The organism is Bradyrhizobium sp. HKCCYLRH3061 (assembly GCF_051168015.1).
GTDB lineage: Bacteria > Pseudomonadota > Alphaproteobacteria > Rhizobiales > Xanthobacteraceae > Bradyrhizobium.
On record NZ_JBNPUE010000003.1, the window covers coordinates 169,772 to 225,993 of the forward strand.

Genomic DNA, 56,222 nt, shown 5'->3' on the forward strand with positions numbered 1-56,222 from the left:
TCTCGAGCTTGCTGGCGACCCGCTCGATCGTGGCCGCGGGTATCACGAGCGTGCGGCGCGGGCCCCGCACGGCCATGCCGATCGCGTGGCCTGCAGCGTCGAGCACGAGGCCGCCTTCGGAGCTGTGGCGCAGCCCGGTGTCGAGCTCGATCCGCGCATCGATGTCGCCGCCGCGCAGGCTGCGCCACGGGCCGGCGGATTTCGAGACCATGGCGAGCGCTGCGACCGGTGCGCCCTGGTCGGCGGCGGCGATGACCGCGAGCGAGCCGAGCGCGGGCACCTCGCCGGAGAGTTTGACTGGCGCCGCCGCGCCGCCATCGAAGCGGAGCAGGGCGATGTCGGTGGTGTGATCGCGGCCTGCCATCCCGGCGGGACGTGTGGTGCCGTCGGCGAAGACGATAGTGACGTCGCCTTCATCGGCCAGCGCCTCATCGGCGGTGACGATGAGGCCTGATTTCCAGACGAAGCCGGAGGCGCGCAAGCGGTGCGAGTGGACCGAGACCAGAGACGGTGCGACCGCGGCGACGGTCGTCGAAAGCGCTGATGAGAGCGAGGAGAGGGTGGACAGATCGGACATCGAGGGCTCCATGGGTTGATCCCAATGTGGAGCGTCGGTCGGCGTTTCGGAACTCCCCGGATGGGCAGGCTACGAGTTGAACTCAGAGCGTCTTCCGCGACTTCGGCAGCGGAAACGCGAGATCGCCGTGTTTCGACGTCTTCAGCCCCAGCCCGACCAGCGCCTCGGCGAAGCGCACGGCGGCGGCGACGCCGTCGATCACGGGAATGCCGAGCTCGGTCGAGAGATCGCGCGCCAGATCGGCCATGCCGGCGCAGCCGAGCACGATGGCGCCGATCCCGTCCTCGCGCAGCGCCGCCCGGCATTCGCCGAGCAGCGTGCCGCGCACATTGGCCTCGGGCTTGTCGAGATCGAGCACGGCGACGTCGACCGCGCGCACCTTGCGGCAATGCTGCTCCATGCCGTAGTTGCGCACGAGGTGCTCCGCGATCACCTTGGTGCGCGACAGCGTGGTTACGATGCTGAAATGGGTGGCGACGAAGCTCGCCGCATGCATCGCGGCTTCCGCGATGCCGAGCACCGGCACGCCCGACAATTCGCGCGCGGCGAGCAGGCCGGGATCGCCGAAGCAGGCGATCACATGGGCGTGGCAGCCCTCGGCGTCGCCGGCTTCGATCTCCTTGAGCATGCCGACCGCGGCAATCGCCTCGTCGTAGTGCCCCTCGATCGAGGCGGCGCCGAACCGCGCGGTGCGGCCGACGATCCGCGTCGACGGGCTTGCGCTGGCCTGGGCCGCCTTGGCGATCAATTCGGTCATCGTCACCGTCATGTTCGGGTTGATGACGTTGATCACGGTCTCGCTGTGGCTCATCGTCGCGTCCGTCCGTTGTCGCATCCTGCCGTGTTCTAGCCGAGTTCCGCAGGCACGGTCGAGGGCCGTTCGCGATGCGGGAACGCGCAGACGTGAACGGGATTGAGCTTGCGAATTCTGCGATCGGATCCAGCTTGGAGTCCATTCCAGCCCGAGAGTCCCATGCTCCGTGTCGTCGTGCTCGTCCTGTTGATGGTAGCCGCTCCGGCCACCGCCGACGCGCGCCGCCAGCAGATCAATCCGGTGCCGTTCGCGCACACACCGTGCAGCGTGCTCGACGAGGGACCATGCACGCCGTCGTTCTGCAGCGTCTACGGGCCGTGGCCTTGCATTCCCGAGATGAACTATCCCTATGGCCAGAACCTGCAACTGACGATCGAGAGCCGGCCCGCCAAGGATCAGGAAGCCAAATATCAGAAGCCGGATCACGATCTCGACACGATCGGCGATCTGTTTGCAGCGCTGCGTGCATGCTGGACGCCGCCGCCGGAGGACAACGCCCGCGCCGGGATGCAGATGACGGTGCGCTTCAGCTTCAAGCGGACCGGCGAGTTGATCGCGCCGCCGCGCGTGACCTTCGCAACATCAGGCGCCCCGGCCGACACGCGCGCGACCTATCTGAAGACGATCAATGCCTCGCTCGACGGCTGCCTGCCGCTGAAGTTCACAAAAGGGCTCGGCGGCGCGCTCGCCGGCCGGCCGATCGCGATCCGCTATGTCGAGAATCGTGATCTGAAGAACACGTCGGAGCGGTGATGGCTTCGCCCGCTGGGCACGACCTCTCGACCGCCCCGTGTCTCGCGCCCATCGTCATTCCAGGGCGACGCGTTAGCGTCGAACCCGGAATTTCGCGATTGCCTGCAAGAACGCAAGCCAATCTCGAGATTCCGGGTTCGGCTCTGCGAGCCGCCCCGGAATGACGGCTGAGGCGCTTGGCGCCTCACCTCGAAAATGCAGGCCACGTTGCGAGGCCGCCCCCGGAAATGATACCGATGCCCACGCACAGGTCGCGTGCAAGCGAAGGGGGACGCCGTGGGACTTCTGGTGATGGTGGTGGGGCTGGTGCTGTTTCTCGGCGCCCATGTGTTCACGACCCGGCGCGAGGCGCGCGCGCAGGTCATCGCGCGGCTGGGCGAGGGCACGTACAAGCTGGTCTACACGGTCGTGGCCCTTGCCGGCCTCGTCCTGATCGTGTGGGGCTTTGCCGATTACCGCAGCGGCGGCTGGATCCAGGTCTGGACGCCGCCGAAGGCGCTCAAGCACATCAATCTCGCGCTGATGCTGCCGGCCGTCATCATGGTGGTCGCCGCCTACATCCGCGGCCGCATCTACACCGTGCTGAAGCACCCCATGCTGGCGGGCGTGAAGCTGTGGGCGTTCGGGCATCTGCTCGCCAATGGCGACCTCGGCGGCATCATCCTGTTCGGCTCGATCCTGGCCTGGGCGGTGTTCGACCGCATTTCGCTGAAGCGGCGCGCTGACGCCGGCGGCCCACCGATCCCGGTCGGCGGCGTCGGCAACGACGTGATCGCGGTGGTGGTCGGCATCGTCGTCTATCTGGCGCTGGCCTTCGCGTTCCATCCCGTCGTGCTCGGCATTCCGGTCATTGGGGGGTAGCGATGTCGGTGCAGTCGACGGTCCGCCGAAAGACGGCTCCCGAGATCCGCGCCCGCAAGGGCGGCGAGCCGATCGTGATGCTGACGTCCTACCACGCCCATACCGCGGCGCTGGTGGATCGCCATTGCGATGTGATCCTGGTCGGCGATTCCCTTGGAAACGTGATGCACGGTTTCGAGACCACCGTGCCGGTGACCCTGGAGATGATGATCCTGCAGGGCCGCGCCGTGATGCGTGGTTCGCGCCAGGCGCTGGTGGTGGTCGACATGCCGTTCGGCTGCTACGAGGCGTCGAAGGAGCAGGCGTTTCATGCGGCGGTGCGGATCCTGAAGGAGACGCAATGCGGCGCGGTCAAGCTCGAGGGCGGGGTGCGGATGGCCGAGACGGTGGCCTTCCTCAGCGAGCGCGGCATTCCGGTGATGGGCCATGTCGGCCTGACGCCGCAATCGATCAACACGCTCGGCTCGTTCCGCGCGCAGGGCCGCGACGAGGCGGATTGGGCCGCGATCGAGAGCGACGCTGCGGCGATCGCGCAGGCCGGCGCGTTCTCGGTTGTGATCGAGGCCGTGGCCGAGCCGCTGGCGCGCAAGATCAACCAGCAGATCGCGATCCCCACCATCGGCATCGGCGCCAGCGCCGCCTGCGACGGCCAGGTGCTGGTGCTGGAGGACATGCTCGGCCTGTCGCCACGCGCGCCGAAATTCGTCCGCCGCTACGGCAATCTCGGTCCGGCGATCGACGAGGCGGTCGAGCGCTACGCGGCCGACGTGCGTAGCCGTGTGTTTCCGGCGGCGGAACATGTCTACGGCATGAAGTCCAAGACCTGACGGGCGCCTCTCGCTTGGTCGTCGCGTTGCAGCCGTGATGCGCGCGGCGGCACTGCGCTATCTCCGGCGCTGCCGGAGATAGCCAAGCGCATCGCCCGATGGTTATGCTTGGCTGGTCCGCATCGCGGCAAACAACGACAAAAAAGCCAAGCTCGGGGAAATGCCATGGACTGGTCGACCTATGTGACGCCGCCGATGCGGCGCGAAGCCCGTTTTGGCGATCGCGTGGTGCCGCTGTTCACGGAGCGGCCGGCGAACATCTGGGCCATGGTCGAGGAGGCCGCGGCGCGCAACGGCGACGGCGAGGCGCTGGTCTGCGGGGCCGTGCGGCTGTCATGGCGCGAGGTCGCCGAGGCCGCCGCGCGGATCGCCGGCGGGCTGCAGGCGAGGGGCCTGCGCCAGGGCGATCGGCTGGCGCTGCTGCTCGGCAACCGCATCGAGTTCGTGCTCACGCTGTTCGCTGCCGCCAAGCTCGGGCTGATCACGGTGCTGCTGTCGACGCGGCAGCAGACCCCGGAAATCGCCTATGTGCTGGGGGATTGCGGCGCCAAGCTGCTGCTGCACGAGGCGGCACTGGCGGACCGGTTGCCGGCTGCTGCAGAGACGCCGGAGCTGGCGGGGCGCATTGCCGTCGATGATCGTCCAGCGCGATCGGATTTTGCAGCGCTGGCCGATCATGCCGCGCACGAGGCTCGGGTCGAGGTGGCGGAAGAGGACACCGCGATGATCCTCTACACCTCCGGAACCACCGGTCGGCCGAAAGGCGCGATGCTCGCCCATTGCAACATCATCCACTCCTCGATGATCTACGAGGCCTGCCTGGGGCTGACGCCAGCCGACCGCTCGATCGCCGCGGTGCCGCTCGGCCATGTCACCGGCGTCGTCGCCAACATCACCAGCATGGCGCGCTGCGCCGGCACCTTGATCATCATGCCGGAGTTCAAGGCCGGCGAGTATCTGAAGCTCGCCGCGCGCGAGCGCGTGACCTACACGGTCATGGTCCCGGCGATGTACAATCTCTGCCTGCTGCAGCGCGACTTCGACAGCCACGATCTCTCGTCGTGGCGGATCGGCGGCTTCGGCGGCGCGCCGATGCCGGTCGCGACCATCGAGCGGCTGGCCGCCAAGATCCCGGGTCTGCGGCTGGTCAATGCCTATGGCTCGACCGAGACCACCTCGCCGGCAACGTTGATGCCCTCGGATCTGACCGGGCGCCATATCGACAGCGTCGGGCTGCCGTGTCCAGGGGCCAGCATCCTGGTCATGGACGGGGAGGGGCGGGAACTGCCGCGCGGCGAGATCGGGGAGATCTGAATCGGCGGCGGCCAGGTCATCAGGGGCTACTGGAACAATCCCAAGGCCACGGCCGAGAGCTTCACCGCCGGCTATTGGCATTCCGGCGATCTCGGCTCCGTCGACGCCGACAATTTCGTCCGGGTGTTCGACCGGCAGAAGGACATGATCAACCGCGGCGGGCTGAAGATCTACTCGGCCGAGGTCGAATCGGTGCTGGCGAGCCATCCGGCGGTGGTCGAGAGCGCGATCGTCGCCCGGCCATGTCCCGTGCTCGGCGAGCGCGTGCACGCGGTGGTCGTGACCCGCGAGCCGATCAGCGCCGAGGCGCTGCGCAGCTGGTGTGCCGAGCGGGTCTCGGATTACAAGGTTCCGGAAACCCTGACCGTGACCGCGGACCCCCTGCCGCGCAACGCCAACGGCAAGGTGATGAAACGGCAGTTGCGCGAAGCCTTGACGGCGTGATAGCCGCGTTCGGACCCTGTGGCAGAACCGGGGAGTAACGCCTTGATTCGGCTGGACTCGCCTTGCCACCGCCATGCCGATGCGGTATCGGCGCCGGCGCGTGGGCAACGGGCCGCTCGCGCGGCCCTTCGAAGCCATGCGCGCGCGTTCGCAGCGAACCTGATTGGATGTCCTTAGGTGTCTGATTTTATTGATGAAGTAGACGAGGAGGTCCGCCGGGAACAGCTCAAGAAGCTGTGGGACCGCTACTCGATCTTGATCATCGCCCTGGCCGTGCTGATCATCGCCGGCGTTGGCGGCTGGCGCGGCTACCAATACCTGGAAGGCCAGAAGGCGGCCGAGGCGGGCTCGGCCTTCAACAAGGCCCTCGAGCTCTCCGAGCAGAACAAGCATGCCGAGGCGGAAAAGGCCTTTGCGGATGTCGCGGCCACGGCCCCATCGGGATACCGCACGTTGGCCCGCTTCCATCAGGCCGCAGAGGCCGCCATGCGCGACAAGGCGGCGGCCGTGAAGCTCTATGACGAGCTTGCTGCCGACCGCAGCATCGGGGCCGAGCAGCAGTCGATGGCGCGGCTGCGCGCGGCAGGCCTGCTGGCCGATACGGCGCCTTACGCGGACCTCAAGCAGCGCCTCGAAGGCGAAACGGCGCCTGGTGCGCCGTTCCGCCACGCGGCCCGCGAATTGCTGGCGCTGTCGGCGTGGAAGGCCAACGATGCCGCCGCGACCCGTCAATGGCTCGACATGATTGCGCTGGATGGTGAGACCCCGCCGGGCCTGCGCTCGCGCGCCGAAGCGCTGCAGGCGCTGTTGCCTGCAGTCGCCAAGAGCTGATCGCGGATCGCGCGACGGCGAAACCGAGTTGATTGGAACGACGATCATGCGCCGCGCCCAACGTGCCATTGCCCTCACGGTCCTCATTGCGCTTTCCGGCGTGCTGGGCGGCTGCGCGAGCGGGGGAAGCTTCGACCCCTCGGACATGCTCGACTTCCTCGACACCAAGAAGAAGCTGCCGGGCGACCGCAAGCCGGTGTTCCCGGAGGGCGTGCCGGGTCTCGAGCAGGGCGTGCCGAAGGAGCTCTACAAGGGCGCGCAGCAGCAGCCGATGACCGATCCAGGCGCCCAGGAGGCGATGCCGGCGCCCCCGGCCGAGGAGCCCAAGGGCAAGAAGGGCGCCAAGGGCCGGCAGCAGGCCGCCGTGAGCAACCCGACCACGGCCGATCCGCAGGACGGCGAGGCCGCTGCGGTCGAGCAGGGCGCCGCCGGCGTTCCGCCGGCGCCGAAGCCGAAGAAGATCGTGCGCCGCCGCACCACCGCACCGCCGGCGGATGACACGGCCCCGGCGCAGCCGCCGGCCGCCCAGAGCTCGGGCGGCGGCTTCCCGGCGCCGATGCCGAGCGGCTCCTTCAGCCGTTAATCTCAGTCGCGAATCGACTGATCGCCCGTTCGGTTTTGCGGCCGAATGCGCTAAAGCTGCGCGCTCACGCGCACGGATCATCATGCCTTTCACCATCGCCATCATCGGCCGGCCCAATGTCGGCAAGTCGACCCTGTTCAACCGTCTGGTCGGGCAGAAGCTGGCGCTCGTCGACGACATGCCGGGGGTCACGCGCGACCGCCGCGAGGGCGAAGCGAAGCTCGGCGATCTCCATTTCACGATCATCGACACGGCCGGCCTCGACGAGGGCCCGAAGGGCTCGCTGACCGCGCGCATGCAGGAGCAGACCGAGACCGCGATCGCGCTCGCCGATGCGCTGTTCTTCGTCATCGATGCCCGCATCGGCCTGACGCCCGCCGACCGCGCCTTCGCCGATTTCGCCCGCCGCGCCGACAAGCCGGTGCTGCTGCTCGCCAACAAGAGCGAGGGCAAGCATGGCGAGCTCGGCGCCATGGAGTCGTATGCGCTCGGCCTCGGCGATCCCATCCAGATCTCGGCCGAGCACGGCGAGGGCATGGGCGAGCTCTACGACGCCGTCAGCAAGCTCGTGCCGCCCACGGACGACGAGGACGACGAGCGCGAGGAGACCGACGAGGAGCGCGCCGCACGTCCGATCCGCGTCGCGATCGTCGGCCGTCCCAATGCCGGCAAGTCGACGCTGATCAATCATCTGCTCGGCGAGGAGCGGCTGCTGACCAGCCCCGAGGCCGGGACGACGCGCGATTCGATCGCGGTCGAGATCGAATGGAAGGGCCGCGGCTTCCGCATCTACGACACCGCAGGCCTGCGCCGGCGCTCGCGCATCGAGGAGAAGCTCGAGAAGCTGTCGGTGGCGGACGCGCTGCGGGCGGTGCGCTTCGCCGAGGTGGTCGTGCTGATGATGGATGCGCAGAACCGCTTCGAGGAGCAGGATCTGCGCATCGCCGACCTGATCGAGCGCGAGGGTCGCGCGCTCGTCATCGCGGTCAACAAATGGGACCTGATGGAGGCCAAGCCCGGCCAGATCTCGATGCTGCGCCGCGACGCCGACCATTGGCTGCCGCAGGTCGCGGGCGCGCCGATCGTGGCGGTGTCGGGCCTGATGGGCGAGGGCATCGACCGGCTGATGCAGGCGATCGTCGAGGCCTACGCGGTCTGGAACCGGCGCGTGCCGACCGCGGCGCTGAACCGCTGGTTCGAGGGGGCGATCGCCGACAATCCGCCGCCGGCGGTGTCGGGCCGCCGGCTCAAGCTGAACTACATCACCCAGACCAAGGCGCGGCCGCCGAGCTTCGTGCTGTTCTGCTCGCGCGCCGACGCGATCCCGCAATCCTACTTGCGCTATCTCACCAACTCGATGCGCGAGACCTTCGAGCTGCCGGGCACGCCGGTGCGCATCACCCTGCGCGAGAAGGCCAACCCGTTCGCGCACAAGCGCAAGCGGCCGAACTGATCAGTCGCGGGAGCGGAAGCGGTCCGGCCATGGAAGCAAGCCCGCCGAGCGTCGCGACCGAAAATGCGCCGGCCCCGCGCCGCGGCGCGGTCGCCTTCATCTTCGTCACCATCCTGCTCGACATGCTCGCGCTCGGGCTGATCATGCCGATCCTGCCGAAGCTGATCGAGAGCTTCGTCGGCAACGACACCGCGCAGGCGGCACGCATCTTCGGGCTGTTCGGCACCGCGTGGGCGCTGATGCAGTTCGTGTTTTCGCCGGTGCTCGGCAGCCTGTCCGACCGCTTCGGCCGGCGGCCGGTGATCCTGCTGTCGAACTTTGGCCTCGCCGCCGACTATGTGCTGATGGCGCTGGCGCCGTCGCTCGCCTGGCTGTTCGTCGGGCGGCTGATCTCCGGCGTCACCTCGGCCAGCATCTCCACTGCCTTCGCCTACATCGCCGACCTGACGCCGCCGGACCGCCGCGCCGCGATCTTCGGCCGCATCGGCGCCGCGTTCGGCGCGGGCTTCGTGCTCGGTCCCGCCACCGGTGGACTATTGGGCGACATCGATCCGCGGCTGCCGTTCTGGGCGGCCGCGGGGCTCAGCTTCGCCAACGCGCTCTACGGCTTCCTGGTGCTGCCGGAGTCGCTGAAGCCGGAACGGCGCAGTCCATTCCGGTGGCGAACGGCGAACCCGCTCGGGGCGCTGCGGCTGCTGGCATCGGACCGCATCCTGGCCGGACTGTCGACCGTGAACTTCATCACCCAGCTCGCCCATGTCGTGCTGCCGTCGACCTTCGTGCTGTACGCGACCTATCGCTACGGCTGGGACACGCGCACCGTCGGCCTCACTCTGGCGATGGTCGGCGTCTGCGCGATGATCGTGCAGGGCGGCGCGGTCGGGCTGATCGTGCGCGTGTTCGGCGAGCGCGGCGCGCTGATGCTGGGGCTATCCGCGGGGCTGGTCGGCTTCTTCATTTTCGGCGTGGCGCCGACCGGACCGCTGAGCTGGCTGGGCATTCCCGTGATGGCGCTGTGGGGCGTCTCGGGCGCGGCGTTGCAGGCGCTGATGACCCGGCTGGTGGCGCCGGACAAGCAGGGCCAACTCCAGGGCGCGACATCGAGCGTGCAGAGCGTGGCCCAGCTCACGGGGCCGTTCCTGTTCACGCTGAGCTTCGCCTATTTCATCGGGGCCACTGCGCCCGTGCATCTGCCCGGCGCGCCGTTCCTGCTGGCGTCGGGGCTGATGATCGTCGCGATCGTGATCGCGCTGCGGACGCTCGCGAAAGCGAAGGCCGCCTCCTGACATCATCCCGATGCGCGCGACGGCGCATCGGCAATGTGCGTGGGTCCGGACTGATGCTGGCGCGCCAGCCCGGACCGATGCGGGACGATTACTTCTTCACCAGCGGGCACTCGCTGGCCTCGAGCGGCTTGGCGGCGTCCTCGGCCGGGATCGTCGCGATCAGCTTGTAGTAGTCCCACGGATATTTGGACTCTTCCGGCTTCTTGACCTCGAACAGATAGGCCGGGATCAGGCGGCGTCCGTCGGCGCGCAGCGGGCCCTTGCCGAACAGCGGATCGTCGGTCGGGATCTCCTTCATCTTGGCCACGACCTTGGCGCCGTCATGCGGATTGCCGCCCATCGCGTCCAGCGCCTTGAGGTAATGCAGCGTGCCGGCATAGACGCCGGCGACCGTCATCGACGGCATCGTGCCCTTTGGCGACACCTTCTGGAAACGCTTGGACCATTCGCGGGTCTTGTCGTTGAGATCCCAGTAGAACGACTCGGTGAAGGTCAGGCCCTGCGCCACCTTCAGGCCCAGCGCATGCACGTCGTTGACGAACAGCAGCAGCGCGGCGAGCTTCTGGCCACCCTGGACGATGCCGAATTCGGCGGCCTGCTTGATCGCGTTGGTGGTGTCGCCGCCGGCATTGGCAAGGCCGATGACCTTGGCCTTGGACGACTGTGCCTGCAGCAGGAAGGAGGAGAAGTCGGCGGTGTTGAGCGGGTGCTTGACGGAGCCGAGCACCTTGCCGCCATTGGCGGTGACGACCGCCGAGGTGTCGCGCTCCAGCGCATGGCCGAACGCGTAGTCGGCGGTGAGGAAGAACCAGCTGTCGCCGCCGGCCTTGGTCAGCGCCTTGCCGGTGCCGTTCGCCAGCATGTAGGTGTCGTAGGTGTAGGAGATGGTGTTGGCGTTGCAGGCCTTGCCGGTGAGGTCGGCGCTCGCGCCGCCGGAATTGATCAGGACCGAGTTCTTCTCCTTGACCAGATTGGAGATGGCCAGAGCAACGCCGGAATTCGGCGTGTCCATGATCACGTCGACCTTCTGGGTGTCGATCCACTGCCGGCCGATATTGACGCCGATGTCGGGCTTGTTCTGGTGGTCGCCGCTGATGACCTCGATGGTCCAGCCCTTGGCCTTCATGCCGGAATCTTCGACCGCCATGTTGACGGCTGCGACCGAGTTCGGTCCGCCGATGTCGGCATAGAGGCTGGACATGTCGTTGAGCACGCCGATCTTGACGACCTTGTCGTCGGCGAAGGCGGAGCCGGCAAAGCTGAGCGTGGTGGCGGCAAGCAGCGCGGCCATCCGCCGCGCCTGAGACGTCGTCATCAAAGTCCTCCCTGGTGTCGTGTCACGGCGGGGCTTCTTGGGCGCCCCTTGCCGTCTGTCTCCCTGGATAGCCGGTCTTGTGAGTTGCGGCAATGTGCCAAAAGGCGCGAGGCGCGCCCAAGGTTTGTGCGTTTCGCTTGAGCGTTAACGCTGGGCGTACAGGCCCTGCAAGAATACCGTTGCTCATCATGAGGCCCGTGACCGACGCCTTCCACGATCAGGTCATGCTCGGCTGAGCACGGCGCGGTAGCTCATGAGGGCTCGACGATGGGCGTCGAGCCGCGGGCCTTTCTGGTCTTGTCGCCGACCGGCGAGGGGGCTGCGGGCGGCCGCAGGAAGCGCGTCAGCATGATGCGCAGATGTGCGGTGCTCTTCTTGATGTCGACGTTCGGATTCCGGATCGGCAGCGCGCGTGCGCCGTCGACGATCGCGAACAGAATATTGGCGGTCGATTCGGGATCAAGGCGGGGATCGACGTCGCCGCGCCGCTGCGCCTTGATGAGAAAATCGACCAGCAGCGCCCGCATCGCGCGCGCATGGGCGTGGACGATGGCGGCAAAATCGGCATTGCGGCAGGCCTCGGCCAACGCCTCGGCGCTGAGGACCTGGGCCTGCGGCTGATGAATGCTGGTGCTCTCGAGCTCCTGCACCAGCGCGTCGATCACGTCGGGTGAGGCCAGGATCGCCTGGAGGCGCGCTGCGGCGTGGCTCAGGTTCTGGTCGACCAGCGCCTGGATCATCGCCTCCTTGCTGGGGAAGTAGTGGTAGAGGTGGCCTGGGCTGATCTTGGCGGCGGCGCAGATGTCGGTGGTGCTGGCGCCGTGAAAACCGTTCCGGACGAAGCACGACAACGCCGCCTGGAGAATCTCCCGGCGCTTCTGCTCGTGCTTGACCGGATCGACCTTTCTCATCACGCGTCTCTCATCACACGTCCTGTCGGGCCAACTCTCGCCACATTCGCGGGTTTCCGCCAACTGCTTGTAATATAAAATAATATTTCGCGCCGCTCTAATCTAGAGAATTTGATCTAGTTTAGTTGGACAAGCGTTTCGGCTTGTGAGACTTAATTAGAGTGAGCTATCTATCAATGGGTCTCGCCGGTAAGATGCGCCTCGCCCCGCTGAAGTCGACGGCCCTGATTTCCCTGGCGCTGGCAACGGCCGGCTGCGCCACCGCTCCGCTGGAGCGGGCCGGCTCGCTCAAGAATTACGATCGTCTCGCCGACGCCAATGGCCTGGTGACGCGCGCGCAGATCAAGGCGAACAAGAAGGAGCTGCTCGAGGCCAGGACGATCCGGATCGAGCCGACCGCGTTTCCGCCGCGTCCCGACATCGCCTTCGACGAGAACGAGCGCAAGCTGGTCGCCAACGCCATCAGCCGGGAAATGTGCCTGCGGCTCAGCGAGCGCTTCCGCATCGTTGCGCTCGGCGAGGAGGCGGATCTGACGATCAAGGCGACCGTCACCCACGCCACGGCGACCAACGCGACCGCCTCGGCCGCCTCGCAGGCGGCGTCGATCGCCAAGAGCGTCGCGCTACCGGGCGTCCCGGTGCCGGTGCCACGGTTGCCGGTCGGGCTCGGCACGCTGTCCGTCGAGGCCGAGGCGCGCGATTTCGCCGGCTTCCAGAAGGCCGCGATGGTGTGGGCGCGCGGCGCCTCCTCGGTGTCGACCGCCCGCATGGCCAATGACGGCGACGCCTACGACCTCGCTTCGGAGTTCGGCGCCGATTTCGCCAGGCTGGTATCGACCGGCGAGTCGCCGTTCTCCGGCGTCCCGTCGCTGGCCTCGCTGCCTTCGGTGTCGAGCGTGCCCGCCAAGCTTGGCGGCGCTCCCAAATATGCCGCATGTGAGCAGTACGGACGCTTCCCCGGCCTGAAGGGCTTCGTCGGTGCCGGTCTGGGCCTGCCGCCGGGCTGGACCGACAAGGGGGCCGACGAGGTCAAGCCCGGCGTGCCGCCGCCGGCGCCGGAGATCGCAAGCGTGGAGCAGCAAGCGTCGCGATGAAGTCTGCCGCCTCCTTCCGCGCGATGGTTCCGCGTATCCTGCTCGCATGCGCCGCGTCGCTGCTGCTGGCGGCGTGCGCAGCCGTCATGCCGCGCAACGCGCTGCCGGAAGCGGCTGCCGTCAGCGCCGACCCGGTCGGCTTCCGCAACGTGCGCTACTGGGGTGACGAGCCGGCGCCGCGCTTTGCCGAGGCCGCGATGTCGCGCGCCTCGGCCGAAATCCCGATCTCGCGTCCGCTGAATTTCCTCGCGATCTCCGGTGGCGCCGAGAACGGTGCATTCGGCGCCGGGCTGCTGGCCGGCTGGGGCGAGTCCGGCAACCGGCCGTCGTTCGACATGGTGACGGGCGTCAGCTCCGGCGCGCTGATCGCGCCGTTCGTCTTCCTGGGGCGCGAGCACGATGACAAGCTGCGCGAGATCTTCACCGCCTATGAGCGCAAGGACATCTTCACGGTCAACATTCCCGGCCTGCTGCAGGGCTCGGCGCTGGCCGACAACACGCCGCTGTCGCGGCTGATCGAGAAATATGTCGATCGCGAGTTCCTGCGCGATGTCGCGCGCGAGAGCAGCAAGGGCAGGGTGCTGCTGGTCGGCACCACCAATCTCGACGCGCAGCGGCCGGTGCTGTGGGACATGGGCCGCATCGCGGCCGCCGACACGCCCGAGGCGATCGCGCTGTTCCGCCAGGTGCTGCTGGCGTCCGCGACCGTGCCGGGCGCTTTCGCCCCGGTTCGCATCAAGGTGCGGATCGGCGACAAGGATTACGACGAGCTGCATGTCGATGGCGGCGTCACCCGGCAGGTCTTCATCGGCCCGTCGGTGCTGCGTCTCGTCTCCGGCCGCGGCCCGCGCCGGAGCGTGAGCGGCGCGCATCTCTACGTCATCCGCAACGCCCGCATCGATCCGCAATGGGACAGCGTCGGCGCCGACGTGCTCTCGGTGACGCAGCGCTCGCTGTCGACCCTGATCAAGAACCAGGGCATCGGCGACATCTACCGCATCTACTCGGTGGCGAGGTTCAACGGCATCGACTTCAACTTGGCCAGCGTGCCAGCCGATTTCCAGGCCAAGGCCGACGGCCCGTTCGATCGCACCTACATGACCGCGCTGTTCGATCGCGGCTTCGACATGGGCCGTCGGGGCTATCCCTGGGTGAAGAGCCTGCCCGGGCTGCAATCCAACGAGCATGGCATCACGGCGCAGGGGACCACGCGCACCATGGCAGCGGCCGCGCGATGAGCTTCCGCCGGACCTGCTTGCGATTGACGCGGCCCATGCCCTGGCGTTCAGTGCTCGGGAGCGCGGCGCTGTTGACGTCCGTGCTGCTCGGCGGCTGCGCGACCTCGGGCACGACGCCATCATCCGACACGGCGCAGTACGGCAACACGTACAACTATCTCCCGGTGAACGACGTGCCGCATGACGAGCAGCGTCCGGTGCTGTCGGTGGAGCAGCAGGAAAAGCTGCGCAAGGAGCTGACGGCGGTGCGCGATCGTCAGGTGCCTGCCGCGGCGAAGCCCGTCCCCGCGAAGCCCGCTGCCGCAAAGCCTGCGGCGGCGAGTCCTGCTCCGAAATAGCTGCCGACGCAGATCGGCTCACAAGTGGTCGGGGTACGAACGGGTTGACGCGTCGTGCGTGAGAGGCGTGGTGCCGACCACGTCCGCCGCTGTCGTCCCGGCGAACGCCGGGACGGATACCGCGTGATGCGTGTTGGGTAAGACGGTCTGCGTCGTCATCGTCGCCCACCACGACCGCCGGTGGCTATGGGTACCGGCGGTCGCCGTACGGCGGGGCAAACAATGACCTCACGCCGGCGGCTGAAAGCTCTTCAGCGTGCGGGTCTTGTACTCGTACAGTTTGCCGGTCTCGGTCCAGGACGGCAGGCACATCGGCACGATGAAGTCGGCGACCTGCTCGGGCGTCTCGAGCGTCATCGGGTCTTCACCGGGGAAGACCGTGGCGCGCATGCGGGTGCGGATCGGGCCCGGGCTGAACAGGTTGACGCGCAGCGGCGTGCGCTCGGTCTCGTGCGCCCACACCCGCGCCAGCGTCTCCAGCGCGGCCTTGGTGACGGCGTAGGGGCCGAGATAGGCCTGGGCCTTGTGGGCGGCGCCTGAGGTGAGGAACACGGCGCGGCCGGCGTCGGAGGCCTTCAGCAGCGGCTCCATGCAGCGGATCAGCTGGAAGTTGGCTGAGAGGTTGACGGCGACGACGTCGTTCCACGGCTTCAGGTCGATATGGCCGAGCGGCGAGGACGGGCCGGGCACGGCGGCATTGCCGACGAGGATGTCTAGCTTGCCATGGCGCTCATGCAGCGCGGCGCCAAGACGGGCGATGCCGTCGCTGTCGGTCATGCTGAGCGGCACCAGGGTGGCGCCGTTGCCGGTCTCTTTCCGGATCTCGTCGTCGAGCTCCTCCAGCCCGCCCTGGGTGCGGGCGACGGCGACAACATGCGCGCCGGCGCGCGCCAGCACGCGGGCGGTCGCATGGCCGATGCCGCGCGAGGCGCCGGTGACGAGGGCAATCCGGTTGGCGAGGGGAAGGGTGGTCATGGCCGCTATTCTCTCAGACGTCGTCCGGGCCAGGCGCACGATTGCGCGCCCGGAGCCGGGACCCGTACTCCTCGGCGGTTATGAGGGAGTTGGACCGTCGTGGCTAGTCCTAGCCGCCCAACGATCGCTGGTGGCTATGGTCCTGGCATTCGCAGAGACGACGGGCAACCGCGCATCGCCCCGGAACGACGGCGTGTGGAAAGAGCCTCAGCTCGCTTCCGCCAGCAGCGAGAGCTGCTGCTGGGGCGGCTCGACGAGTGACTGGTCGGTGAGATGGGTCGGATAGCTGCCGGTGAAGCAGTGGTCGGCATATTTCGGCGCTGCCGGGTCGCGGGCGGGCTCACCCATCGCGCGATACATGCCGTCGATCGACAGGAAGGCGAGCGAGTCCGCGCCGATCAGCTGGCGCATCTCCTCGAGCGAATGCGTCGCCGCGAGCAGGCCGCCGCGATCCGGCAGGTCGATGCCGTAATAGTCGGGGTAGAGGATCGGCGGCGACGCCAGGCGGAAATGCACCTCGGTGGCGCCGGCGTCGCGCATCATGCGCACGATCTTGCGCGAGGTGGTGCCGCGCACGAGCGAGTCGTCGATCAGGATGATGCGTTTGCCTTCGATCGCGGCGCGGTTGGCCGAGTGCTTCATGCGCACGCCGGATTCGCGGATCGCCTGGGTCGGCTGGATGAAGGTGCGGCCGACATAGTGATTGCGGATGATGCCGAGCTCGAACGGCACGCCGGAATGCTGGCTGTAGCCGATCGCCGCCGGCACGCCGGAATCCGGCACCGGCACGACGACGTCGACCTCGGGATGGCTCTCGCGCGCGAGCTGGGCGCCGAACGCCTTGCGCACCTCGTAGACCGAGCGGCCGCCGACGACGGAATCGGGACGGGCGAAGTAGATGTATTCGAACACGCAGGGACGTGCCGGCTTCGGCGGGAACGGCTTGTGGCTGTGCGCGCCGGTCTCGTCGAAGATCACGACCTCGCCGGGTTCGATGTCGCGAATGTAGCGCGCGCCGATCATGTCGAGCGCACAGGTCTCCGAGGCCAGGATCGGGCAGCCTTCGAGCTCGCCATAGACCAACGGACGGATGCCCAGGGGATCGCGGGCGCCGATCAGCTTCTTGTTGGTCATGCAGACCAGCGAGTAGGCGCCTTCGAGCGCGCGCAGCGCCTCGATGAAGCGGTCGATGAAATTGGTGCGGCGGGAATGCGCCACCAGATGCAGGATCACCTCGGTGTCGCTGGTCGACTGCATGATGGCGCCGGCGCGCACCAGCTCGCGGCGGAGCGTGAGCCCGTTGGTGAGGTTGCCGTTGTGGCCGACCGCGAAGCCGCCGGCATTGAGCTCGGCGAACAGCGGCTGCACGTTGCGCAGGATCGTGGCGCCGGTGGTGGCATAGCGGACATGGCCGACCGCGGCGTTGCCGGGCAGGCGCTCGATCACCTCGCGGCGGGAGAAGGTGTCGCCGACCAGGCCCAGGCGGCGCTCGCTGTGGAAGCGCGCGCCGTCATAGGAGACGATGCCGGCGGCTTCCTGGCCGCGATGCTGGAGCGCATGCAGGCCCAGCGCAGTGATCGCGGCGGCATCGCTATGCCCATAAATGCCGAACACGCCGCACTCCTCGCGCAGCGTGTCTCCGTCCAGGTCTGGGTCTCTGAGGTAGGCTTGAGGTCCGAAGTCCAGATCCGCGTGAGTATCCGCTTGGGCTTCGCCGGAAGAATCGTGGTGCAGGTCCATCGCGCCTCTCTTCTGGGCTGAGCTCACTTGGCCGCGGGTTTCTCGATCAGCTTCTTCAAGCTGTCGCGGGCAGGCTTGCTGTACCCATCGCCGCCCGCTCCGGGCGACTCGGTGTCAGTCTGGTCGTCGTCCGGCTTGTTCTTCTTGAATTTCTTTAAAATGGTGTTCTCGGGATCATCAGGCAAGAGCGACATCAGCCAATCCCCGGTTCCCTGCAGGACGACGCGGGATTTGGCGCCGGTGACCCAGTCCGGGCGCTGCTTGTCCGGCACCAGCCAGCTGAAGAACAGGAACGCGACCACGACGATCAGCAGGCCGCGGCCCAGTCCGAACAGGAATCCGAGGGTGCGATCCAGCGCGCCGATGCGCGAATCGAGGATCATGTCGGAGATCTTGACCGTGATCACCGAGACGATGAGCAGGGTGCCCACGAAAGTACCGGCGACGACGACGACGCTGGCGACGGTATCGTTGTTGAAATAGGTCTTCGCGGTCGGCAGCAGCTTGGAGAATGAATAAAGCGTGACCAGGGCGGCCGCGCCCCAGGCCGCGATCGACAGCACCTCGCGCATGAAGCCGCGGACCATCGCGAGCAGCCCCGACACCAGCATCACGCCGAGCAGGATGAGATCGAGGATCGTTATCGGCATCGGCTGCTCAGGTCCGCTTCACAGGTCCAAGGTTCGCTTCGAATCGACGGAGGACCGCCCCTCCAGGTGGAGGACAGCGAGGTTCCCCGGCAAGTCCGGACGCTGCACGATCCCGTGTGGGCGACCGGTTGCGGCGTTGTATAGCGGCGAGTCACGCGAACGTCACGGTCCGGCTAGCCGTCCTGGCGGCGGAATCTCGCTGGTGTGGCATTTTTTTCGGCAGGGCGCGGTCCGCGGCGGCCGTGGTCGCCGTCATCGTCGCCCTGCCGGGTCGTCTCATGGCGGGCACGAGGCGTGCCGCGCGCGGCGATGTCGGCCACCAGGCTGGTCAACCCGCCGACGGTATTGAGGCTGAGCCCGGCGTCGCCGCCGGCCTCGCCGCGGGCGCGCTCCGGCAGCACCACGCGCAAAAAGCCGAGCTTGGCGGCCTCCTTCAGCCGTGCCGAGGTCTGCGCCACCGGTCGGACCGCGCCCGACAGCGAAATCTCGCCGAAATAGACCGCATCGGGCGGCAGCGGCGCGTTGACCAGTGACGAGACCAGAGCTGCGGCCGCGGCGAGATCCGCCGCCGGCTCGTTGATGCGCAGGCCGCCGGCGACGTTGAGATAGACGTCGTGGCCCGACAGCTTGACGCCGCAATGCGCCTCCAGCACGGCCAGCACCATCGACAGCCGGCTCGGATCCCAGCCGACCACGGCGCGGCGCGGCGTGCCGAGCGAGGTCGGCGCCACCAGGGCCTGGATTTCGACCAGCACGGGGCGGGTGCCCTCGATGCCGGCAAAGACCGCCGTGCCGGGGCTGCCGAGATCGCGCTCCGACAGGAACAGCTCGGACGGGTTGGTGACCTCGCGCAGACCCAATCCGGTCATTTCGAACACGCCGATCTCGTCCGTCGGGCCGAAGCGATTCTTGACCGAACGCAGGATGCGGAACTGCTGCGAGCCCTCGCCCTCGAACGACAGGACCGCATCCACCATGTGCTCGACGACCCGGGGGCCGGCGATCTGGCCGTCCTTGGTGACGTGGCCGACCAGGATGATGGCCGCGCCGGATTTCTTGGCGAACCTGATCAGCTTCTGCGCCGAGGCGCGCACCTGGGTCACCGTGCCCGGGGCCGATTCCACGGTGTCGGTCCACATCGTCTGGATCGAATCGATCACGATCAGCCGCGGCACGCCGCCCTCGGACAGGGTCGCGATGATGTCCTCGACCGAGGTCTCAGCCGCCAGTTGTACCGGCGCATCCGCAAGCCCGAGGCGCTCGGCGCGCAGCCGCACCTGGGCGACAGCTTCCTCGCCGGAAATGTAGACCGCGCGATGGCCCGCGCGCGCCAGCATCGAGGTCGCCTGGGTCAGAAGCGTCGATTTGCCGATGCCGGGATCGCCGCCGACCAGCAGCACCGAGCCGCGCACGAAGCCGCCGCCGGTGACGCGGTCGAGCTCGGTCATGCCCGACGACAGCCGCGGCGCGTCGATGGTCTTGCCGGTCAGCGATTCCAGCTGGAAGGTGCGGCCCTTGCGCTTGGAGCGCAGCGACACCGGCGCCGAGGTTGCCCCCGTCGTGTCTTCCTCCGCCAGCGTGTTCCACTCGCCGCAGGCCTCGCATTTTCCCTGCCAGCGCGAATAGGCCGCGCCGCAGTTCTGGCAGACGAAGGAGAGTGTGGTCTTGGCCATGAGGTGAGAATCGGTGCGGTCAGGAGTGGGTGGCGTTCCATAACATACTTAGGCCGGCGGCCAGCATGATGCCATCCATCACCACGCGGAACACGTCCGGCTTCATGTGCAGCACGAAGCGCTTGGCGACGAAGGCGCCGGCCATCAGCGAGCCGCCGGCGATCAAACCTTTCAGCAGGATGTCCGGCGTGAGCGCGCCGAAGCGCTGGAAGGTGATGGATTTGGACACGTAGAGCCCAAGCGAACTCGCGGCCTCCGTGGCGAGGAAGGCGCCTTTCGACAGCCCGTAGAACAGGAACAGCGGCACGCTCAGCGGCCCGGTCGAGACCACGATGCCGGTCAGATATCCGATCACGGCACCGCCGGTCGCGAGATGCCAGAGGTTGGCCTTGAGATCGTGCCGCGCCAGCCAGTGCCGCACCGGCACCATCGCCATCAGGAACAGCCCGATGGTGATGTCGACGGCGTGCGACGGCAGGATCAGCAAGGTGCGCGCGCCGAGTGCGGCGGCCGGAATCCCGGTGACCGAATAGGCCGCGCAGGCGCGCCAGTCGACCTCGCGCCACCACGCCAGGATGCGCGACAGGTTCGCCATCACGGCGGCGACCGCCATGATCGGCACGGCCTCCTTCGGCCCGTATTCATAGGTCAGCACCGGCATCAGCATGATCGACGAGCCGGTGCCGACGATACCGGACAAGGTGCCGGCCACGAGGCCGACCGCGAGCACGAAGAGGAAGCCCAAGAAGATCGTCTCCGCGCTCGGACGAGATCTTTCTCCGCGTCGTTGCGAGCGAAGCGAAGCAATCCAGGCTGTGCGTGCCCCTGGATTGCGTCGTCGCGGAGCCTGCCCTCGGGCTCGCCGCAGGCGAGACTCGAGGGGCTCCTCGCAATGACGGAGTCGGAGAGATGCGTCCCGTGGTTAACGGCTCGTTCGAGCCGACTCGAAATCGGCGATGATTGTGCGTCCGCATCATTAAAAGTTGAAGCGTATTCCTCGCAGGTCCGCTGATGTTCTCGGACGATGACGATGAGCAAAACGCCAATGTCCTTGCAGATGCGGCCGTCCATGACGGCAACCGCCGATGCGGAGTTCCCCTGGTTCACGGCTGCGATGCTGGCCATGGAAGCCGGCGAGGTCATCCGGCTCCGGCTGGAGAAGTTCGCGCGCGGCGAAGCCGATGCGGGCGAGGAGGCTGAGCTGATGGTCAGCGAAAAGATCGCCGCAGCCCTGGAGGCGACGGCGAAGCTGATGGCCGGCGCGAGCCCGGCGGCAGTCGTCGATCTCTATCGGGACTATGTCGCGGCCAACGCCGAGCGGCTGTCGGCCTAAGCCCTGCGCAGTCCGATTGCGTTGGACTGCGGATGTCGAGCCACCGAGCGTGGACGAGCTGGTCGAAACGCCGCCGGCTGGGCCGTTTCATGCGTTCAGGTGCGGTGTGTTGCCATTGTGATGAAGATCGGACACCTTCCCGAAACCACCGACTGCCGCTCACTTCCTTTCGCCGGACCGATCGAGTGCGACTGCTCATACGCCTCATGCAACGCGTGCTGGTCGCCGGGCTGGGGATCTTCACGGTCTGGCTGATCGTCTTCGTGGTGTTCGAGACCGCGAACCGCAGGCTGCCCTGGATTGCCGCAGTCGGCGTCAGCTACGCGTTCGCGGCCTATGTCGTTCTGCCACGCGTGATCCGGTTGAGCCTCAGGATTCTTCAGAAGCGGCGAGTGCCCAGCTACACGATCACGGGGGATGGATTGCCCGGCGACCCCGTCAATCTCGCCCTGGTCGGGACGCTCCAACAGCTTCGCGCAAGCTTTGCTGCGGTCGGTTGGTCTGAAGCGGACCGATTGGGCCTGACGAGCTCCTGGGCCATGATCCGCGCCTTTGTCCTCGATGCGCCTTACCCCGCCGCTCCGTTCAGCACGCTCTATCTGTTCGGGCGCGGCCAGGATATCGGCTTTCAGAAAGCCATCGGCAACAGCCCGCGAAAGCGCCATCACGTCAGGTTCTGGGCTGTTGGCCTGGCACACGCAGAGCAAACCTGGAATGCAGGCGATTTCTGGTCCAACGCCGATCAGCCGGCGGTCGATGAATCCGCTCTGTGGGTCGGCGCCGGCACGAAGGACACCGGCCTGTCGTTCACCCGATTGACGTTTCAGGTCACGCACGCCACCGATCCGGATGTCAACGCCGAGCGGGACTACATCATGGCCGAACTGATCAGGACACGATCGATCGAGACCGTGGAGCTGTACAAAGCTGGTCAGAGCCTCCCCGAGCGGGTCAATCACTACGTGACGGACGGAGACATTGCGTTGGCGAGCCTGTTGGTCTCCACCGCAGACGACGACACATGATTTGCCGTCGTCTGTCTAATGGACACGCTGACGAGCCCCTTTCAATGGCGTTCGTTCTGCCCGGGGCCGGGCCAGGAAGGCGGTGCCGAGCAGGACGAGCATCGCCACGGTGACGACAGTCAGGAACGCCTGATCGAAGGCGCGGTGAGCGTGCGAGGTGACGATGGCAGCGAGTTCGGTTGGCAGCCGCTCGGCGGCGATCAGCGCCTCGTCGATGCTGTCGCGCGCAACGGCGGGAATGCCGAGGCCGTCGGGCAGAACCATGAACGCCGTATAGACTCCGGACAGGATGCTCCCGAAAATGCTGATGCCGATCGTGCCGCCGAGCTCGAACGACACCTCCTCGATCGACGCGGCCATGCCTTCGCGGCCTTCAGGCGCGTGATTCATCACGGCGTTGGAGGCGGCGGCAATGGATGCGCCGAGCCCGAGCCCGTTGATCGCGATGCAGACCAATTGCAGGGCCAGATTGGCGTTGTAGCAGAGCAGGTAGCCGGCCGCGCCGATGCCGGCGATCAGCAACGCGCCGGACATCGTGGTGGCGGCTCCCACGCGGCGGAGCATGAGGCTCGCGAGCGGGCCGCCGATGAAGGCACCGAGCGGCGCCGGCAGGATGTACAATGCCGCCTGCAGCGGCGAGTAGCCGAGGACCAGTTGCAGGCGCTGGCTGATCGCGAGCTCCGTCCCCGCAATGGCAAGTGAAGCCACGATCGCGGTGATCACGCTGAGCGTGAACTCGACGTTTCGGAACAAGGTGAAGTCGAGCAAAGGATCATCAAGACGCAATTGACGGCGTACGAACACCGTCAACATGATGACCGTCGCGACAGCCGTGCCGGCAATGACGACATAGGAAGACTGGCGACTGCCGAGCTCCTCGACGACGTAGGCGAAACCAATCAGCCCGGCCATCACCTGCACTGAACCGAGGAGGTCCCAGTCGCGCTGAGCACGATCGGCCGGTGCAGGAATCAGCAGCAGGCCGGCGACCAGCGCCAGGACGACGAGCGGCACGTTGATCAGAAAGACCGAGCCCCACCAGAAATATTCCAGCAGGACACCGCCGACCAAGGGGCCGACCGCAGCCCCGCTGGACGCAACGGCTCCCCAGATCGCGATGGCGAGCGCCCGTTCGTGGTCATCGGAGAAGGTGATGCGAATGATCGATAGCGTCGCCGGCATCATCAGCGCGGCGCCGATCGCGAGCAGGACGCGTCCGCCAACCAGGATCGTGGCGGTCGGCGAATAGGCGGCGACGACCGAGGCCAGTCCGAAGACGATGAGGCCGGCGACGAATGTCCTCTTGTGCCCGACGCGGTCGCCGAGCGAGCCGAAGCCGGGAAGCAGGCCGGCGACGACGAGCCCGTAGGCCATGACGATCCACAATTTCTCCGAGGCGGTTGCTCCGAGCTCATGGGTCAGGCTGGGCAGCGCCGTATAGAGCACAGTCATGTCGACGACGACGAGCGCCAGCGCGCCGGAGACGGTCAGGAGGATCAGCCAGCGAATGCGCTTCGACGTCGGCGAATCCGCCGGCGGAAGACTCTGGTCAGTCCGCGCATTCGCCATCTCGTGCACCGTCATCATTCCCGTTCAGAGTCCGTCGCGATGTGTGATCCGGCCGTTCATCATCGTCAGCTGAACGTTCACCTTGCCGATCTCGTGTGGCCCGACATCGAACAGGTTCTTCTCGAGCACGATCAGATCGGCCAGCTTCCCGACCTTGATGGAGCCGATCTTATCCTCCATGCGCATCTGATAGGCTCCGTTGATCGTGTAGCCTCGAATGAGCTCCGGCAGGCTCAGGCGTTCGGTCGCGGGCGGATGGACCAGGCCGTCGGGCTTGCCGGGCTCCTGACGCGTATGGCCGGCCTGCACCGCCTCGAGCGGCTTGACGACGACCTTGGAGCCGGTCGCCAGGGCATCCATTCCGAACGACACCGTGACGCCTTGGTCGATGAACGTCTTGAAGGTGTACATGCGGCTCCAGCGTTCCTCGCCGTAGAGCTCGCGGATGCGACGCTGGCTCGTGTCCGGCACGCCCCACTGGATCTGGGTGTTCGCGATCACGCCGAGCTTTCTGAAGCGCGCAATGTCCGAGGGCGCAGTGAGGAACGCGTGGCAGATGGTATGGCGGCGGTTGCCCGGGCCATGCTTGCCGAACGCGGCTTCGTATCCATCCAGGCTCATGCGGACTGCGGCGTCGCCGACGGTGTGAAGATGCGTGTCGATTCCCTCTGCATGCGCCTGGCGCAGGATTCGGTTCAACACGGGCGCTGGCAGCAACGGTTCGCCGCGCCAATCCGGACTTCCGGCATAGGGATCGAGCAGATAGGCGGTGCGGGTCAGCTCGGTGCCGTCGACGAGCAGCTTGAGCACCTCGGCCTTGACCAGCGGCGTGCGATAGCGCTTCCGGTACGCCCGAATGATCGGCAGCGGATCGACGTTGGGATCATTGTGATAGAGGCAGCCGATCACGCGTTGTAGCAGCTTGCCGCGCCTCTCGAGGTCGACCAGCATGTCGAAACCGTGATGCTGCTCGGTCGGCCAGGCGCTGAAGCCGGCATCGAAGAAGGTAGTGATGCCGGCGGCCGCCAGCTTGGGCTGCCATTCCTCGATGGCGGCGGCGGTCGACTTGAGGCCGAACGGTTCGATGCCGTGCTTTTCGAGCGTCTTCAGCACCGCGAACAGCGCGGGCACTTCCAAAATGAAGCCGGTCGGCGCGCCATTGGGATCCTTTTCGTACCAGGAGGAGCCGGGTACGACGTCGCGTGGGGTGGCCTTCGTGATGCCGGCCATCTCCAGCAGCTTGGAATTGACCCAGTAGCTGTGCAGATCGCAACTGACGAGCAGGACCGGCCGGTCAGGGAAGATCGCGTCCAGCGGTTCCTTGCGCGGACCCGAGGCCGGAAACGCGCCCGCGATCCATCCGAAGCCGAGAATGAACTTCTCGTCGGAATGCGTCTTGGCGTAATCACGCAGAATCTCGTAGATGCGCTCGGGATCTTCCTCGTTGACCCAGGCGCCGCGGGCAAATGCCAGCGTGCAAAGATGCCAATGCGCTTCGACGAAGCCCGGCATCAGCATACGGCCCTTGAGGTCGATGACCTCGGCCCCGCGTCTGCCAAACTTCATCGCTCCGGCATCGTCGCCGACATAGACGATCTTGTCTCCCTTGACGACGACGGCCGCCGCCCAGGGCTGCGAGTCTTCCACCGTGTAGACGCGCCCGCCGCGAAACACGGTCGTGCGGTCGGAGGCGGCCCAGGCCGGGATCGACCCAGCGGCCGCGAATGCTGCGGCGGCAGCCGTGGTTGCAACCATCCGGCGACGGGTCAGTCCGCCGCCCTCCGGCTTCGACGCCGCAAACAGCGAACCGATGGCTGAGCCGCATGCAATGCACATCGTCCTGCTCCGAAAAGCCTGCGCTCCGCGTGAGCTGCATCATCTTCCAATCGAACGTTAAACTACGTCTCTCCGCGCCTTCCAGGATTGACCGCGATCAAGTCGGACTCAAGCGAGGGCGAGCGTGCGTACGCAAGCCGAAGTTCTGTTTGCTGATGGCGAAAATTCAAATCGAATCCCTTCGGACAGGATTGCACGCCGCCTTGCGACTCGCGGCGGCAGAGGCCGTTCGATCGGAGCAGAATCATTTTGGAAACAGGAAAGCCAGACTCGCCCGAAGCTGCCAATGTGATGCCTGGTCCGGCTTCAGCAGGTTGTAGTAGACGCCCACCTCGGCATTGATCGGCTGCTTGTCGACCATGAAGAGCTTGCCCACGCCGACGCCGATCGGGACGACCCAGCGATCATTGCCCTTCGCGAGCCAGTTCGCCGTGATGATGGGACTCGAGCTGATGTAGGACCCGTCGGAGAAGTTGTAGGTCACGAAGTACTGCAGCATCATCTGGTTCACCGGCGCGCGGTCGCTCGGACCGGCAAACGACCAGATGTTGTTGGCGAGTACCCCGAGCACCCACGGACCCGGCATGGTCAGCGCGACGAGGGTCGGACCTGCGCTCCATTTTCCCGAACCGAGGGCGGGATCGGTCGCCGACGGATAGGAAAAGGTCGGGCCGACACCCCAGATGAGGGCGCCCGAATGCGACGGGGTGAGCGCGAAGATCTGGTTGATGTCGCCGACCCCGCCGATCCGGCCCTGCTCAGGGGAGAAGCGCACCTGGGCGATGCCGGGAATGGTCGTGCGCGTCACCAGATTCCAGTCGGCATTGAGCTCGAACGGGATGACCGGCTCGATCTTGAAGACGTCGGCGGTCTGCCGGTACGGGCCCGTATTCGGCATCGCGATGTTCTCGAGGCCGACGCTGATCGTGTCCGCGATCGGGTTCTGCGCCGCCTTGGCCAGATCTTCGAGCGACGGCGTCCTGGCCTGCTGTGCCAGGGCGCCGGAGTCATGGCAGAGCGCCGCGATCAGGAGCGACAGAACCACACGTCGAAAAGCTCTCGGAATCCTTGTCGACCTCGCTGTCGAAGCGCTGCTCTGGCAGCCATTGTCTCGCGTCCGCACCGTATGGCCCCGCTTGCATCAGGTGAAGGTCGGGAAACGCTCGCCCGCGAACAGGGAGCGCCGAAGACGGGACCAGTTGGACGCGAACTGGAACGTGTCGAGATCGGTGTAGGTCTGGCCGATCACCTGCATGCCCGCGGGCATGCGGTCCCCGACCAAGCCAAGCGGGACATCGACGACCGGATAGCGGTTGAGCAGGTTCCAGTGCCACGTCAGCGCCAAGTTCAGGCCGGTGCCCACCCACGGGTCCACCTTGTTGTCCTTGCTCTTGAACATGTCGGCCCCGACAAGAGGGGTTGCCATGGTCGGCATGAGCAGGATGCGGTAGCCCTTGCCGAACACGCGCTGCTGGACCTGGCGGTGCAGCCGCTGCAGCAGCTCCTCGGCGTCTTCGGCCTGGCGCGGTCCGACCGGGCCGACCTGGTCGAGCATTTCGGTCATGTAGGGCGAGAGCTGATCGCGATGCGCATTCGAGATCTCGATCGCGGTGCCGATGGAGGTCGACATCAGCCCACGGATGAAGACCATCTTGTGGGCCTTCGTGAAGCCGCAATCGACCTCGTCCACCGTGCAACCCGCGGCGCGCAGCGCCGCGATGCCTCCCAGCATCGCAGCCTTCACGGACGGGATGGCCTCCGCAATGCCGGCGCCCCAATCGACGGCGATGCGCCACCCGGAAAGGCGCGGATAACGGGTGGGATAGTCGAGGCGAGGGCGCATCGCGGCCATCACCCGCTCGGACGGACCGACGATCGCGTTCTGGAGGCGGACGAGGTCGTCGAAGCGCCGCGCCATCGGGCCCGAGGTCGAGAACGGGATTTCCCCGCCGGCCACGCGTCCGAACGGCGGCCTGAAGCCATAGAGGCCGCATTGTGAGGCGGGAATTCGGATCGAGCCGCCCATGTCGGAGCCGAGGGCGAGCGTCGTGAAGCCCGCGGCCAACGCCGCGCCGGACCCCGCCGACGACCCGCCCGGAGAATATTCGAGATTCCATGGATTGCGCGTCGTGCCCCAGGCGCGGGTGGATGCGCCGAGGAAAAGATAGAATTCCGGCACGGTCGTCTGGAACGGCATCACGGCGCCGGCCGCCTCGAGCGAGTCGATGATGGCCGCGTTCTCCGTTGCCGGCGGCGAGTCCTTGTAGATGAGCGAACCCTGTGTGGTCCGCCAGCCCGGTCTGGAGAATTCGTCCTTGATGGCCACCGTGATCCCTTCGAGCGGCCTCGGCGTGCCGCGGCGATAACGGTCTTCGGACTGCTTGGCCTCCTTCATCGCCTGGTCGAAGTGCTCGTAGGTGATGCAATTGACCTTCGTGTTGTAGGCTTCGATCCGCTTGATCTGCGCCTTCAGGAGATCGACCGGCGACGCCTTGCGGGCCCGGAACATGGCGGTGAGGTCGGCGACCGATGCGTAGCAGAGCGGATCGGCGGACTCGGCCCGCGCGGCCGGCAAACCGAGTTCGGACGCGACCAACGCCGCTCCCGCGCCTTTGATGAGCATTCGTCTGTCGATCATATACGCCTCCGTATTTCCGGGAATCGGTCCGAGTATTTCGATCTGATCGTGAGGTGACGATCCGAGAAAGACGCAGGATTCAGCTTCGCTGTTCGTGGCTACTGGCCGTTCATGACGGTCATCAGCACCTCAATGTTGGGCCGGCATCGGCCGCGGCGAACGCCGCGCCTGTCTGGAGGAGCGGGAGTCGTGACAGTCCGGCCCCGTTGGCGGAGTCTCAAGCTGGAGCAGACCGCGAAATCTCGGCCAGTTGCATGCGACATACATGGATTCACCTTTGCACGCTCTGCGGGAAAGACACTATTCCCGATTCCGCGGATCGTATGAACTCGGGGGAACTACGTAGTGCGTGCGAAGCGTTCGCATGAGCTGCGCGTGTTCGAGACGAATAGGTTAGAATGATTGTCAATTCGGAATAACTCCGCGACTTCGAAGCGGAATCGCCATTCGAAGCAAGCAGGCCGCATCACATTGTGAGGGACGCCGGCCTGCGTATCGTCCAGCTTGCGATTAGGTCGCGAACTCATCCGATCTGCAGAGTTCAGCTCATGGCAACGAAATCGATGTAACCTGCACGTGCGCGATTCGTCCGGCTCTGCGAGCGTGACCCCTGATCTGGCTGCATCCGTGTCGCAACCGGCGGTCCCGCTTCGCTCGGCAAGGTGCTCTCATGATCTTGCTGCTGGCCGTGATGCTCCAACCGAAGTGCGACGGCAGACCGACGGAGTGAAGAATGTTCACACTGGTACACGCAGTGACTTGGCTCGTCGTCGGCTTGATCGGCGGCGGCCTTGCCGGAATCCTGGTGAAGCGCCGCCGAGCGGGTTTCGGGCTCCTCACCAACATCGGATTGGGATGCGTCGGCGCCCTCATCGGTGGTGTCCTGTTCAACCTGTTCGGGTTGTTTCCAGGCATGGGCAGCATCGTCATTTCGCTGCGCGATGTCGTCGCGGCGTTCGTCGGCTCGCTCGTCCTGCTGGCGGCGATCTGGCTGTGGGGCGTCGCGCGCGAACCGAGTCCGCGCTGAGCCCGCGGGGCTGTCAGCCTGGGTGACGCGCGGTCTCCGCGCGCCAGTCGCGCGGGCGCATGCCGAAGCGCTGCTTGAAGCGGCGCGTGAAGTGCGACAGATCCGAAAAGCCCCAGTCGAAGGCGATGCGGCCGATGTCGCGGCCGCATCCGGCGGGATCGCGCAGATCGCGCGCTGCGCCATCGAGCCGGCGCTCCATCACCAGCTCGGAGAAGCTGGTGCCGGCGCGAGCCAACAGCTTGTGCACATAGCGCTCGCTGATCCCGACGACAGATGCGATGGTCGCCACGGTCAGGCCGGGCTCGCGCACCCGCTCGTGAATGGCGCGGCGCAGCGCCAAGGTCGTCGCATCGGCAAATGAGGTGGTCGCATGCGTCTCGCGGCGGCCGCGGCGGGCCAGGCTCAGCGCCACCAGATCGAGCAGCACGCCGAACAGCGCCGATGCATCGTCCGGCGCGAGCCGCAGCGCGTTGGCGTTGAGGGAGCGCGCCGTCTCCACGATCAGTGCGCCGACGCACGGGTCGTCGGACAGCCGCGTCGGCGCGATGTCCGGCACCGCCGGCAGGCGGCCGAACAGCGCATCGGCTGGGACGCGGAACGAGATCACGCCGAGCGACGGCCCGCGATCGTGCTGCAGCACGAAGGTGCGGTCGCTGTCGAAGATGCCGACCTGTCCGGCGGACAGGCTGACATCGCATTCGTCCTGCAGGATGGTGCAGCGGCCGGCGAGCTTGAGGTTGAGATAGAAGCAGCGCTGGGTGGAAGCGGCGATGTCCGTGCGCGAGCGGCGGACGATGTGCTCGGGAAAGCTGACACGGTTGATGGCGCCGCTCCCGACGCTGATGCTCTGCACCTCCGCAGCGAATCCGATGCCGCGCGCCGGCTCCGGCGTCAAATTCATGAAGGCCTGGCAGATCGCCTCGCGGTAATACGAGAACTGCTCCTCCGGCCGCACCGCTGCCGTATTCCAGCTCCGCTGCCGTTCCGGCTCGGCGCCCATCGGTTCACTCCGAGACCAATCGGGTTCAGTTGCAGCCAAGCGCCGCGGGCGCGGTCCGGCCCATAGTCCTTGCACCGCCTTCCATCGTGCAAAGGAACGTGATCATGTCAACCTACGTCCTGGTCCATGGCGCCTGGCATACCGGCGCCGAGCTCGAGCCGGTCGCCGCGCCTATCCGCTCCGCCGGCCACACGGTCCATCTGCCGACCATCCGCGGCAACCGCCCCGGCGACGCAAAGACCATCGGACTCGACGAGGCGATCGCCTCGATCTGCGACTACTTCACCCAGCACGACATCACCGACGCCGTGCTGATGGGGCACTCCTATGGCGGCATGGTCATCACCGGCGTCGCCGACCGCATCGCTCAGCGCATCCGGCGCCTGGTCTACTGGAACGCGTTCGTGCCCAACGACGGCGAGTGCCTCAACGACATGGTGCCACCGCACTATGTTGCGCTGTTCGACGCGGTGGCGGTGGAGCGCGGCGACGGCTCGGTGGTGCTGCCGTTCCCGGTCTGGCGCGAGGCCTTCATCAACGACGCCGATCTCGCCACCGCGACGCGCACCTATGAGATGCTCAATCCGCATCCCAACAAGACCTTCACCGACAAGATCACGCTGCGCACCAATCCCGCCGAGATGGCAATCGCGAAATCCTACATCAACTGCACCGAGGACACGGCGCTGCCGCACAGCCTGCCATGGCACCCGCGCCTGTCCGGCAAGCTCGGCCTGTTCCGGCTGGTCCAGGTGCCCGGCAGCCATGAGCTGTGCTTCTCCGATCCCGGCCGGCTCGCGCAAGCGATCATGGATGCGGGCCGGGACTGACGGGGCGCCGTCACGCTCTCGGTGTGACGCCACGCGGTGATGATTCCAGGTTGTGATCGGCGTCACATTCGCCGGGAGCGCGATCGGCCAGACTGATCTCCGATGATTGCAGCTCGGCGGGGCATCCATCCTCGCCGCACCATCGGAGAACGCGTCATGGCCCAGCTCCATCTGACGTCCCCTCGGGGTCTTGCATCCAAGACATCAGCCGCGAAAGCGCCCGCGCGGCCGGCCGCGACCAGGGCCGGCTGGCTCGCGATGGCCGCCGGCGTGATCACGACCGTGTTCGCTGCGATCGGCGCGGTGAACAGCGTCATTCCCGCGGCGTCGAACGTCGGCGCGGCCGTGCTCGAAGCGCTGAATGTGCCGGCCTGCCTGTCCTATGCCGATCGCTATGACGGCACGCAGAGCAGCTTCCGCAAGGAAGGCCAGCTCTGGCGCGAATATCCGCGCGGCTCGGAGACCTTCAGCTACGAGTTCAGGGAGATCCGGCGCACGCGCCAGGAGATCATGCTGTGGAACGTGACGCCGCGCCCGAACGTGCCCGATGCCGCGAGCCTCGTCGTACACCTGCCGGTGTGCGGCGGCATGGCGGTGCTGACCGAGGGCCTGCCGGAGCGCGCGACCAACCTGCAGCAGACCTGGCCGGACCGCGGCTGAAGCTCCGACGCGCGCGACCTTCGGACTATGTCAGCTCGATCCACGCCGGCGCGTGATCGCTGGCGCCGTCCTCGCCGCGAATGGCGCGGTCGACGCCGGCCTTGGCAAGGCGCGGCGCGAGTTGCGGGCTCAGCAGCAGATGATCGAGCCGCAGGCCGGCATCGCGCGGCCAGCGGTTGCGCTTGTAGTCCCAGAACGTGAACATCGGCGCCTTCGGATGCAGCGTGCGGATCGCGTCGCACCAGCCTTGATCGACCAGCGCGTGAAAGGCGGCGCGGCTCTTCGGCTGGATCAGCGCGTCCTTGTCCCAGGATTTTGTCGGGTAGATGTCGAGCGTATCAGGCGCCACATTGTAGTCGCCGGCGAGCACGACCGGCAGGTCGTCCTTGATGAACTTGGCCGCGTGCCTGTGCAGCCGCTTGAACCAGGCGAGCTTGTGGTCGAATTTCGGCCCCGGCTGCGGATTGCCGTTCGGCAGATACAGACAGCCGACGACGATGCCACGCACCGCGGCCTCGATGTAGCGCGCCTCGTGATCCCCGGGATCGCCGGGCAGGGCGGTGCGCGTCAGCACCGGCTCGGCCTTCCGCGCCAGGATCGCGACCCCGTTCCAGGTCTTCTGCCCCTGCCACACCGCGCCATAGCCGGCCTTGGCCATCGCATCGACGGGGAAATCGACCTCGGTGCATTTCAGCTCCTGCAGGCAGACGATGTCGGGCCTGGCGGCGCGCAGCCAGCGCAGCAGATTGGGGAGCCGCCGCCGGACATTGTTGATGTTGAAGGTCGCGATCTTCATGATGCCTGTTGCGGTGGGGATGGTCCGGATGACCAAGCTCGCAATCGCCTTTTGGTTCACGCTGCAGCATCGATGCAGCCAAGGCTGCCTATGAAAGCCCGGCCCATCAGGCAGCCACGCGCTTCTCGGCGGCGCGAGTCGAGAGGGCGCACGTGTCTATTTAGGTCGCGACGTCACCAGCGCGCGGATCTTGTCCGCATCCTCCGGCGTCGCGGGATTGTAGATCACCATGGTGAGGTCGGGCCGGCCATCGACGGCGAAGCCCGAGAATTCCAGCGAGAGCGGCCCGGCGACGGGATGGTGCAGGACCTTCACGCCATCGCCATGCCGCCCTTGCACATCATTGTCGCGCCACATCGCCGCGAAGTCCGGGCTGGTCGCGCAGAGCTCGTCGACCAGCGATTGGACATTGCGGGCCGCGCCGGCGCGCGCCACGTCGGCGCGGAAGGACGCGACCACATAGCGCGCCACGGCCTGCCAGTTGGACTGTGCGGCGCGGACGCGGCTGTCGTGGAACATCATGCGCAGAACGTTGCGCTGGCCCTCGGGCAGGGTGCTGTAGTCGGTGAGAACGACCGTGGCGGCCCTGTTCCAGGCGACGATGTCCCATGTCGCCGTGCGAACGAAGGCGGGGCTGTAGTCCAGCGTGTCGAGCACGCGTTGCAGGCGGGGGGAGATGCCGTCGATGGCGTGATAGCGGGCTTCGGGCGGCCGGCCGAGACCGAGCAGGAACAGATGCTCGCGCTCGACGTCGGTCAGCATCATGGCGCGCGCGATGCGGTCCAGCACGTCGGCGGAGGGCGCGCCGCCGCGCCCTTGCTCCAGCCAGGTGTACCAGGTGGCGCTCACATTGGCGCGTTGCGCCACCTCTTCGCGCCGCAGCCCCGGCGTTCGCCGCCGCTGCAGCGGCAGGCCGAACGCGGTCGGATCGAGCTTGGCGCGGCGATCCCGGAGATAGGTCCCGAGCGAGTTGCTGTCCGTCATCCTGTTAGCGATTATACCCGTATAATGTCACGACTTTACCCGCATGAGCAGCGTAGCAATATCCCGGCGATCTGAACAGGGAGTGTGTCTCATGCGTGTCTTCGTCACCGGCGCCGCCGGCTTCATCGGCTCCGAAACCACCAAAGAGCTGATCGCTGCCGGGCATCAGGTCATCGGCCTCGCGCGCTCCGAAGAGAACGTCCGCACGCTCGAGCAACTGGGCGCGCAGGTTCATCGCGGATCGCTGCAGGACCTCGACAGCCTCAAGCGCGGCGCGAAGGACGCCGACGGCGTGATCCATCTGGCCTTCATCCATGACTTCGCGAAGTTCGCGGAGAACGGAGCGATCGACAAGGCCGCCATCGAAGCCATGGGCGAGGTGCTGGTGGGCACGAACAAGCCGTTCATTGTCACCTCCGGAACGGGGCTCGTGGCGGCCAATGTGGTGGTCACCGAAGACATGCGGCGCGAGTCCAGCGCGCATGTCCCGCGCGTGTCCGAGCAGACGGGTCTCGCCTATGCGTCGCGTGGCGTGCGCGCGATGGTGATCCGCCTGCCGCAGGTGCACGGCGCACCAGGAAAGGCCGGGCTGATCTCCTATCTGGTCGAGCTCGCGCGACAGAAGGGCCGCGCCGCCTATGTCGGCGAAGGCACCGAGCGCTGGGCGGCGGCGCATCGATCGGATGTCGTCCGCCTCTACCGGCTTGCCCTGGAGAAGGGCATTGCAGACGCGATCTATCACGCCGTTGGCGAGGAGGGCGTCCCCATGCGCGAGGTCATCGAGGTGGTCGGCCGCGCGCTGAACGTGCCGGTCGTGTCGATCAGAAAGGAGGAGGCTGGTGACTACTACGGGCCGCTGGCGATGTTCGCGGGCCTGGACATGCCGGCCTCCAGCACCCTGACACAGCAGCGCCTCGGCTGGACGCCCGAGGGCATCGGCCTGATCGCCGACATCGGCCAGCCGGACTACTTCAAGCCGAGCTCTCGGAGTTGAAGGATTGCCTGGAGCGGATCGTCTCAAATTTCATGCTTGTCACCGGAGTTGCGCAGTCGAGTTCAATCCGTTGCAAGCGCCGCCGTCGCGGCCGCGATGACTTCGTCCTGTAGCGGCGAGGCGCCGAGCGCGCGGGCCATGACGACAGTACCGATCAGCATCGTCAGTGTGCGGATCGCTTCCGCGCGCGCGTCATGCTCTGCAACGCCGCGCGCAATCAGGCCGGCTGCAACGCGCGTGATCAACTGCTCGGCGCCGACGGTGAATTCCGTGCCGAGCACGTCCGGCATCCGCCCGGCGTCGGCACCGAAGCCCGCCGCGGGACAGCCCATCCCGGGATGGGCGATGTGCTCGCGCGACAGGTAGCGCGCCACGTAGGCGGCGAGCGCCGCTTCGGCGCCGCCTGTGTCCATGTCGCGGTCGATGCCGCCGGCCATCGCGGCGAAGGCGTGCCGCGTGGCGGCAGCGAGCATGTCGTTCTTCGACGCGAAGTGCCGGTAGAAGCCACCCTGCGTCATGCCGGCGGCGGCCATCACGTCAGCGATGCTGGCCCCCGCGACTCCGCGCTCGCGCAGCAGGCGCGCCGCCGTATCGACGATTTTCGCTTTGCTCTCAGCGGTTTGTTCCCTGGTCTTGCGCATGTGATCGAACCTGTCTCGTGTCGCTTGACAATTTAGCGGTCGTTCGACATCTTTGCAATTAGAGTTCGATCGAAATCTAAATAGGAGCTGACCATGACCAGCCCATCCCTGCGTCCCCTGACCGAGGCCGAGCGCCTCCGCCGGGCCTATGGCACCTATGCGGTCGTGACCGGCGCCTCCGATGGGATCGGCCGCGCGGTGGCTATGCGGCTGGCGGAGGCCGGCTTCGGCCTCGTACTGGTCGCGCGGCGCCGCGCCGTGCTGGAGGCGCTCGCCGCCGAGCTCGAACCGCGCACGCCCATCCGCCCGGTCGTGATCACAGCCGATCTCTCGGTGCCGGACGATGTCGACCGGATCGCGCAAGAGACCGCTGATATCGATGTCGGCCTGCTGGTCGCGGCCGCCGGCTTCGGCACTTCGGGGCCGTTCGTCGACGGCGATCTCGCAGCCGAGCTGAACATGATCGACGTCAATTGCCGCGCGCTGGCGCAGCTCACGCATCTGTTCGGGCGCCGCTTCGCCGCGCGCCGGCGCGGCGGCATCGTGCTGATGAGCTCGCTCGTCGCCTTCCAGGGCGTGGCGCGCGTCGCCAACTACGCGGCGACCAAGGCCTTCGTGCAGAGTCTCGCCGAAGGTCTCGCGCCGGAGCTCAAGCCGTTCGGCGTCGACGTGCTGGCCTCGGCGCCGGGGCCGGTGATGAGCGGCTTCGGCCAGCGCGCCCACATGACAATCCGCAGCGGCCAGACACCGGACGAGGTCGCCGTCGGCACGCTCAACATGCTCGGACGTCGCACCACGGTGCGGCCCGGCTTCCTCGCCAAGGCCCTGGAGGCGAGCCTGATGCTGCTGCCGCGCTCGGCCCGTGCCGCGATGCTGGCACGCGTGATGGCCGGCATGACGCAGGCGGCGTGAGCCGATCCTTCCCGAAGCCCGGAGTGCGCTGCCATGATGACCGACACGCCGTCCCCCGTCGCCGTCCCATCGCCTCCGCCGTCGCGGCTTTCGGCATCGGAACTGCTCGATCTTGCGCGCACCTGCGGCGCCGATGATTGCGGCCTTGCCTCGATCGACGATCCCAGCCTTGCCGAGGATCGGCCGCATATTCTCGCAGCCTTTCCCAAGACGCGCACGCTCTTGGTGCTGGTCGGACGGATGCATCGCGAGCCGGTCCGCTCGCCGGCGCGCTCGGTCGCCAATCTCGAATTTCACCGGTCGGGCGACCACATCGACGAGGTCGCGCGCGGCATCGTCCGCGTGCTGGAGGACCGCGGCATCCGCGCGCTCAATCCGGCGATGGCGTTTCCGATGGAGATGGACCGTTTTCCGGAGCGCGGCTGGATCGTGTCGCACAAGCGCGCCGCCGAGGCCGCCGGGCTCGGCCGCATGGGTATCCATCGCAGCGTCATCCATCCGCGCTTCGGCAGCTTCATCCTGCTCGGCACGGTGTTGATCGCTGCCGAGGTCGATGCGGTCGCTGCTCCGCTCGACCACAATCCATGCCTCGAATGCAAGCTGTGCGTCGCCGCCTGTCCGGTCGGGGCGATCAAGCCCGACGGAGCCTTCGACTTCTCCGCCTGCCTCACCCACAATTATCAGCAATTCATGGGCGGCTTCGTCAACTTCGTCGAGGACATCGCCGAGTCGCGCTCGGCCAACGATCTCCGCAGCCGCGTGAGCTACGCCGAGACGGTGACGCGCTGGCAGAGCCTGTCCTACGGGCCGAACTACAACGCCGCCTATTGCCTCGCCGTCTGCCCCGCCGGCCACGACGTCATCGGCCCCTATCTCGCCGACCGCAAGCAGCACGTCGCAGACGTGCTGGAGCCGCTGACGCGCAGGACCGAGCCGGTCTATGTCGTGCCCGGCAGCGACGCCGCCGACTACGTCGCGCGGCGCTTTCAGCACAAGACGATCCGCTTCGTGCGGGCGAGCGTCCGTGCGACCTCGATCCGCGGCTTCCTAGACGGCATGCGCCTTACCTTCCAGCCGGGCAAGTCCAAGGGCCTGACGGCGATCTATCACTTCACCTTCACGGGCGCAGAGCCGGCCGAGGCCACCGTCACCTGACCGTGCAGCCGGGCCATGTCGGCAAGGCCGACCTCCGCATCACCGCCGACGCCAAGGCGTGGCTGCGCTTCCTCGCCAAGGAGATCTCGGTCGCACGCCTGGTCCTCACCCGCTCGCTGCGGCTGAAAGGCCCGGTCCGCCTGATGGCGGCGTTCGGCAAGTGCTTTCCGTCGTAGCGTGAGCCGGGACTCAGGCCGTTTTGGCGCAGGGGGAGTTTTACGCGCTGTCACTAAACTCTCGAGTCAAACCCTCGTCGGCTCGACCTTGCCTGCGAAGGGCGGACTATGAAGCGGCTATTAACCAATAGGTCGGCTCTGCATACATTCGATAAACTCGTCGAGATTCATAAGGCAGAGTTGAAGCGTCCGCACATTGTTTTCCCAGATCGGAACGCCCGCCTCGGCTTTACTTTGAATGGGCACTCCCTCGATGGTGGCAGCTTTCTGATATCTCCGAGTTTGAGCAGCGACAGCGTTGATCATTCCAATCGCTTGAAGGAGAATAGCTCCCGCGTCTTCCAACAGATACAGCTGATCTGTCTTACTCATAAGTGTGGCGGACACCTCAACTGCAACGTCATAGATCGAGCCGTGCTCGATAATTGTCTCGATTTCACCCTTAAGAACAAGAACGTCTGCAAACAGCAGAAGTGCGAGTCCATCGCCGCGCAACTTCTTCTCCGCGGCACGTTCAGCTGCTTCGGTGCGCGCCGGTATCGTTGCCGAGTAGTAGACCACCAAGAGGGCGATACCCGCAACCAAAGCTTGGGCCCAAGCCGCGAGACCCGTGCTGTCATTCCAGTTATCAATCTTGATGCTGAAGAGCGGGCCCCACAGGCCTAGCCAAACAGTTATCATGGCGCTCAAAACGAGCGCCGCCACCGTTGGCAATCCCGGGAGACGAGGTGTCATAAGTGTAGATTGCAAACAGAACACTTTTTTTGTCCAGGACATTGTTACAAGAAATTTTAGCAAGAAATGGCGAAAACCACAGGTTGCCGACGATCCTGAGCCGTTAGGCGGCGATCTTCATCGTGATCCTAAGGCAGACAATCGAGCCGCCTGCGCCGAAGCACGAAATATTCCTGCGATCTCAACGCGACTCATCCTGTCCAGTCCTCCCGCGAAAAATATTCGACTTCCGTTTATCAGAAAATCATGATTGTATGTTGTCGTCCCGCCTCGACACGAGGGGCGTATCGCGATCGTCATGACACGCGGGGTGGGATGTGGTGGGCGCTTCGGGTCGCAGCATGGCTTGACGTCGTGCGGACGAACGGCACTGGGCGCACGTCGAAGACGTATGGTCCTGGCATCTCGACGCTGATGCTACGCTGGCGGTGATGATCCGCCGGTCACGGGGGCAAGACAGCCGATCCCCGGGGAGAGTACGCATAAGGCGTAAAGCCATCGCGCAGGGAATGCCGGTTGACCGGCTGGACCTGTGGTTCCTGCCGCCTGCATTTTTTTCGCAGGCGGGCCATGGGTTGCGGCCAGCACCCGGCATTCCCTGCGCCCTCGTTGTTGAAGAGGGCGAAATCGAGATGCAAGCCTCGGGCGTTATAGGCCGCGAGAACGAAAGCTCATGTCAGAACGCCGCTGCAAGTGCCCCGAGCTGGATCAGCGCGCGCGATCGCAATTTTGCGTGCGTTATCCATCAGCCCGTCATTGCGAGCGCAGCGACGCAATCCAGAGTCCCGCACACCACCCTGGATTGCTTCGCTGCGCTCGCAATGACGGCGTGGAGGCAGCAGTGCGTCCTACTACTGTATCCGGTGGCTGCTGCGTCCGACGATCAGCTCTCCGCGGGCGTCGCGCCGCCCTTGTAGATCCGGTGATAGCGCCGGCCGAGATTGGTCAGGACCTCGTAGCCGATGGTGCCGAAATGATGCGCCAGCTCGTCGACGGTGATGCCTTCGCCGAGCAAAGTGGCGAAGTGGCCGCGGCGGGCGGCCTTCGGCGGCAGGTCGGTGACATCGACCGCGATCAAATCCATCGAGATGCGCCCTGCGATCGGGCAGCGCTGGCCGGCAATGATGACGTCGGCGCCGCGGGTGCCGTCATTGGACGAGGCGGCGCGGAAGTAGCCGTCGGCGTAGCCGGCGGAGAGGATCGCCAGCCTGGTCGGCCGGCGCGCGCTCCAGGTGCCGCCATAGCCGACCGTGTCGCCGCGCGCGAGGTCGCGCAGCTGCACGATGCGCGCCTTGATCTCGGCGACCGGCTGCATCGGGTTGTCGGCCTCGGGCGTGGGATTGACGCCATAGAGCGCCGCGCCGGGACGCACCATGTCGAACTGGAAGGCGGCACCGAGGAAGATGCCGGAGGAGGCGGCAAGCGCGGCGGGCACGCCGGTGAACACGCTGGCGACCTCGCGGAACGCAGTGAGCTGGCGCGCGTTCGACGGGCTGTTGATCTGCTCGGCCGACGCAAGATGGCTCATCACCAGCGTGATGCCATGGTCGCCGCTCTGGATGCGCGGGATCATGCTCTGCGCATCGATCAGGCTGAGGCCGAGCCGGTTCATGCCGGTGTCGACATGGATGGCGGCGCCACCCTTCCAGCCGGTGCGGCGGCAGAACATGTCCCATTCGGCGAGCTCGTTGAGATCGCCGATGACAGGGCGGCAGTTGATGGCGGCGTAGTCGTCGCCGGTGTTCTGGAAGAACCCGTCGAGCACGTAGAGCGCGGCCGAGTCGGGCAGGGCGGCGCGGGCGACCTTTGCCTCGGCGAGGGTTGCGACGAAGAAGGTCTTGCAGCCCGCGGCCGCGAGCGTGCGCGCCACCTGGGGAATGCCGCAGCCATAGGCGTCGGCCTTGATGACGCCGGCACATTCGGCCGGCACTGCGGTCTTTTCCAGCTTGCGCCAATTGGCGGCGAGCGCGTCGAGATCGATGGTCAGCACGCCGGTGGCGCTGGCCGGGACAGCGTCATCGACCGCCGAGACAGGCTGTTCGGCGGGTTTCTGTTCGGGAACACTCATGGGGCGCTTTTACGCGCCACGGCGTCACGGTTCAACCGCGTCAGGTCAATAGTCGTGATGCTGCGGCGGCAGACCGTCATGCGCGAGATCGCCGAACCGGGTGACCGAGGCGTCGAAGTGCAGCTCGACCGTGCCGGTCGGGCCGTGACGCTGCTTGCCGATGATCACCTCGGCCTTGCCGAGCGCCAGATCCATTTCCATCTGCCACTTCTGGTGCTCCTCGGTGCCGGGGCGCGGCTCCTTGGCGGCGAGGTAGTACTCGCCGCGATACACAAACAGCACCACGTCGGCGTCCTGCTCGATCGAGCCGGATTCACGCAGGTCCGACAGTTGCGGCCGCTTGTCCTCGCGGTTCTCGACCTGGCGCGACAGCTGCGACAGCGCGATGATGGGAACGCTGAGCTCCTTGGCCAGCGCCTTCAGGCTGGTGGTGATCTCGGTGATTTCCTGGACGCGGTTGTCGTTGCCGCGCTTGCCCGAGCCCGACAGCAGCTGGATGTAGTCGATCACCAGGAGGTCGAGGCCCTTCTGGCGCTTGAGGCGGCGGGCGCGCGCCATCACCTGCGCGATCGAGATGCCGCCGGTTTCGTCGACATAGAACGGCAGCGACTGCAGCTCGATCGAGCACTCGCGCAGCTTCTCGAAATCGGCCTCGGTAATGCCGCCGCGGCGGATGTGGCTGGAGGGAATGCCGGAGCGCTCGGCGATGATACGGGTGGCGAGCTGCTCGCCGCTCATTTCGCACGAGAAGAACCCGACGACGCCGCCCTGGGCGGCGCGATAGGTGCCGTCGGGCTGCAATTCGGGAACATAGGCCTGGGCGACGTTATAGGCGATGTTGGTCGCGAGCGAGGTCTTCCCCATGCCGGGACGGCCGGCGAGGATGATCAAGTCCGAATGCTGCAGGCCGCCCATCTTGGCGTCGAGATCGCGCAGGCCGGTGGAGATGCCGGACAGCTTGCCGTCGCGCTGAAACGCCTTGGCGGCCATGTCGAGCGCGGTCGTCAGCGCCTGCGAGAATTTCTGGAAGCCACCGTCGTAGCGGCCGGACTCGGCGAGCTCGTACAGCCTTCGCTCGGCGTCCTCGATCTGGTTGCGCGGCGCGAAGTCGACCGGCGCGTCATAGGCGACGTTGACCATGTCCTCGCCGATGCCGATCAGGTCGCGGCGCAACGACAGGTCGTAGATGGTGCGGCCATAGTCCTGGGCGTTGATGATCGTGGTCGCCTCGGCCGCGAGCCGCGCCAGATATTGCCCGACCGTCATGCCGCCGATGTCGACGTCGGCCGGCAGGAACGTCTTCAAGGTCACGGGCGTCGCGACCTTGCCCATCCGGATCAGGCTCGACGCGGTCTCGAACACGGTCTGATGCAGCGGCTCGAAGAAATGCTTCGGCTCCAGGAAGTCCGAGACGCGATAGAACGCGTCGTTGTTGACCAGTATCGCGCCGAGCAGACCCTGTTCCGCCTCGATGTTGTGAGGAGCGCTGCGATAGGCCGGCGTCGCTGCGTCAGCCGGCGCCAGCTTGTGAACGTTCGAATCGGTGAGTGCCATGACCGCGTGTTTAGCAGCTTTGAAGGGGAGGGGATAAAGCGCCAGTCGCGCGCGAAGCGGAAGCGAAAGCTGAGCGCAATTCACCGTCTGGTAAATCTGGTGGATGAATCCGGACTCGCCAGATGCCGCGCTTGACGGAACCGACAGGACTCAAGGCCGCGCGAGCGCGAGCGACATGCCGGTGCACTCAACCGGCGCGATCGTTCGACATGTCCGCGAGGCGGGAACGAGAGTCGGTACGGCGGGGCGTGCGCCCGCGCGCGGTTCTGCGCGGCGCGTCAGACCAGCAGCAGATAGAGCAGGGCGATCAGGGATGCTCCCACGCCCGCGGCGATCAGCGCGTAGTCGGTGCTGAAGTCGGTCTGGGGTTCCAACATGGCTCTGGCGGGGCTCTGGGACACGCCGGGACACTACGGCCGGGCTTACCCGGGGTCTGTGAGCCAGTTCACAGACCGCACGATTTGTTTGAAAATTTGAGTCGGATGGGCATGATCTCACGCTTGGGACGCGATCCGTTATCTACGCATCTCAAGATTGAAGTCGGGCCCGCGGCGCGGCCGCGCGAATCCGGGCGTCCGTCTCTGCAGGACCATTGCACTGACGCCGCCTTCCGCCTTCGTCGCGGGCCGCGCGCGCTACTCACCCGCCATCTGCAGCGCCGGGCGGCTGCCGCGCTCGCGCGCCCGCAGCCGCGTCTCCTCGCGGTGGACGTAGTCACGCGTCATCGGCACGACGCCCTGGCGCTTCGTCAGCTGGATCTGGACATTCATCAGGTTCTGCTTGCGGAACCCCATTTCCGCGGCCGCCAGGTAGAACTCCCACATCCGCGCGAAGCGCTCGTCATAGAGCTGCACGGCCTCGTCGCGCCGGGCCATGAAGCGTTCACGCCACGCCTTCAGGGTCTCCGCGTAGTGCAGGCGCAGGATCTCGATGTCGCAGACGAGGAGCCCGGCGCGCTCGATCGCCGGCAGAACCTCCGAGAGGGCTGGGACGTAGCCGCCGGGGAAGATGTATTTGGCGATCCAGGGGTTGGTCGCATCAGGGCCCTCGGAGCGTCCGATCGAATGCAGCAGCATGACGCCGTCGTCCGCGAGCAGCTCGGCGCAGCGGCGAAAGAAGGTGTCGTAGAAGGCGACCCCGACATGCTCGAACATGCCGACCGAGACGATGCGCTCGAACGTACCTGGCACGTCGCGGTAATCCTGCAGCAGGAAGCGGGCGGCATGGGACAGGTGCCGTTCGGCCGCGCGGGCCTCGGCGACCTGCAACTGCTCGGCCGACAAGGTCACGCCGGTGACGTCGGCATCACACATCTCAGCCAGGTAGAGTCCGAGCCCGCCCCAGCCGCAGCCGATGTCGAGGATGCGATGGCGGCGGCGGATCAGCAGCTTGGCCGCCAGATGACGTTTCTTGGCGAGCTGGGCATCGTCCAGCGTCGCATCCGGCGTCTCGAAATAGGCGCAGGAATATTGCCGGTCGGCATCGAGGAACAGCGAATACAGCCGCCCGTCGAGATCGTAATGATGGGCGACGTTGCGGCGCGCGCGTGCCCGGATGTTGAGCTGGTGCAGGTGCCGGACGAGGTAGCGCAGCCACCATTGCGTCTTGGCCCAGTCGGGCACCGCGGCCGGCTGGCTCATCACGATCGACAGCAGATCCGCGATCGATCCTCGTTCGACGACGAACGAGCCGTCCATATAGACCTCGCCGAGCGCGAGCTCGGGATTGGCCAGAATCCGGCGTTCGGCTTCACGAGTCAGAAATCGTGCCGCCACGGGGACACCGGTTCCATCCCCGCAGCTGAACGACGTGCCGCTGGCCGTCGTAAAGCTGATCGACCCACGGCAAATGAAGCCACTCAACAGACTTCGCAGCAAACGGTCCATCCACACCACCCAACGAGCTATTCCCGTGAGTTGCTGACTTTCCCGGCCGTCGCACTCGACGCGTTGAGAACCGATTGGTTCCCAATCATCACGTTGTTATGTTACCCAGCGGGCACACGCCGATGCCACTGCCATGAACACAAAGCCGATATTCAGAACGGTCATTGTCATTGATCGATGGACATCTCGGCGCAGGAACATCTGTGCGCTTTCATTCGCTCCGCAATCCGTTAAAAAGGCCGCGGCCGCCGGCCTTTTGGCCGGTGTCCGGCATCTGACCGCCGGACGAGGTCTGAAGGGATCGCCGTCGACGGCGTGGAGCGACCGCAATGTCCGCTGTCACGTTCGGCTGATAGCGAGAGGAAACACGGCAGCGGATGTCGCGCGGGGCGGCGCCGTGTGGGCGAAACCATAGCTGGAGAATGAGAATGGTGGGCCGAGCGCTCAATTTGGCGGCGGTGGTGGCGGTGTTCTGCATGGGCTTTGCGGGGGCCGCCGTTGCGCAGGAAAATCTCGATGCGGGCAAGAGTCCTGCGCAGATCTTCAACGGGACCTGCGTGGTCTGCCACAAGTCGCCGCGCGGTCTGGCCAAGAACACCTCGGCCGGCTCGCTGCCCGGGTTTCTGCGCCAGCATTACACGACGAGCCCCGAGATGGCCGGCGTGCTCGCCAATTACCTGATTGCGAACGGCGCCGCTGATGCGCGATCCACGGGCCATTCCGGCAAGGAGACGCGGTCCGAGCGTCGCGCCCGGTCGGCCACCACCGAGCCGTCCGAGGCGAAGCCGGCCACCGCTGACGATGCGGCCGAGCCGCGTCGTCGGGGTCATCATTCCAGGCGCTCCGCGCCGGCCGAGGCCAAGCCCGATGCGGCAGCGGAGCCCGCGGCTGCACCGGCCGACGGCGAGGGCAGTGCGCCCGCAAAGAAGGGCCGGCTCGGCAAGCGCAAGAAGCCGGCCCAGGAGGGCGCGGCCGCGGATGAGACGCGCAGCGAGCCGACCGGTGCGACCCAGCCGTCGCCGTCGCGCGAGGACAGCGCCGCCGGCTCCGAGCCGCCGCGGGTTGAGCCGGCAAGATCGAGCGACGCCGCCCCGGCGCTGCGCGCCGATCCGGTCCCGCCGGTGACGCCGGCGCCGGCCACGACCCAGTCGGTGCCGTCGGATCCCTCGGTTCCGTCCTCGCCCTCGCGGTGAGACGGCAATAAAAAAGCCCGGCTCGTTGAGCCGGGCTTTTCCGCAGATGGGCTGGCGCGCTTACTGCTGCGCAGGCTCGCCGGCAGCGCCCTCGTCCTGGGCCTCCGGATCGAAGAACTCGCCGGCGGCCGCGATCGCTTCGGCGGCGGCGTCGCGGTCCTCCTGGCGGGTCGAGATGTCCTCGCCGCGCTTGATGCGCTCGGCCTCGTCGGCGCTGCGGGCGACCGTCACGGTCACCGAGGTCTCGACCTCCGGATGGATCGCGATGGTGATCGTCTGCTTGCCGATCGTCTTGATCGGGGCGTCGAGCCAGACCTGCGGCCGGCTGACGGTGATGCCGTCGGCGGCGAGGGCGGCGACGATGTCGCGCACCGAGACCGAGCCGAACAGCTGGCCGGATTCGGAGGCCTGGCGGATGATGACGATGTCGCGGCCGTCGATCTTCTCGGCGACCTTGGACGCCTCGCCCTTGGCCTTGATGTTGTTGGCCTCGAGCTCGGCCTTCATGCCCTCATACTTGGCCTTGTTCTCGGCGGTGGCCCGCAGTGCCTTCTTGCGCTTGAGCAGGAAGTTGCGGGCGAACCCGTCCTTGACCTTCACGATCTCGCCCATCTGGCCGAGCTTGGCGACACGTTCCAGCAGAATGACTTCCATCGATGTTCTCCTTTAAGATGTTTGAAGCGGTTGGTTGAGGTGAAGCTTCTACGGCACCGGCAACGGCGGCGGCTGCCGCGGGCCGAAGCGGTGGCGGAGGTCGAAGGCGGCGTCGGCGAGGCCGAGGACGATCATCGCCAGCATCGGGATCGGCCAGATGAAGGTCAGCATCAGCGCGTAGGCGAGGCCGAGCCAGAGCGGCCGGGTGCGCAGCGGCAGGGTCAGCGTATGCAGGACCGCGAAGCCGGTGAGCGCATAGGCGGTCAGCAGCGCTGCGGCGGCGATTCGCGCGAGCATGCCGATCAGCCCGCCCGGGAAGCAGAAGGCGATGATCGCAAACAGCGCCGGCAGCGTCATCAGCGGCAGCTTGGTGTCGCGCAGGCGTGGCCATGGGCGCATCAGCCGGCCGGAGATCGCCGTGATCTTTGCAGCCGCCAGGACGTTGAGCGACAGGATCGTGGTCATGATCACCGCGGCCATGGGCGGCGCCATGAAGACCAGGAGCTCGATCAGCCGGGGAATGTCGACCGCGTCGGTCGACGCGACGGTATTGCCGAGCACGCGTGACAGCAGCCGCCTGAGACCCTGATTGGTGGCCGTCATGTCGGTGCCGAAGGAGAATGCGGCAATCAGCGCGGCGATCACCGCGATCCACAGCAGGATGTTGCCGGGCGGATACCATTCGATGCCATCCTGGCCGGATGGGCTGGTCGTCGGCCGGCCGAGCAGGACGAGGTGGCCGAGCCACCAGGCCGGCAGCGTCACCGAGACGGCAAAGGCGAGCGCGCGATCGAAGCCGAAGATGGCCAGCACGCAAGCGGTTGCCACAAGACCGCCGATGACAGCGCAAAGCCGGCCCCAGGCGATTGCGGCGACCAGCAGCGGCACGGGCGCGAGCAGCGCAAGCACGAGCGCCGTCATTACGCCCGACGCCGTCGAGGCGAACATGACGGCGGAGGCAGCGCCTGCTGCGAGCGCGATGAGAAGCGTTCCGATCATCAGCTGTCCCGCTCCCTTCGAGCGGTTAGAGGCGCCTTCGCCCCAACCATCGGCGACCGGACGACCCGGAAGCCTTATGAGAATTCAACGGAAGGAGCCGGCGGCGCGGGGCCGCCGGTCCGAGGTCCGCAATCAGCGGATGACGTAGGGCAGCAGGCCGAGGAAGCGGGCACGCTTGATGGCGCGCGCGAGCTCGCGCTGCTTCTTGGCGGACACGGCGGTGATGCGGCTAGGCACGATCTTGCCGCGCTCGGACACGTAGCGCATCAGCAGCTTGGAGTCCTTGTAATCGATCTTCGGCGCGTTCGGCCCGGAGAACGGGCAGGTCTTGCGGCGGCGGAAGAACGGGCGACGTGCGGGGGCTTCAGCCATTGATCTTACTCCTCGTCCGTCGTTTCTTCGTCACGGGGCCGGCGCGGGCCACGATCGCCACGGTCTCCGCGATCGCCACGGAAGCCGCCGCCATCGCGCTCACCACGGAAGCCGCCGCCGCGGTCGTCGCGCTCACGGTCGCGATCGGCCTTGCGCATCATCGCCGACGGGCCTTCCTCGAGCTCCTCGACGCGGACGCTGAGGTAGCGGATCACGTCCTCGCTGATCCGCTCCTGGCGCTCGATCTCGGCGATCGCCGCGGACGGCGCGTCGATGTTGAGCAGCACGAAGTGCGCCTTGCGATTCTTGTTCATGCGGTAGGTGAGGGAGCGAACGCCCCAATTCTCGGTCTTCGTGACCTTACCGCCGAGACCCTCGACGATACCGGTCATCTGAGCCGTCAGTTCTTCCACCTGCTGGGTGCTCGCGTCCTGACGCGCGAGGAAAACATGCTCGTAAAGCGGCATGGCTGTCCTTTCCAAGTTGGCGCAAATCCCGGCGTCAAGCCCTTCGAGCCCTTGTGGAAAGGACTCGCAGACGTCAGCTCAGAAGGCGGGAACACGGGACGACGGGCCGACTGGCCCTGCCACATCAAATCGCCTGGACAGCTTGGAGAGGGTACATCCCCAAGGTTGAGCAAGGTGAATTTGCTGGGACCGTCCGTTCAGCTCCCGGCTCGGGATCCACGGATGGCGGGCCTTATACCGATTTTCGGCGCCAAGGCAAGGGAAAGTGGTCGAAATGCGCCCGTCACGCGCTTGACATCCCGGCCTTTGCCAGTGTCTTTCCGGCCAAAGTTACTCAATTCCAGGGATTTTGGAACGTTCAGGGGGCGGCCATGACGGCAGCATTCACTTTTCCGGGGCAGGGGTCCCAGGCCGTCGGCATGGGCAAGGCGCTCGCGGACGCCTTCCCGGTGGCCCGCGCCGTGTTCGAGGAGGTCGACGCTGCCCTCGGCGAGAAGCTGACGACCATCATTTGGGAAGGTCCGGCCGAGACCCTGCAGCTGACCGAAAATGCCCAGCCCGCCCTGATGGCGGTGTCGATGGCGACCTTGCGGGTGCTGGAGGCCGAGGCGGGGTTCTCGGTCGGGCGGGACGCGGCCTTCGTCGCGGGTCACTCGCTGGGCGAATATTCGGCACTGGCGGCCGCGGGCAGCCTGACCATCGCCGACACCGCCCGCCTGCTGCGGACGCGCGGTCTCGCGATGCAGAAGGCCGTTCCGGTAGGCGTCGGCGCCATGGCCGCGCTGCTCGGGATGGATTACGAGGCAGCCGTGGCGGTCGCCGAAGAGGCGGCTCAGGGCGAGGTCTGCCAGGCCGCCAACGACAATGGCGGCGGTCAGGTGGTGGTGTCCGGCAACAAGGCCGCCGTCGATCGCGCCGTCGAGATCGCGCGCGCCAAGGGCGCCAAGCGCGCCATGCTGCTGCCGGTCTCCGCGCCGTTCCACTGCAAGCTGATGCAGCCGGCGGCCGACGTCATGGCGGAGGCGCTCTCCAAGGTCACCATCAAGGCGCCGGCCTCGCCGCTGGTCTCGAACGTGCTCGCGGCCCCGATCAGTGATCCCGACGAGATTCGCCGTCGCCTGGTCGAGCAGGTCACGGGTACGGTGCGCTGGCGCGAATCGATCGCCTACATGGCGAGCCAGGGCGTGACGCGCTTCCTGGAGATCGGCGCGGGCAAGGTGCTCAGCAGCCTGGTCAAGCGGATCGCGGATGGTGCAGTCGGTGTCGCCGTCGGCGGACCGGCGGACATTGCGGCCGCCAAGGATGCGCTGGCCGCGGTCAAAACGTCGTAGAGCGTCGCGTATAGCGGCATTGAGGAGAGTTTGATGTTCGATCTGAGTGGCAGGACCGCCCTGGTCACCGGCGCGACCGGCGGCATCGGCAATGCGATCGCCAAGGCCTTGCATTCCCAGGGAGCGACCGTGGCCGTTTCCGGCACCCGGCGCGAGGTGCTCGAGACCCTCGCGGGCGAGCTGGGCAGCCGTGTGCATGTGCTGCCTTGCAATCTGTCTGACGCGGCCGAGGTCGAGGCGCTGGTGCCGGCCGCCGAGCAGGCGATGGGGCAGGTCGACATTCTCGTCGCCAACGCCGGCATCACCCGCGACAACCTGTTCGTGCAGCTCCGCGACGAGGATTGGGACGAGGTAATCAAGGTCAACCTGACCGCGACATTCCGCCTCTCGCGTGCCGCCACCAAGCTGATGATGCGCAAGCGCTTCGGCCGCATCATCGCGATCACCTCGATCGTCGGCGTCACCGGCAATCCGGGGCAGGGCAATTACACGGCGTCCAAGGCCGGCATCATCGGCATGATCAAGACGCTCGGCGCCGAGTACGCCAAGCGCGGCGTGACCGCCAACTGCATCGCACCGGGCTTCATCAAGACACCGATGACCGACGCTCTGAACGAGAAGCAGCGCGAGTCGATCCTCGCCAAGGTGCCGGCGGCGCGGCTGGGCACGCCAGAGGACATTGCTGCAGCTGCGGTGTACCTCGCCTCCAACGAGGCGGCGTATGTCACGGGCCAGACCATCCACGTCAACGGCGGCATGGCGATGATCTAGGCCCTGCCGCGGCTCGGAATGCGGCGAAAAGACGTCGCGACCAGCATACCGGGCCGTGTGGTCAACGATTCGCGTGTATGGTAACCGGGCAGCTGATGGGGGCACGAAGAACGCCATTGCAGGATTTCCAAACCCTGTATATTGGCGGGGCGAGCTGCCATCGTTCGCCGGGCCTCCGTCGGCTGGCGCTGCTGATCCGGGTTCCTGTTTGAGCGCTCTGGATCGGAGGCGTACCGGCCTCATGGAGAGTGTGGATTGGAGTTTGTGAGTGGCCCCGTTTCCGAAGTTTTCGGACCGCAAGTCGTCCGCCAAATTTCGGTAAAGGGGCGCTGCGGGGCAAATCTGGTTTTGCGCGATCGCGAAGGAAGTTTAGCGGCCGGGGTGATGCGGATCATCCGGGGGTCGGGTCTTAAAGGAACAAGCACGAGGTTGAACGATGAGTGAGATTGGCGAGCGGGTTAAGAAGATCGTGGTCGAACACCTTGGTGTCGAGCCCGAGAAAGTGGTCGACAACGCGAGCTTCATTGACGACCTCGGTGCTGACAGCCTCGACACGGTCGAGCTCGTCATGGCCTTCGAGGAAGAGTTTGGTTGCGAGATTCCGGACGACGCCGCCGAGACGATCCTGACCGTCGGCGACGCCACCAAGTTCCTCGAGAAGAACGCCAAGAGCTGACGCTCCGGCGAAGTTGCGCGAAACCGGCCGATCCGTCTTGTGCGGTCGACCGGTTTCTTGCTGTTGGCGGCGTCGTGATGAGCCGTCATCTGGCGGCCGGCGACAGACGATTCGGTCGCGCTGCCTGGCCAGACCGTGTTACTCGAACAATTGACCCGAGATGCGGCGACGGCCGTCAGCCGATCCACAAGCGCTCAAAATCGGGTCTGGAGAAACGAACATGAGGCGGGTTGTCGTCACTGGCCTTGGCATGGTTTCGCCGCTTGGCTGTGGTGTGGAAACGACCTGGCAGCGCATCCTTCAGGGCAAGAGCGGTGCGCGCTTGATCGAGTCGTTCGAGGTCTCCGATCTTCCCGCCAAGGTGGCCTGTCAGGTGCCGCGCGGCGATGGCTCCGACGGCACCTTCAATGCCGACCAGTGGATGGAGCCCAAGGACCAGCGCAAGGTCGACGATTTCATCATTTTCGCGATGGCTGCGGCGCGTCAGGCGCTCGATGACGCCAACTGGCATCCCGCGACGGAAGAGGACCGCTGCGCCACCGGCACGCTGATCGGGTCCGGCATCGGTGGCCTCTCGGGCATTGCCGACACGGCGATCCTGCTGAAGGAGCGCGGTCCGCGCAAAGTGTCGCCCTTCTTCATTCCCGGACGTCTGATCAATCTCGCCTCGGGCTATGTCTCGATCGAGCACGGGCTCAAGGGCCCCAATCATTCGGTCGTCACCGCCTGCTCGACCGGCGCGCATGCGATCGGCGACGCCAGCCGCCTGATCGCGCTCGGCGATGCCGATGTCATGGTCGCCGGCGGCACCGAATCGCCGATTTGCCGAATCGGCATGGCCGGGTTCTGCGCGGCCCGCGCACTGTCGACCGGATTCAACGAGACGCCCGAGCGCGCGTCGCGTCCTTACGACAAGGACCGCGATGGCTTCGTGATGGGCGAGGGCGCCGGCGTGGTCGTGCTCGAGGAGTATGAGCACGCCAAGGCACGCGGCGCGCGGATCTACGCCGAGGTCTGCGGCTACGGACTGTCCGGCGACGCCTATCACATCACATCGCCATCGCCGGATGGCGACGGCGGCTTTCGCAGCATGAGTGCGGCGCTGAAGCGCGCCGGCATCACGGCCGCCGACCTCGACTACATCAACGCGCACGGCACCTCGACTCAAGTCGGCGACGAGATCGAACTCGGCGCGGTCGAGCGCCTGCTTGGCAATGCCGCTTCGAAGATCTCGATGTCGTCGACCAAATCGTCGATCGGCCATTTGCTCGGCGCGGCCGGCGCCGTCGAAGCCATCTTCAGCATTCTCGCGATTCGGGATAACATCGCGCCGCCGACGATCAATCTGGAGAATCCGTCGGTGGAAACCGCGATCGATCTCGTGCCGCATGCACCTCGCAAACGCGAGATCAACGTGGCGCTGTCGAACTCGTTTGGTTTCGGCGGCACCAACGCGTCGGTGGTTTTGCGGCGCGTGGTGACCTAGTGCGGAAGGACGGAATGCCGCTCGGGCCGATTGTCGCTTGGTCACGCGGATATCCGACTGCAGCCACACTAGAACCCAAGACTTCGCGTGTCTTTAACTTCGCGTGTCTTTCGCAGGTCGGCCTTCGGCGCCGATGCGGTAAGTGGATGCGCATGGCGGTGAGGCCCGGCGAAAACACCTTTTCGCCGTATTCGATGACGAGATGACGAATCGTTAAATTGGGCGTGGACTTCAGGTCGCTTGCGTTGGGGAGCGCACGGCCACGACGAGAGCGACAGGACTGAAGGTTGCATCGATGAGTGAACGGCCGCCCATCTCGCCCCGCAGCCCGCGCGCAGCGCTGGAGCCGGAACGCGTGCCGCCGCCGCCGCGCCGCTCCGACCGCGCCCGTAATCCGTTCGTGGTGGTCGGCAATGCGATCATCACCTTGCTCATCCTGGCCATGCTCGGCGTGGGCGCGGCCTACTATTATGGACGGCAGATCCTCGAAGCGGCAGGACCGCTGCAGGAGGACAAGGTCGTCAACATCCCGCAGCGCGCGGGCAAACGCGATATTGCCGACGTGCTCGCGCGTGAAGGTGTGATCGACGTCAATCCGTGGATCTTCATCGGTGGGGTCTATGCGCTGAAGGCCAGTTCCGACCTCAAGCCGGGCGAGTATGCGTTCCAGAAGAATGCATCGTTGCGCGACGTGATCGGCGTCATCGTCGAAGGCAAGGTCGTGCAGCATTCGGTGACCGTGCCCGAAGGCCTGACGTCAGAGCAGATCGTGGCGCGTCTGTCCGAGAACGAGATCTTCACCGGCAGCGTCCGCGAGATTCCGCGCGAAGGCACGTTGTTGCCGGAGACCTACAAGTTCCCGCGCGGGACCAGCCGCGATCAGGTCGTGCAGCGCATGCAGCAGGCGCAGAAGCGCGTGTTGGCCGAGATCTGGGAACGGCGTAGTCCGGATCTGCCGGTCAGGACGCCGGAGCAGCTGGTGACGCTGGCTTCGATCGTCGAGAAGGAGACCGGCAAGCCCGACGAGCGCAGCCGGGTGGCCGCAGTATTCGTCAACCGGCTGAAGCAGAGGATCAAGCTGCAGTCCGATCCGACCATCATCTATGGTCTGGTCGGCGGCAAGGGCACGCTGGGCCGTCCGATCAAGCGCAGCGAGATCACCCAACCGTCGCCCTACAACACCTATGTGATCGAGGGCCTGCCGCCGGGACCGATCTCGAATCCGGGACGCGCCTCGCTGGAGGCGACGGCCAATCCGGCGCGCACGCGCGATCTCTATTTCGTCGCCGACGGCACCGGCGGCCACGCGTTCACCGAGACCTACGACCTGCACCAGAAGAACGTCGCCAAGCTCAGGGCGATGGAGCGGCAGACCCAGAACGACACCGTCGAGCCCGACGAGGCGCCGCCGGCCGTTGCCGGCGGAGCGGTGGATCCGGCGGCCGGGGCAGCCGCGCCACGGGCGCCGGCCGGTGCGAAGAGGCCGCCCGCCAACCGCGCCAACGGCGGTGTTGCACCCGGCAACGGGGCGCGGCAGGGCGCTGCGCAGCCGACCCCGCCGGTCGTTCAGCAATAATTTCCCACGCATGTCGGCCGCGCAGAACCGGGCTTAACATTTGCCCAAAAGGCCGTAAGGTTCGCGCACTTTTGGCGGAGCGAGTCTGTCCCGCCATTCCCGATATGCCGGAGACATGGACGAAATGGCGCTGTCGAGCATGACCGGCTTTGCCCGTAGCCACGGGGCAAGCGGTCCCTACTCGTTCGAGTGGGAGTTGAAATCGGTCAATGCCAAGGGATTGGACGTCCGGGTGCGGCTGCCGCAGGGCTGGGACGAGGTCGAGGCCTTCGCCAAGAAGCGCGCCACCGAGGTGCTGTCGCGCGGCACCGTCTACGCCAATCTCACCGTCAAGCGCACCGAGACCGGGTCGACGGTACGAATCAACGAGGATGTGCTGGCGGCCGTCGTGAAGGTGGCGAGCCAGCTCGCGGGCCGGATCGACGCGGTCGCGCCCAGCATCGATGGGCTGCTGTCGATCAAGGGCGTGATCGAGGTGGCGGAGCCGGAGACCGACGAGGCCGAGGACAAGGCCGCCAAGGAGGCGGCGATCGCGGCGTTCGAGACCGCGCTGAAACATCTCGTGGAGATGCGTCGGCGTGAGGGCGACACGCTCGGACAGATCCTCAACCAGCGCGTCGACGAGATCGAGGCACTGGCGAAGAGGGCCGAAACATCGCCGGGCCGCAAGCCAGAGGCCATCAAGGCGCGACTCGCCGAGCAGGTCGCGGCCCTGCTCGACACGTCGGACCGCTTCGATCCTGACCGCCTGGCGCAGGAGGCGCTGCTGATCGCGGCCAAGGCCGACGTGCGCGAGGAACTCGATCGCATCGCCTCCCACATCGCGCAGGCGCGCGAGATGCTCGGCAAGGGCGGGCCCGTCGGCCGCCGGCTCGACTTCCTCGCCCAGGAATTCCATCGCGAGGTCAACACCACCTGCTCGAAGTCGAACGACATCGAGCTGACGAACATCGGCCTGGAGCTGAAGACCGTGGTCGAGCAGTTCCGCGAACAGGTTCAGAATCTGGAGTGATCCATGGCGGCTCACGACGGAAGCTTCGATGGGGTCGAGCGGCGCGGCCTGATGTTCGTGCTGTCATCGCCTTCGGGGGCGGGCAAGACGACGCTGTCGCGCCTGCTGATCGAGCGCATGTCGGGCCTGCGGATGTCGGTCTCGGCGACGACGCGCTCGATGAGGCCAGGTGAGGTCGACGGCCGCGACTATCACTTCGTCGACCGCGCGCGCTTCGAGGACATGGCCAAGCGCAACGAGCTGCTCGAATGGGCCACCGTGTTCGACAACCGCTATGGCACGCCGCGCGCGCCGGTCGAAGCGGCGTTGTCGGCGGGCCAGGACGTGCTGTTCGACATCGACTGGCAGGGCACGCAGCAACTGCGCGAGAAGGCGCGGCAGGACGTCGTCAGCGTGTTCATCCTGCCGCCGTCCGCCGCCGATCTGGAGAAGCGTCTCCACACCCGCGCGCAGGACTCCGATGAGGTCATCCGCGGGCGCATGAGCCGCGCCAGCCACGAGATGAGCCACTGGGCGGAGTACGACTACATCGTCATCAACCGCAACGTCGACGACGCGTTTGCCGAGGTGCAGTCGATCCTCAAGGCCGAGCGCCTGAAGCGCGAGCGCCGCACCGGCCTGACGACCTTCGTGCGCGAGCTGCAGCGCCAGCTCAAGGGCTGAAACGCCTTCCGTCTACGCCCGCCGGCCGAGGCGCGCCAGGATGTCCTGGATGCCGTCGAGCTCATCATCGTGCTGAATGTTGCGCGGCCGCGGGCGCAGCGCCGGAGGCCGCGGAATGAAGTCGAGCGGCGGGGTCGCCGGGTCCTCGAACTGGCTCGGCACGAACAGGGGTCGCTGCTGCGGCGGTCGCTGCGGTTGCTGCGGCGCCTGCGGCCTGTCGATGATCGGTGGCGCGGCGGGGATCGACGACCGCGATTCCAGGAGACTCATCAGTCGGGCCGCGGGATCATCATGCATATGCGCGACGTCCTGCGGAGCCTCGACGGAGAACTCCTCCTGCTGCGGCTCTGCCTCCAGCTCGTCTTCGGGCAATGAAAAGCGCGACTGTAGAAGGTTGATCAGCGCCGCCGCAGGATCGTCAAGCTCATCGTCTTCGGCGGCAGGGGCTTCCGACATCATCGCGGGTCCGCCCAAGGCGATGTCATCGTCAGGCTGAGGGGCCGGTTGTCGTGCCGCATGCGCGCGAAGCGTCTCGATCAGTGCGGCCGCTGGATCGGCTGGTGCCGCTGACGGCGCGCGCGGGGAGGCAGGCTGATCGGGCGTCCCGGGAACGGGCTGAGCGACGGGCTGGCCGCCACGCGGATGGTTCGTCAGGTGTTGCGACGCCTGCGTGGTCCGGGGTGCAGCGTCCGCCTGCGTTGGCGGAGCCGTCTCAGCGAGGACCGCTGCAGCCGGATCATCGCTAGCCTCGCCGGGTTGCGTGGTACGCCGCTTGGCCGCGCGCGACACCAGCAGCGCGGCAATCACCTTGGCGGCGTCGATCGGAGCGCCGACGGAGGGGGACGTAGCATCGCTGCTGCGAGCCCTGCGCAGCGCCGACACGATTTCGCTGACGTCGACAGGGGCAGGTGGAGCGGCGGTCGCGGCAGCCTGCGCCGGGGCGGCTGGCGGCATTGCTGTGGCTGCCTGGATGCGGGTGGGATTCGCTGGTTCAGGCCGCTGCGCCGCCGGCCAGGGCTCGGCGGGCGCGATCGGTGCCGCATAGGTCGGCGAGCGCGGCGAGGCGGCTGCAGCAGCGGCGCTCGCCTGGGCTGCTGCAATCTTGGCGGCAGCCGCCTGCGCGGCGGCCATCTGGGCAGCCGTCAGTTGTGCCTGCGCCGGAGCAGCAGGCGATGGGGCCGTTGCGGCAACCGGCGATGGCGGCGCGTTGGTCGCAGCGATCTGTGCCCCGGAAGGCTCGGCCCGGCGCACTGCTGCGCGATCCACCAACTCATCGACCGCCTGCCATACTGCGTCGGTGGACTGTGATCGCTGCATCTCCGCAGCCGCGTCCCGGTCGCGCCGGCGTGCGGCCACGGCCGGGTGATCCTGATGCTGGGGAGACGGCGCCGGTCGCTGCGCACGGGGGTCGATCTGGTCCGTTGAAGCGGACAGCCGCGCGCTCGCGAGGTCGAGCGCCGAAGCTGGCTGGGAGCCGCGGCTGCCGCCTGGATGGGATGGTGCCGCCGGCATGCTGCCGCGGCTCG

General features: G+C 66.6%; 53 protein-coding genes and 1 pseudogene (2 of these 54 running past the window's edge). 28 read left to right on the forward strand and 26 right to left on the reverse strand.

Annotation, left to right across the window (positions count from 1 at the left end; all coding sequences use genetic code 11):
* Together ACQR2C_RS07525 and ACQR2C_RS07530 are read right to left on the reverse strand one after the other, a co-directional pair.
* Positions 1-577: the 5' portion of a S1C family serine protease gene (locus tag ACQR2C_RS07525; protein ID WP_316215615.1), read on the reverse strand. The gene continues 290 nt to the left of window position 1, outside the view; 577 of the gene's 867 nt are visible here — the first part of the coding sequence; the start codon lies at positions 575-577; its stop codon lies beyond the left edge, outside the window.
* Between the two features lie 82 nt (positions 578-659).
* Positions 660-1,388, reverse strand: coding sequence for an aspartate/glutamate racemase family protein (locus tag ACQR2C_RS07530; protein ID WP_315800341.1), 729 nt, complete (start codon positions 1,386-1,388; stop codon positions 660-662).
* Between the two features lie 162 nt (positions 1,389-1,550).
* On the opposite strand from ACQR2C_RS07530, the gene ACQR2C_RS07535 reads away from it, so the two are divergent.
* From ACQR2C_RS07535 to ACQR2C_RS07570, 8 genes and pseudogenes are all read left to right on the forward strand, one after another.
* On the forward strand, positions 1,551-2,144 hold the full coding sequence (locus ACQR2C_RS07535) for a hypothetical protein (RefSeq protein WP_434880845.1): 594 nt from the start codon (positions 1,551-1,553) through the stop codon (positions 2,142-2,144).
* A 276-nt stretch (positions 2,145-2,420) separates the two neighbouring features.
* Positions 2,421-3,005, forward strand: a complete 585-nt coding sequence (locus tag ACQR2C_RS07540; protein ID WP_315800339.1) for an NnrU family protein — start codon at positions 2,421-2,423, stop codon at positions 3,003-3,005.
* A 2-nt stretch (positions 3,006-3,007) separates the two neighbouring features.
* On the forward strand, positions 3,008-3,832 hold the full coding sequence (gene panB / locus ACQR2C_RS07545) for a 3-methyl-2-oxobutanoate hydroxymethyltransferase (RefSeq protein ID WP_316180976.1): 825 nt from the start codon (positions 3,008-3,010) through the stop codon (positions 3,830-3,832).
* A gap of 165 nt (positions 3,833-3,997) precedes the next feature.
* A pseudogene (locus ACQR2C_RS07550) lies at positions 3,998-5,590 on the forward strand (class I adenylate-forming enzyme family protein).
* A 177-nt stretch (positions 5,591-5,767) separates the two neighbouring features.
* Entirely contained in the window at positions 5,768-6,421 is a 654-nt protein-coding gene (locus tag ACQR2C_RS07555; RefSeq protein WP_316180972.1) for a tetratricopeptide repeat protein, read from the forward strand.
* Between the two features lie 46 nt (positions 6,422-6,467).
* Positions 6,468-7,004, forward strand: coding sequence for a hypothetical protein (locus ACQR2C_RS07560; protein ID WP_315800335.1), 537 nt, complete (start codon positions 6,468-6,470; stop codon positions 7,002-7,004).
* A gap of 82 nt (positions 7,005-7,086) precedes the next feature.
* Positions 7,087-8,457 (forward strand): ribosome biogenesis GTPase Der, encoded by a 1,371-nt coding sequence (gene der / locus ACQR2C_RS07565; protein ID WP_316215618.1) that lies wholly within the window; start codon positions 7,087-7,089, stop codon positions 8,455-8,457.
* A 29-nt stretch (positions 8,458-8,486) separates the two neighbouring features.
* Entirely contained in the window at positions 8,487-9,743 is a 1,257-nt protein-coding gene (locus tag ACQR2C_RS07570; protein ID WP_434880846.1) for a TCR/Tet family MFS transporter, read from the forward strand.
* A gap of 88 nt (positions 9,744-9,831) precedes the next feature.
* Here the strand turns inward: ACQR2C_RS07570 and ACQR2C_RS07575 are convergent, their stop codons facing one another.
* Together ACQR2C_RS07575 and ACQR2C_RS07580 are read right to left on the reverse strand one after the other, a co-directional pair.
* Entirely contained in the window at positions 9,832-11,058 is a 1,227-nt protein-coding gene (locus tag ACQR2C_RS07575; protein ID WP_315800332.1) for an ABC transporter substrate-binding protein, read from the reverse strand.
* A 251-nt stretch (positions 11,059-11,309) separates the two neighbouring features.
* Complete coding sequence (locus ACQR2C_RS07580) at positions 11,310-11,969, reverse strand: TetR/AcrR family transcriptional regulator (protein ID WP_316180966.1); 660 nt, start codon at positions 11,967-11,969, stop codon at positions 11,310-11,312.
* 161 nt (positions 11,970-12,130) lie between these two features.
* On the opposite strand from ACQR2C_RS07580, the gene ACQR2C_RS07585 reads away from it, so the two are divergent.
* From ACQR2C_RS07585 to ACQR2C_RS07595, 3 genes are read left to right on the forward strand one after another with little or no spacing between them, the layout of a single operon-like run.
* Complete coding sequence (locus ACQR2C_RS07585; RefSeq protein ID WP_315800330.1) at positions 12,131-13,063, forward strand: DUF3313 family protein; 933 nt, start codon at positions 12,131-12,133, stop codon at positions 13,061-13,063.
* The gene (locus tag ACQR2C_RS07590) at positions 13,060-14,301 is read left to right on the forward strand and encodes a patatin-like phospholipase family protein (protein ID WP_316215620.1); all 1,242 of its coding nucleotides are present in this window, start codon (positions 13,060-13,062) and stop codon (positions 14,299-14,301) included. The genes ACQR2C_RS07585 and ACQR2C_RS07590 overlap by 4 nt, the downstream gene beginning before the upstream one ends.
* A 35-nt stretch (positions 14,302-14,336) precedes the next feature.
* On the forward strand, positions 14,337-14,639 hold the full coding sequence (locus ACQR2C_RS07595; RefSeq protein WP_316180963.1) for a hypothetical protein: 303 nt from the start codon (positions 14,337-14,339) through the stop codon (positions 14,637-14,639).
* 228 nt (positions 14,640-14,867) lie between these two features.
* Here ACQR2C_RS07595 and ACQR2C_RS07600 read toward each other — a convergent pair whose 3' ends face one another.
* The 5 genes from ACQR2C_RS07600 to ACQR2C_RS07620 form a co-directional block, all read right to left on the reverse strand.
* On the reverse strand, positions 14,868-15,614 hold the full coding sequence (locus ACQR2C_RS07600; RefSeq protein WP_434880847.1) for an SDR family NAD(P)-dependent oxidoreductase: 747 nt from the start codon (positions 15,612-15,614) through the stop codon (positions 14,868-14,870).
* Between the two features lie 207 nt (positions 15,615-15,821).
* Positions 15,822-17,354, reverse strand: a complete 1,533-nt coding sequence (gene purF, locus ACQR2C_RS07605; protein WP_316180960.1) for an amidophosphoribosyltransferase — start codon at positions 17,352-17,354, stop codon at positions 15,822-15,824.
* 23 nt (positions 17,355-17,377) lie between these two features.
* Positions 17,378-18,004 carry a CvpA family protein gene (locus ACQR2C_RS07610; RefSeq protein WP_315712460.1) on the reverse strand — a complete coding sequence of 209 codons (627 nt, stop codon included), beginning with the start codon at positions 18,002-18,004 and terminating at the stop codon, positions 17,378-17,380.
* Positions 18,005-18,177: 173 nt separating this feature from the next.
* Complete coding sequence (gene radA, locus ACQR2C_RS07615) at positions 18,178-19,677, reverse strand: DNA repair protein RadA (RefSeq protein WP_316180959.1); 1,500 nt, start codon at positions 19,675-19,677, stop codon at positions 18,178-18,180.
* Positions 19,678-19,696: 19 nt separating this feature from the next.
* Positions 19,697-20,422 carry a sulfite exporter TauE/SafE family protein gene (locus tag ACQR2C_RS07620; RefSeq protein WP_316180958.1) on the reverse strand — a complete coding sequence of 242 codons (726 nt, stop codon included), beginning with the start codon at positions 20,420-20,422 and terminating at the stop codon, positions 19,697-19,699.
* A gap of 285 nt (positions 20,423-20,707) precedes the next feature.
* Here ACQR2C_RS07620 and ACQR2C_RS07625 point away from each other — a divergent pair, with 285 nt between their 5' ends.
* Both ACQR2C_RS07625 and ACQR2C_RS07630 read left to right on the forward strand, forming a co-directional pair.
* Positions 20,708-21,010, forward strand: coding sequence for a hypothetical protein (locus ACQR2C_RS07625; protein WP_315800323.1), 303 nt, complete (start codon positions 20,708-20,710; stop codon positions 21,008-21,010).
* 206 nt (positions 21,011-21,216) lie between these two features.
* On the forward strand, positions 21,217-22,035 hold the full coding sequence (locus ACQR2C_RS07630; protein ID WP_316180955.1) for an LssY C-terminal domain-containing protein: 819 nt from the start codon (positions 21,217-21,219) through the stop codon (positions 22,033-22,035).
* A gap of 15 nt (positions 22,036-22,050) precedes the next feature.
* Here the strand turns inward: ACQR2C_RS07630 and ACQR2C_RS07635 are convergent, their stop codons facing one another.
* From ACQR2C_RS07635 to ACQR2C_RS07650, 4 genes are all read right to left on the reverse strand, one after another.
* Complete coding sequence (locus ACQR2C_RS07635; RefSeq protein WP_434880848.1) at positions 22,051-23,622, reverse strand: MFS transporter; 1,572 nt, start codon at positions 23,620-23,622, stop codon at positions 22,051-22,053.
* A 6-nt stretch (positions 23,623-23,628) separates the two neighbouring features.
* Positions 23,629-25,440, reverse strand: coding sequence for an amidohydrolase (locus tag ACQR2C_RS07640; RefSeq protein ID WP_434880849.1), 1,812 nt, complete (start codon positions 25,438-25,440; stop codon positions 23,629-23,631).
* Between the two features lie 244 nt (positions 25,441-25,684).
* Positions 25,685-26,485: a hypothetical protein gene (locus tag ACQR2C_RS07645; RefSeq protein ID WP_434880850.1), complete on the reverse strand. Its 801-nt coding sequence runs from the start codon at positions 26,483-26,485 to the stop codon at positions 25,685-25,687.
* Between the two features lie 96 nt (positions 26,486-26,581).
* A complete protein-coding gene (locus ACQR2C_RS07650; RefSeq protein WP_434880851.1) occupies positions 26,582-28,078 on the reverse strand; it encodes an amidase in 1,497 nt (498 codons plus the stop codon).
* Between the two features lie 733 nt (positions 28,079-28,811).
* Here ACQR2C_RS07650 and ACQR2C_RS07655 point away from each other — a divergent pair.
* Positions 28,812-29,105 carry a GlsB/YeaQ/YmgE family stress response membrane protein gene (locus tag ACQR2C_RS07655; protein ID WP_316215629.1) on the forward strand — a complete coding sequence of 98 codons (294 nt, stop codon included), beginning with the start codon at positions 28,812-28,814 and terminating at the stop codon, positions 29,103-29,105.
* 13 nt (positions 29,106-29,118) lie between these two features.
* On the opposite strand, the gene ACQR2C_RS07660 is transcribed toward ACQR2C_RS07655, so the two are convergent.
* Entirely contained in the window at positions 29,119-30,105 is a 987-nt protein-coding gene (locus ACQR2C_RS07660; RefSeq protein ID WP_434880852.1) for a helix-turn-helix domain-containing protein, read from the reverse strand.
* A 104-nt stretch (positions 30,106-30,209) separates the two neighbouring features.
* On the opposite strand from ACQR2C_RS07660, the gene ACQR2C_RS07665 reads away from it, so the two are divergent.
* Complete coding sequence (locus ACQR2C_RS07665; protein ID WP_434880853.1) at positions 30,210-30,935, forward strand: alpha/beta fold hydrolase; 726 nt, start codon at positions 30,210-30,212, stop codon at positions 30,933-30,935.
* 156 nt (positions 30,936-31,091) lie between these two features.
* Positions 31,092-31,595 carry a hypothetical protein gene (locus ACQR2C_RS07670; protein WP_316180941.1) on the forward strand — a complete coding sequence of 168 codons (504 nt, stop codon included), beginning with the start codon at positions 31,092-31,094 and terminating at the stop codon, positions 31,593-31,595.
* Positions 31,596-31,620: 25 nt separating this feature from the next.
* On the opposite strand, the gene ACQR2C_RS07675 is transcribed toward ACQR2C_RS07670, so the two are convergent.
* Together ACQR2C_RS07675 and ACQR2C_RS07680 are read right to left on the reverse strand one after the other, a co-directional pair.
* Positions 31,621-32,391, reverse strand: a complete 771-nt coding sequence (locus ACQR2C_RS07675) for an exodeoxyribonuclease III (RefSeq protein ID WP_434880958.1) — start codon at positions 32,389-32,391, stop codon at positions 31,621-31,623.
* A gap of 156 nt (positions 32,392-32,547) precedes the next feature.
* A complete protein-coding gene (locus tag ACQR2C_RS07680; RefSeq protein WP_316180939.1) occupies positions 32,548-33,375 on the reverse strand; it encodes a helix-turn-helix transcriptional regulator in 828 nt (275 codons plus the stop codon).
* A 91-nt stretch (positions 33,376-33,466) separates the two neighbouring features.
* Between ACQR2C_RS07680 and ACQR2C_RS07685 the strand changes: the two genes are divergently transcribed.
* Positions 33,467-34,369 carry an SDR family oxidoreductase gene (locus ACQR2C_RS07685; protein ID WP_434880854.1) on the forward strand — a complete coding sequence of 301 codons (903 nt, stop codon included), beginning with the start codon at positions 33,467-33,469 and terminating at the stop codon, positions 34,367-34,369.
* 62 nt (positions 34,370-34,431) lie between these two features.
* On the opposite strand, the gene ACQR2C_RS07690 is transcribed toward ACQR2C_RS07685, so the two are convergent.
* Positions 34,432-35,010, reverse strand: a complete 579-nt coding sequence (locus ACQR2C_RS07690) for a TetR/AcrR family transcriptional regulator (RefSeq protein ID WP_315800311.1) — start codon at positions 35,008-35,010, stop codon at positions 34,432-34,434.
* A 93-nt stretch (positions 35,011-35,103) separates the two neighbouring features.
* Here ACQR2C_RS07690 and ACQR2C_RS07695 point away from each other — a divergent pair, with 93 nt between their 5' ends.
* The 3 genes from ACQR2C_RS07695 to ACQR2C_RS07705 are packed head-to-tail and all read left to right on the forward strand — an operon-like array spanning position 35,104 to position 37,253.
* Entirely contained in the window at positions 35,104-35,922 is an 819-nt protein-coding gene (locus ACQR2C_RS07695) for an SDR family NAD(P)-dependent oxidoreductase (RefSeq protein WP_315800310.1), read from the forward strand.
* A 33-nt stretch (positions 35,923-35,955) separates the two neighbouring features.
* The gene (locus ACQR2C_RS07700; protein ID WP_434880855.1) at positions 35,956-37,077 is read left to right on the forward strand and encodes a 4Fe-4S binding protein; all 1,122 of its coding nucleotides are present in this window, start codon (positions 35,956-35,958) and stop codon (positions 37,075-37,077) included.
* A gap of 2 nt (positions 37,078-37,079) precedes the next feature.
* Complete coding sequence (locus ACQR2C_RS07705; RefSeq protein WP_434880856.1) at positions 37,080-37,253, forward strand: SCP2 sterol-binding domain-containing protein; 174 nt, start codon at positions 37,080-37,082, stop codon at positions 37,251-37,253.
* A 120-nt stretch (positions 37,254-37,373) separates the two neighbouring features.
* Here the strand turns inward: ACQR2C_RS07705 and ACQR2C_RS07710 are convergent, their stop codons facing one another.
* The 4 genes from ACQR2C_RS07710 to ACQR2C_RS07725 all read right to left on the reverse strand — a co-directional run bounded on the left by ACQR2C_RS07710 (position 37,374) and on the right by ACQR2C_RS07725 (position 43,496).
* A complete protein-coding gene (locus tag ACQR2C_RS07710) occupies positions 37,374-37,958 on the reverse strand; it encodes a hypothetical protein (RefSeq protein WP_434872899.1) in 585 nt (194 codons plus the stop codon).
* A 913-nt stretch (positions 37,959-38,871) separates the two neighbouring features.
* Positions 38,872-40,056, reverse strand: coding sequence for an alanine racemase (gene alr / locus ACQR2C_RS07715; RefSeq protein ID WP_316180929.1), 1,185 nt, complete (start codon positions 40,054-40,056; stop codon positions 38,872-38,874).
* A 45-nt stretch (positions 40,057-40,101) separates the two neighbouring features.
* Positions 40,102-41,610: a replicative DNA helicase gene (locus ACQR2C_RS07720; protein ID WP_315755750.1), complete on the reverse strand. Its 1,509-nt coding sequence runs from the start codon at positions 41,608-41,610 to the stop codon at positions 40,102-40,104.
* A 635-nt stretch (positions 41,611-42,245) separates the two neighbouring features.
* Positions 42,246-43,496 (reverse strand): cyclopropane-fatty-acyl-phospholipid synthase family protein, encoded by a 1,251-nt coding sequence (locus ACQR2C_RS07725; RefSeq protein ID WP_315800306.1) that lies wholly within the window; start codon positions 43,494-43,496, stop codon positions 42,246-42,248.
* A gap of 428 nt (positions 43,497-43,924) precedes the next feature.
* Between ACQR2C_RS07725 and ACQR2C_RS07730 the strand changes: the two genes are divergently transcribed.
* Positions 43,925-44,689: a hypothetical protein gene (locus tag ACQR2C_RS07730; protein ID WP_316180925.1), complete on the forward strand. Its 765-nt coding sequence runs from the start codon at positions 43,925-43,927 to the stop codon at positions 44,687-44,689.
* Positions 44,690-44,749: 60 nt separating this feature from the next.
* On the opposite strand, the gene rplI is transcribed toward ACQR2C_RS07730, so the two are convergent.
* From rplI to rpsF, 4 genes are all read right to left on the reverse strand, one after another.
* Complete coding sequence (rplI, locus tag ACQR2C_RS07735) at positions 44,750-45,343, reverse strand: 50S ribosomal protein L9 (protein ID WP_315800304.1); 594 nt, start codon at positions 45,341-45,343, stop codon at positions 44,750-44,752.
* A 48-nt stretch (positions 45,344-45,391) separates the two neighbouring features.
* Positions 45,392-46,342: a hypothetical protein gene (locus ACQR2C_RS07740; protein ID WP_316215638.1), complete on the reverse strand. Its 951-nt coding sequence runs from the start codon at positions 46,340-46,342 to the stop codon at positions 45,392-45,394.
* A 132-nt stretch (positions 46,343-46,474) separates the two neighbouring features.
* Positions 46,475-46,714, reverse strand: a complete 240-nt coding sequence (gene rpsR / locus ACQR2C_RS07745) for a 30S ribosomal protein S18 (RefSeq protein ID WP_008963441.1) — start codon at positions 46,712-46,714, stop codon at positions 46,475-46,477.
* Positions 46,715-46,719: 5 nt separating this feature from the next.
* On the reverse strand, positions 46,720-47,181 hold the full coding sequence (gene rpsF, locus ACQR2C_RS07750; RefSeq protein ID WP_315800302.1) for a 30S ribosomal protein S6: 462 nt from the start codon (positions 47,179-47,181) through the stop codon (positions 46,720-46,722).
* 371 nt (positions 47,182-47,552) lie between these two features.
* Here rpsF and fabD point away from each other — a divergent pair, with 371 nt between their 5' ends.
* The 7 genes from fabD (at position 47,553) to gmk (ending at position 54,696) form a co-directional block, all read left to right on the forward strand.
* Positions 47,553-48,512, forward strand: a complete 960-nt coding sequence (gene fabD / locus ACQR2C_RS07755) for an ACP S-malonyltransferase (protein ID WP_316215639.1) — start codon at positions 47,553-47,555, stop codon at positions 48,510-48,512.
* 33 nt (positions 48,513-48,545) lie between these two features.
* A complete protein-coding gene (fabG, locus tag ACQR2C_RS07760) occupies positions 48,546-49,283 on the forward strand; it encodes a 3-oxoacyl-[acyl-carrier-protein] reductase (protein ID WP_315800300.1) in 738 nt (245 codons plus the stop codon).
* 436 nt (positions 49,284-49,719) lie between these two features.
* Positions 49,720-49,959 (forward strand): acyl carrier protein, encoded by a 240-nt coding sequence (locus ACQR2C_RS07765; RefSeq protein WP_006610957.1) that lies wholly within the window; start codon positions 49,720-49,722, stop codon positions 49,957-49,959.
* Positions 49,960-50,179: 220 nt separating this feature from the next.
* Positions 50,180-51,445 (forward strand): beta-ketoacyl-ACP synthase II, encoded by a 1,266-nt coding sequence (fabF, locus tag ACQR2C_RS07770; RefSeq protein ID WP_315800299.1) that lies wholly within the window; start codon positions 50,180-50,182, stop codon positions 51,443-51,445.
* 295 nt (positions 51,446-51,740) lie between these two features.
* Positions 51,741-53,021, forward strand: coding sequence for an endolytic transglycosylase MltG (gene mltG, locus ACQR2C_RS07775; protein WP_316215640.1), 1,281 nt, complete (start codon positions 51,741-51,743; stop codon positions 53,019-53,021).
* A 124-nt stretch (positions 53,022-53,145) separates the two neighbouring features.
* Complete coding sequence (locus tag ACQR2C_RS07780; protein ID WP_315800446.1) at positions 53,146-54,033, forward strand: YicC/YloC family endoribonuclease; 888 nt, start codon at positions 53,146-53,148, stop codon at positions 54,031-54,033.
* A gap of 3 nt (positions 54,034-54,036) precedes the next feature.
* A complete protein-coding gene (gmk, locus tag ACQR2C_RS07785) occupies positions 54,037-54,696 on the forward strand; it encodes a guanylate kinase (protein WP_434880857.1) in 660 nt (219 codons plus the stop codon).
* A 12-nt stretch (positions 54,697-54,708) separates the two neighbouring features.
* Here the strand turns inward: gmk and ACQR2C_RS07790 are convergent, their stop codons facing one another.
* On the reverse strand, positions 54,709-56,222 hold the 3' portion of the coding sequence (locus ACQR2C_RS07790) for a hypothetical protein (RefSeq protein WP_434880858.1). 811 nt of this gene lie beyond the right edge of the window; the window shows 1,514 of its 2,325 coding nt (coding positions 812-2,325); its start codon lies beyond the right edge, outside the window — the gene reads right to left on this strand; it ends in the stop codon at positions 54,709-54,711.

Bases quoted from the DNA above. Each gene is read 5' to 3' on its own strand.
- ACQR2C_RS07530 (WP_315800341.1), bottom strand. From the start codon at position 1,388: ATGAGCCACAGCGAGACCGTGATCAACGTCATCAACCCGAACATGACG.
- ACQR2C_RS07535 (WP_434880845.1), top strand. From the start codon at position 1,551: ATGCTCCGTGTCGTCGTGCTCGTCCTGTTGATGGTAGCCGCTCCGGCC.
- panB (WP_316180976.1), top strand. From the start codon at position 3,008: ATGTCGGTGCAGTCGACGGTCCGCCGAAAGACGGCTCCCGAGATCCGC.
- ACQR2C_RS07560 (WP_315800335.1), top strand. From the start codon at position 6,468: ATGCGCCGCGCCCAACGTGCCATTGCCCTCACGGTCCTCATTGCGCTT.
- der (WP_316215618.1), top strand. From the start codon at position 7,087: ATGCCTTTCACCATCGCCATCATCGGCCGGCCCAATGTCGGCAAGTCG.
- ACQR2C_RS07570 (WP_434880846.1), top strand. From the start codon at position 8,487: ATGGAAGCAAGCCCGCCGAGCGTCGCGACCGAAAATGCGCCGGCCCCG.
- ACQR2C_RS07575 (WP_315800332.1), bottom strand. From the start codon at position 11,058: ATGACGACGTCTCAGGCGCGGCGGATGGCCGCGCTGCTTGCCGCCACC.
- ACQR2C_RS07580 (WP_316180966.1), bottom strand. From the start codon at position 11,969: ATGAGAAAGGTCGATCCGGTCAAGCACGAGCAGAAGCGCCGGGAGATT.
- ACQR2C_RS07590 (WP_316215620.1), top strand. From the start codon at position 13,060: ATGAAGTCTGCCGCCTCCTTCCGCGCGATGGTTCCGCGTATCCTGCTC.
- ACQR2C_RS07595 (WP_316180963.1), top strand. From the start codon at position 14,337: ATGCCCTGGCGTTCAGTGCTCGGGAGCGCGGCGCTGTTGACGTCCGTG.
- ACQR2C_RS07600 (WP_434880847.1), bottom strand. From the start codon at position 15,614: ATGACCACCCTTCCCCTCGCCAACCGGATTGCCCTCGTCACCGGCGCC.
- purF (WP_316180960.1), bottom strand. From the start codon at position 17,354: ATGGACCTGCACCACGATTCTTCCGGCGAAGCCCAAGCGGATACTCAC.
- ACQR2C_RS07610 (WP_315712460.1), bottom strand. From the start codon at position 18,004: ATGCCGATAACGATCCTCGATCTCATCCTGCTCGGCGTGATGCTGGTG.
- radA (WP_316180959.1), bottom strand. From the start codon at position 19,677: ATGGCCAAGACCACACTCTCCTTCGTCTGCCAGAACTGCGGCGCGGCC.
- ACQR2C_RS07625 (WP_315800323.1), top strand. From the start codon at position 20,708: ATGAGCAAAACGCCAATGTCCTTGCAGATGCGGCCGTCCATGACGGCA.
- ACQR2C_RS07630 (WP_316180955.1), top strand. From the start codon at position 21,217: ATGCAACGCGTGCTGGTCGCCGGGCTGGGGATCTTCACGGTCTGGCTG.
- ACQR2C_RS07635 (WP_434880848.1), bottom strand. From the start codon at position 23,622: ATGATGACGGTGCACGAGATGGCGAATGCGCGGACTGACCAGAGTCTT.
- ACQR2C_RS07640 (WP_434880849.1), bottom strand. From the start codon at position 25,440: ATGTGCATTGCATGCGGCTCAGCCATCGGTTCGCTGTTTGCGGCGTCG.
- ACQR2C_RS07650 (WP_434880851.1), bottom strand. From the start codon at position 28,078: ATGATCGACAGACGAATGCTCATCAAAGGCGCGGGAGCGGCGTTGGTC.
- ACQR2C_RS07655 (WP_316215629.1), top strand. From the start codon at position 28,812: ATGTTCACACTGGTACACGCAGTGACTTGGCTCGTCGTCGGCTTGATC.
- ACQR2C_RS07660 (WP_434880852.1), bottom strand. From the start codon at position 30,105: ATGGGCGCCGAGCCGGAACGGCAGCGGAGCTGGAATACGGCAGCGGTG.
- ACQR2C_RS07665 (WP_434880853.1), top strand. From the start codon at position 30,210: ATGTCAACCTACGTCCTGGTCCATGGCGCCTGGCATACCGGCGCCGAG.
- ACQR2C_RS07670 (WP_316180941.1), top strand. From the start codon at position 31,092: ATGGCCCAGCTCCATCTGACGTCCCCTCGGGGTCTTGCATCCAAGACA.
- ACQR2C_RS07675 (WP_434880958.1), bottom strand. From the start codon at position 32,391: ATGAAGATCGCGACCTTCAACATCAACAATGTCCGGCGGCGGCTCCCC.
- ACQR2C_RS07680 (WP_316180939.1), bottom strand. From the start codon at position 33,375: ATGACGGACAGCAACTCGCTCGGGACCTATCTCCGGGATCGCCGCGCC.
- ACQR2C_RS07685 (WP_434880854.1), top strand. From the start codon at position 33,467: ATGCGTGTCTTCGTCACCGGCGCCGCCGGCTTCATCGGCTCCGAAACC.
- ACQR2C_RS07690 (WP_315800311.1), bottom strand. From the start codon at position 35,010: ATGCGCAAGACCAGGGAACAAACCGCTGAGAGCAAAGCGAAAATCGTC.
- ACQR2C_RS07695 (WP_315800310.1), top strand. From the start codon at position 35,104: ATGACCAGCCCATCCCTGCGTCCCCTGACCGAGGCCGAGCGCCTCCGC.
- ACQR2C_RS07700 (WP_434880855.1), top strand. From the start codon at position 35,956: ATGATGACCGACACGCCGTCCCCCGTCGCCGTCCCATCGCCTCCGCCG.
- alr (WP_316180929.1), bottom strand. From the start codon at position 40,056: ATGAGTGTTCCCGAACAGAAACCCGCCGAACAGCCTGTCTCGGCGGTC.
- ACQR2C_RS07720 (WP_315755750.1), bottom strand. From the start codon at position 41,610: ATGGCACTCACCGATTCGAACGTTCACAAGCTGGCGCCGGCTGACGCA.
- ACQR2C_RS07725 (WP_315800306.1), bottom strand. From the start codon at position 43,496: ATGGACCGTTTGCTGCGAAGTCTGTTGAGTGGCTTCATTTGCCGTGGG.
- ACQR2C_RS07730 (WP_316180925.1), top strand. From the start codon at position 43,925: ATGGTGGGCCGAGCGCTCAATTTGGCGGCGGTGGTGGCGGTGTTCTGC.
- rplI (WP_315800304.1), bottom strand. From the start codon at position 45,343: ATGGAAGTCATTCTGCTGGAACGTGTCGCCAAGCTCGGCCAGATGGGC.
- ACQR2C_RS07740 (WP_316215638.1), bottom strand. From the start codon at position 46,342: ATGATCGGAACGCTTCTCATCGCGCTCGCAGCAGGCGCTGCCTCCGCC.
- rpsR (WP_008963441.1), bottom strand. From the start codon at position 46,714: ATGGCTGAAGCCCCCGCACGTCGCCCGTTCTTCCGCCGCCGCAAGACC.
- rpsF (WP_315800302.1), bottom strand. From the start codon at position 47,181: ATGCCGCTTTACGAGCATGTTTTCCTCGCGCGTCAGGACGCGAGCACC.
- fabD (WP_316215639.1), top strand. From the start codon at position 47,553: ATGACGGCAGCATTCACTTTTCCGGGGCAGGGGTCCCAGGCCGTCGGC.
- fabG (WP_315800300.1), top strand. From the start codon at position 48,546: ATGTTCGATCTGAGTGGCAGGACCGCCCTGGTCACCGGCGCGACCGGC.
- ACQR2C_RS07765 (WP_006610957.1), top strand. From the start codon at position 49,720: ATGAGTGAGATTGGCGAGCGGGTTAAGAAGATCGTGGTCGAACACCTT.
- fabF (WP_315800299.1), top strand. From the start codon at position 50,180: ATGAGGCGGGTTGTCGTCACTGGCCTTGGCATGGTTTCGCCGCTTGGC.
- mltG (WP_316215640.1), top strand. From the start codon at position 51,741: ATGAGTGAACGGCCGCCCATCTCGCCCCGCAGCCCGCGCGCAGCGCTG.
- ACQR2C_RS07780 (WP_315800446.1), top strand. From the start codon at position 53,146: ATGGCGCTGTCGAGCATGACCGGCTTTGCCCGTAGCCACGGGGCAAGC.
- gmk (WP_434880857.1), top strand. From the start codon at position 54,037: ATGGCGGCTCACGACGGAAGCTTCGATGGGGTCGAGCGGCGCGGCCTG.